Consider the following 57671-nt stretch of genomic DNA (forward strand, 5'->3'; position numbering starts at 1 on the left):
GCACAGCAATGTGTGTAGCTGACGAATACTAATCGGTCGAGGGCTTATCCTAAAACGCTTATACGGTCCATACAACCTGTAGGCAACAGCTAAAGCATTCATTCAAAACGTTCATATTCAGTTTTCAGCGTGTAAGCACTCATGCTTACTTGCAAAAACCTTAGCGCTATTTGCCGCAAGGTTTTTTTTGTGTTTTCAAACGGGCAAGCTTAATGATTTAGACACGGTTATTTTGTTCGCTTAGAAGCCGATTCAGCAGCCTTACCATGGCCGTTCTTCCATGACGAATCGCGTAGTCTAGAGCAGTAGCGCCGTTTCGGTCAGTCCGCTCAATATCCACTCCGCACTGGATGAGGATATAAACGATTCGCATGTTCTCGTGAAGCGCGGCGGCAATAAGCGGCGTTATTCCTATCTCGTTGGTGAAGTTGGCGTCAGCCCCCTGCAGCAATAACAGACGGACCTTGGAGTAGTCGTTTTGCAGAACGGCTGTGAACAATGCTTCGTCCACCGCAGTCTCCTGTTGTCCAATCCTTGCCTCGTCCGTCATTGGTTTCTGTTCCGATGTATCTCGCCTATGAGCTGATCGACTTGCCGACATAGTTCGACGATCTCGTTATCCTGCCAGAGCTCCTTGTTGGCCGATAGTGCAGTCAAGCGATGATGCAACTGCTCCAGCCGCTGTTCCAATGGTATTTCCATAAAGCCACCTCACCCACTTATTCGATCGAGTAACGCAATAGAATCATTTTAACGCAATGCAGGAAGCCGTGATAAATGCCATTAGTTCGATTTCTTTGCCTGTTTTTCGTCGGATAAAAGCGGTTTGTGAAACTAGGCCATTCGTTGCTACAATAGAGTTAGACCTATTTATCGGCGCGGGTGCGACGGAAGGAGCTTGTGATGATTGAGTTTGAAGCGGTCCTCGTAAGACCGGAGGGGATAGGGACTTGGACGTATGTTACGATTCCCTGCTCCATAGAACATTTGTACGGAACGAAGGCACAGGTTCGAGTGAAAGGAGCGATAAACGGCTTCCCCTACAGAGGGTCATTAATGCCTCATGGCAATGGTTCGCACTATATGGTCGTTAACAAATCGCTGCGTAATGAAGCGAAGGCCCAGGTGGGAGAGAGCGTTCATATGACAATGGAGCTAGATACAGCTCCGCGTGAAATAGAGCTTCCGGATGACTTGGCAGCAGGTCTGGAGCAAGACGAGCAAGCACGATCGGCATTCGATGCCCTTTCCTACTCGCATAAGAAAGAATACATAACGTGGATTGAAGAGGCCAAGAAAGCAGAAACGAGACAAAACCGCATCGTGAAGTCGATAGAGAAATTGCGCGCCGGCAAAAGGTTGAAATAACGGGGAGGCTTCACCATGACAAAAAGCGAGTTAGGGCTTTATTTAAGAAGCGTTAGTCTGCTTCGCGATCTTGTCCCTTCCTTCGACAAGTATCCGTTCAATCTTAACGCGATCCGAGAGTTGGATCGGCTCGACTTTCACCCGAAGGTAACTTATATCGTCGGCGAGAACGGGATGGGCAAGTCAACCTTAATGGAGGCGATCGCGATTGCGCTCGGATTCAATCCGGAGGGCGGAACGATCAACTTCTCGTTCTCCACAGAAGCGACGCATTCGGAGCTGCATGAGTATATGAGGCCGGTTAGAGGCGTTATGAGACCGAGAGACGGGTTTTTCTTCCGGGCGGAGAGCTACTACAATCTGGCGACGAATATAGACGAGATGGATCGTGAGCCCGGTTTTGGGGGGCGGATCATTGAGTCTTATGGGGGGAAATCGCTCCACCAGCAGTCCCATGGCGAGTCGTTCTTCGCAGCGTTCCTTCATCGTTTTGGCGGGAATGGCCTTTATATTATGGACGAGCCGGAGGCAGCGTTATCGCCTCTTCGGCAGATGGCCATGCTCTCGCGCATGCATGAGCTCGTCAAGCTGCGCTCCCAATTCATTATTGCGACCCATTCGCCGATTCTAATGGCCTATCCGGACTCCTATGTCTACAATCTAAGCCCGGAAGGAATTACGTTAACGACGATGGAGGAGACGGAGCACTACGTCATTATGAAGCAGTTTCTAAACAACAAAGAGAGGATGCTAAGAGAGTTGTTCGGAGAGGACGATTAACAGAATCTAAGCATCCTTAGAGGAGAGACATGAGATGGCAATGGAGATTGAACGTAAATTTTTGCTGCAAGAAACGGTCGAGAGGTTGGCTGAACAAGGAATCATTCACATCGTATCCGAGCAGCGAATCGAACAGACGTATTTAGCGCTAGATGTGGATCAGGAGCTGCGCGTGCGCAAGATTACGAATGTGGCGACGGGGGAGTTAACCTTCACGCATACGTTCAAGCAAGGGAACGGCCTAGCGCGCGAAGAAATCGAATATAGCATTAACGAGTCGATATACGAGCAGGTTGTTAATGCGTTCCAGGCTGTGCCGCTGACGAAAAACCGCGTTACCGCTGAGTGGAACGATACGGTAATAGAGATCGACATCTACGATCAGCTTAAGCTTACGGTACTCGAGATAGAGTTCGAGTCGGAGAGCGAAGCGCATGCCTTCGATGCCCCCGATTGGTTCGGCAAGGACATTAGCGATGAACGACAATACAGCAATAAGACGGTATGGCGGGAATTACAGAAGAAATAAAAGCATTCATGAGAAGGGGGATGATTATCTATGCTGCAATTGCTGCAAGCTATCCAAGCCTATCGCCAAGACGAGGCGGTCAGCCCGGCCCAACATCCTTGGCTTCATTATCTTGCATCTGCGGAAGAAAGAATCGTTAATGTGGAGCGCATACACTCGCTCAAGGAGCTTACGAACGCCAATCCGGTACTTGATTATGTGGAGAGAAGCTTGCGTATACTCGATTCTAAGGCACTCTCCTATTGGATGAAGGATGTGCTCGAGCAGGTGCTTGCGTGGTCGGAGACGGCCAAGGGCGGAACGATTAAGGACCGCATGCGCTGGCAGTCGGAAGGCGTTAATATTTTTGTCCATAATAGCGGGTCGGCTCAGCTGTACGAGCGTTCGCTGCATGGTGCGAGAGATAGTGGGCAGGCTATGATTATTAAACTGCTTATTGAAGCTCATGGGCTGATCGGGCAACAAATCCGCGGAGAAATTCCGCAGTCCGAAGGAGCTGCCTTGCTTGAGATCGTGGATAAGGGGCTGCTAACGGCAGCGGAATTGGAGCAGCTGCTGCTAAAGCTTAACCACTGCGTGATCGGGGCGGTAGCGCCCGAGCTATGGGAAGCGGTGAGCGTGGAAGTGGCTGAGCGCGTTCGCGAGCTGGTCATGGAACGTACGCCAAGGCGGGAGCAGATCGAAGATCGGCTTAGAAGAATGCGTACGGTTTCGATCCAGCGGGGCGAGACGTTCGATAACATCTATCATAAGCTCGATCAAAAATATGGAATACATGAGCTGCTGGAACCGCTAACCGAGAAGACGTTCTGGTATGCGGAGCCGGCGCTTCAAGACTTCTCGCTCGAGCACTTTGTTAAGACGATGGCAATCGTCGGCCGCTCTGAAGGTTTGGACGATGTGCGGCATATCAGCTTCGAGAGGCTGATGAACGCGATGTATTACGACTATCGCGGCGAAAAAAAAATAAATGTCTACAAGCAAAGAATTATCGAGAAGTATATGAACGAGCTCGACTGGAACATCATTCGAGAGGGCTTCGCGGTGCAGGGCAATCCTCATCTGAAGTATAAGCTAAGTCAGAAGGATGAGCTCCAGGATACGTTGTTTGTCGAATTCGAGTTTTCCGCGGCGGCGGAGAAGCTGATCGCCTTCTGCGTGGAGGCCGAGAAGTCGCCGATGTACGAGCGGGCTGTATTATTGCTGTACGATCTGTTCGAGCTGCGCAGGGACAAGTACGACCGTTTTCACAACGAAGAGGTTTACTTATCCGATATGAACCAGACCGCGGATTACAAAAAAATTATACTCGACTACGTCGTCGGCGAGCGCGTTATCGACATCGGCCCGGGCGGGGGCGTGCTGCTTGATCTGATCGAGGAGCGTCTGCCGGACAAGAAACCGATCGGTATCGATATTTCGACCAACGTCGTAGAGGCGCTGAATCGCAAGAAGCAGCTTGGCGGCCACCGTTGGGAAGTGCTACAGGGCGATGCGCTTAACTTGAAAGATTATGTAGAACCGGGCAGCATAAATACCGTTATTTTCTCATCGATCATTCATGAGCTATACTCCTACGTTCCTTATAACGGAAGCAAGTTCAATTACGACACGGTAGCCGCGGCGCTGCGCAGCGCGTACGATGTCCTCTCCGAAGGAGGACGTATTATTATCCGGGATGGCATTATGACCGATCCGCCTGAGCAGACGAGAATACTGCGTTTCCTGCAGTCCGATGCCATGCCGTGCTTGGAGCGTTACAGCAAGGACTTCGCCGGACGTAAAATCGTCTTCGAGCGACTCGGCGATAATGAGGTACGGATGCCGGTTAACGACGCTATGGAGTTTCTGTATACGTACACATGGGGTGAAGAGGCCTATGTGCATGAGGTACAGGAGCAATTCGGTTATTTCACGCCGAACGGCTATCATGATTTCATTCGGCTGACGCTAGGAAGCAGCGCCCGGATTATAACGAGCAGCCATTATTTGCAGGCGGGCTATACGGAAGCGTTAGCTGACAAGGTGCAGCTGTATGACGAAGACGGCGAGCGTGTACCTTTGCCCGATAGTACCTGTTTCATCGTCATCGAGAAATGCGAAGGCAAGGAGTAGACAAGCGCGATGAGAAAACTGGTGTTTTTTGTAGGCGGTGCGGGTGCGGGCAAGACGACGCTGGCGAAGGCGCTGGCGGCAAGGCGTGGAGCCGCGCTGTTCGATATGGATACGATGCTTCGTCCTGCTGCCGTTGCGCTTATGACGCAAGCGGGGCTAGACCCGAGCGACAGGGATTCGGCAGCGTACAAGTCGCTTTGCCGTGATCTCGGTTACCGTATAACGATGGATGCTGCGCTTGAGAATGTGACGATCGGAAACGATGCGCTCGTGATCGGACCTTTTACGAAGGAAACCGAAGACCCGCAATGGATTGAGACTGAGCTGGCGTCAATCGGGGCAACGCTGGAAGATGTGGAAGTATTGGTCTTGTTCGTTCAACTGAAGGACGATAGGCTGCATTATGAGCGAATTGCCAGCCGGGGCCTGGAGCTCGATCAGTACAAGCTCGGGCATTGGCATGAATTCAGCCAATCATCGCTCGTGCCTCGGAAGTTGAAATGGAACATACCGGCGGGATCCGTGCTTTACTTCGACAACTCGGGAGAGCTTGACGAGCAAACGATCGAGCGCCTTGAGCGATTCGTATATGGCGCACCGTAATCGCAAGCAAACAAGGATGACCCGGGAGGGTCATCCTTGTTTGCTTGCAGCGAGGAGACTGGCGTAAAGCTCACGCGTCTTGGCAGGGTCATTTTCGTTATAGACGATGTAGGTATAGGGCAGTTTGATCATGATGTAAGGCGGTTTGTTTTTGTAAATATAAAGCTTGGTCTTGCCGAGCGAATCAAGGGTGAAGCTGCCTCTAGCATAAGCGGCGGTTGCCATGCCGTTCGTGCGAAAACCCGAAGGAACGGTGTCCTTAAGCGTAATCTCCATCACATCATTTAACGGGAAATCGATATTGTAAGGCGAATAATCGATTGTAATGCGACCGCTATTCTCAATAGTTAGTACAGGCGCCATGTAGTCGGACTTAACGGCAAAAGCACCGAGAGGAATGATGATTACCAAAGAAACGAAGAACGTTCCGTACTGAATCCATTTGCCCGTCCGAGTTGCCATATTTATCGTAGTTCCGATACCGACTCTATTCGGTACCATTACCGATTGGTCGTTCGGATTATAATAGGTGGAGCCGTTGAGCCAATATTGATCGTCATCGGTAAGGACTGTTTGTCCATCCGTATGGGCAATATCATATGTAAGCATAGCGAGCTTGTTATGAACGAACAGAATACCAGCCAGCGGCACAAGGGAAACGAGCAAGATGCCGATGAGCCAAAATACAAAGGTCGACGAGCTGCCCCCGGATAAAATCAGGTAGCCAGTAATCGCGCAACCGCTCTCGAAGATCGCCATGGCCAGCCATAAAATAGACCAGTACCGTCTGCCGATCGTATTAATTGCATCGTTAACATCTTTGTTCTCGCTGTAGTATTTCGGCTTCATTCTCGTAAAGGCGGCCGAGAGAGCGAACAAGATGGACGTTATGCCAAGCGATGCTACACCTGTCATTCGCAGCAGCATGTCCGATTGTTGGAATGATAGGATGATGAGCGCTAACGCGACAGCCACAGGAACGGCGAACCAGCATGCGGATAAAATGGTCGCTTGTTGCAAGTCGTTTATTTTGCCGTCAATGCGAACGGTAAGCGGCTCGCCTATGAACCATTTCTTCTCTCTCTTCAGCATAGCGGCCCTATGATGGACGCGAATAAAGGGCAACCTCGATGTGTACAGAAAGACGGCTAGCCACATTATCGTATAAATAAGCGACAAGGAGAAGAAACTGGTTAGTCCGAACAATGGGATTACCGCCAGCAAGGAAATCGTAAAGTAGACGGTATACGACTGGTTGTACAATGTTTTCAAATCGAGCATTTGCTTGGCGTTCAGTGCTTCCGGCGGGAGCGCAATCCCGAATAAGATGCCGTCCTTTGGTTTGTTTTGGACAAAACAGATGAGGAGTACAATGATGTAAGTGATAAGGATTGGGATGAATAGTATGAATTTATCCAATTATGCAAGCCTCCCGGTTATTGTATCGATGAAAGTAGGTTTCAAGCAGCCGCAAGCTTTACTCCTATTATACGAACATTTATACTTCTAGGTGCAACGGTTTTCGTAAGAGATTAGAACAGTTTAATTAAAATGCAGCAAGGATGGGAATATACGATGGTTAAATTCGGAGTTATCGGAACGAACTGGATTACGGAGTCATTTATCGCTGCGGCGCGCGAGGTCTCGTCTTTCCAATTAACGGCTGTCTATTCGCGTACGGCGGAGCGTGCGGAGGAGTTCGCAGCCAAGCATCATATACCGAATACGTATACGGATATAGCTGCCATGGCGGCAAGCGGAGAGATTGATGCGGTCTACATTGCGAGCCCGAACTCTTATCACGCCCAGTATGCGATCGAGTGCATGAAGCATGGCATACACGTGTTGTGCGAGAAGCCGATCGCATCCAACGCGAAGGAGCTTGGCGCAATGATCGCTGCGGCGAAGGAGAACGGCGTTTTGCTGATGGAGGCGCTGAAGTCGACATTAATGCCGGGTACGGGGGCGATTCGGGAGCATTTGTCGAAGATCGGTACCGTGCGCCGTTTCTTTGCAAGCTATTGCCAGTACTCATCCAGATATGATGCCTATAAAGCGGGTACGGTGCTTAACGCGTTCAATCCGGCCTTCTCGAACGGCGCTTTGATGGATATCGGCATCTATTGCGTCTATCAAGCGGTGGCGTTGTTCGGCAAGCCCGATGAGGTGAAGGCGACAGGCGTCATGCTGGAATCAGGCGTTGATGGCGAAGGAAGCATATTGCTGAAATACCCGGACATGGATGCGGTCATTATGTATTCGAAAATAACGCAGTCCTCGCTCCCTTCCGAGATTCAGGGCGAGAGCGGCAGCATCGTCATCGATAAAATCAGCGAGCCGGAGAAAGTCGTCATCCAGTATCGCGACGGCAGAGAGGAAGACCTGTCGCAGCAGACCTCCGGCCATACGATGTATTACGAAGCGAAGGAATTTATCGAGCTGGTCGAGGCCGGCAAGACCGAATCGACCATTAATTCGCTTGCTACTTCGATGCTGTCCATGGAAGTGATGGACGAGGCGAGAAAGCAGCTGGGGCTTGTTTTCCCAGCGGATTCGAAGTCGTAAGAGCAAGGACTATTTGGATCGGTTAATTGCGATTGTTAATTTTCTGGAAATAAAAGTGTTGACAAAGCCGGATTGCGGCTTTATTATGATGAGAATCAAATGAAGGGAGGCCGACCACTATGTTGGGCTATAATCAACCTGTCGAATTACAACATCAGCTACAGCTTAATAGCTTGTCCATGTCGTCGGCCTCATCGGGGCCCTCGACTGTCTTCTAATACTCCGCGCTTGTTGAAATTCGTTGCGCAAAGTAGCAGGAGCATAGGCGTAATAAAGCCGTGGACGATGAGGATCGTCTGCGGCTTTTTTGCGTTCATTTCAGTCAAAGAGAGGGTTAGAGAAGTTATGAAAGAAATGTATTATCAGCAGGTAGGACTGCCATCGGGACAGGTGCATGTGTATGCCGGACCCGAATTGTTCTCCGCGCTCGATTACAAAGTGTTCGAAATGGCCAACAACAATTTGCAAATACCGAATTTAGTTTATATGAGCTATACACCGGATGTACACGTCGGAGTAGGAACGTGCATCGGTACGACAGCCGTATGGCAAGCCGAGAACGGATATGTATCGCCGTCTATTGTCGGCAGTGATATCGGCTGCGGCATGCGGGTACATCTAACGAATATGCACAAAGATGAGTTAAAGGATATTAAGCTCCGGCGCAAGCTGGTGAAGGCGATCGATAAATACTTGCCGGCAGAGGAGCATGCCAGGGGCCACTTCTCCGATATTCGGCTGGAGCATGTGCTGAAGAAGGGATTGCATGGATTGCCGAAGAAATATGTCCCTGATGCTTACACGCCGCGCAAAGCAAGCTCGCTCACCCATGTCGAGCGCAGCAAGTTCAGCTTCGACGAGGAAGCGTTGAACCGCTTCCCCGAGGTCGTGTGGCATCGCTCGCACCGCCAACTGGGAACGCTCGGCGGAGGCAATCATTTCGCGGAGATTCATACGATCGAGATTGCGGAGGAGAACCGGGATATCGCGCAGAGCTGGGGCATGTTCGACGGCCAAGTTGCCGTCATGATCCATTCCGGCTCGCGTGCTTGGGGAGGCTCGGTCAGCCAATATTGCAGCAATGACATTGCGAAGATGATGCGGGCCGAGGGCATTGGCACGGCCGATCCGAAGCTCGTATTCGCGCCGCTGTCGCACCCGCTTGGCGAGATGTATGTTAATTTGCTATATTCCTCGTTGAATTACGCCGTTGTTAACCGCCACCTCATTGCTTACGCAATCCGCGAGGCGGGCAAGGAAGTGTTCGGCTCGAAGTTCGAGATGAGCACGTTATATGATCTCATGCACAATTATGCATGGGAGGAGCAGCATGATGGCCGCGATTATTTCGTTCATCGCAAAGGAGCGACGAGGGCGCTGCCGGCAGGGCATCCGGATAATCCGCAGCCTTATGCGGCCACGGGGCATCCGGCGCTTATACCAGGCTCGATGGGAACATCCTCCTATATTATGGTTGGAAGTGCGGGCGGCAAAAACAACTACCATTCCATCTGCCACGGAGCGGGACGCATTCGGTCTCGCAGCGCAACGAAGCGGCTCATTACGGTAGACGAGTTCGCGTCCGCCATGCGCGTCGGCGAAGACGATGAGGTCGTCGTTAACCAGCGCTCGCTGGAATCGCTGATCGATGAATCCCCGCAAGCTTACAAGGACGTCGATCAAATTATTGAAAGCGTCGTCCGCGCGGGGCTTGCTAACGTAGTAGCGAAGTGCAAGCCCCTCGCAACGGTGAAGGGCGTATAGCAGATCAAGTTTTTATATATTCGTGAGAAGAGGAAGTGACCCTAATGACCGAAGTCCGTTATGAAATATTGCAGCAGTTAGGCGACATCGAGCGGGAGGAAAACGTTCGAATCTTATATGCTTGCGAATCGGGAAGCCGGGCTTGGGGCTTCCCTTCCAAAGACAGCGATTACGACGTGAGATTCATCTATGTACGGCCGGTCGAATGGTACCTGTCGATATTCAGCGGCAGAGACGTCATCGAGCGGCCGATCAGCGACATGCTCGACATTAACGGATGGGATTTGAAGAAGGCGTTGAATTTGTTCCGCAAGTCCAACCCGCCGCTGCTCGAGTGGCTGCAGTCGCCGATACCGTATTTTGAGAACCGTACGGTCGCGAGTCGGATTCGGGAGATCTCGCCGTTATCTTTTTCACCGAAATCATGTATGTTTCACTATCTGAATATGGCCAGAGGCAATTATCGCGAATATTTGCAGGGCGAGCAGGTTCGGATCAAAAAGTATTTCTATGTGCTAAGGCCGCTCTTAGCCTGCGAATGGATCGATACGAAAGGCACGATGCCGCCGATGGAATTCGAGCTGCTCGTGAAGACATATATGGCTAAGGGAAGCGAGCTGCGTGCTATCGTCGAGGAGTTGCTTGCACGCAAGAAAGCAGGAGACGAGCTCGATTACGAGCCGCAGTTGCAGGTCATTAACGCGTATATAGAGAGCAAGCTTGCTTACTTCGAGAGGGCTGCCGCTGCGCATAAAGCGCCGGAATCGCTGATTGAAGATAAGCTCGACGGTCTGTTCCGTCAGGTGTTGAAGGAAGTATGGGGCTAGTGCTAGCAATAGAGGATCGTACATAGGGGGCAATTAAGAGATGGCAATCGTACAACTGAGCTCGACGAATCCCGATCTGTCGTTCGTGATCAAGAAAAATCCGAATGCGGGCATGATGCTTCGGGCCGTTAGGAAAGGAATCGCATACGGCTGGTACAGCGAGCCGTCGTCGTTCCATATTTATTTCAAGGATGCCGACAATGAGGTATCGTACAAAAAACATGCGAAGGACGATTTCGAATACTTGAACGTGTCCCGCTATAATACGCCGTTGTTTCCGCTTGCGGCGATCAACGAGTTTTTCTCGGCGCCAATGAAGGCGCAGGAAGCGCGGGACGTGGAAGGCTGCGAGCATACGCTCCATATCAACATGATTCATATTCATTTGGTACGGTATATCGAGTTTTTCAATAAACATATGCAGGGGTTCACGTTCGAAATCGCGCATCTCGCGCATAAAAGCTATTCGCTCACGATTAGAACACAGAAAAGCTTGCATCAGCTCATGCATGTCGCAAGTGTGCTTTGCTTGTTTCTGGCGTTGTTCGGGGAGGAGTACCTCGATCTGTCGGATGACTTGCTCGTGAAGTACATGAAGAGCGTACAACTGATCGATGCGCCGTTCTACATTCGCAGCCTGTTCGCCCGCAACTTTCTGTCTACGAGAGATCGATTCAAGAAGTATAAGGCGGAACTGGAAAAGTCGGATCGTTATATGATTAGCTTCGAATTCGGCGGTACCGCGCAGCAAAGGCGCAGCTTCATCGGCGGCGTGCTGCCGTTCAATAAAGCGATCGTGGATGTCGGCTGCGGGGAAGGCTTCTATGCGATTCCGTTCGCGGCGAAGATCGAAGACAGCTATTACGCCATCGATATTAATGAGCCTTTGCTGGAGACTGTGCAGCGCAAGGCGCAGGCGAAGGAGCTCGACAATATCGTGACTCATGCCTCTATTGACCATTTTCTCGGTGAATACAATGGGGAGCGGGTCGATGTCGTCATGACCGAGGTGATCGAACATATGAGCGAGGCGGAAGCGGCCGCGCTTATTGTGCAAATATGCGGCAATGTGGACTTCGACCATTTTGTGCTGACAACGCCGAACGCCGATTTCAATATGTATTACGAGCTGGACGACTTCCGGCATGACGATCATAAATGGGAAATGGGACGTGCTTCGTTCGAAGTGTGGCTGCATGGCGTTATCGCACCGCTGGACGTAACCTGCGAGTTCGTTGCCATTGGCGACGGCGTGAATGGCGTAAGGACGACGCAGGGCGCGATTTTGAAGAAGAGGGGGGAGTAAGGACAAATGGAAATTCAAACGAAGGTTCATACGATTTTTATGCTGATCGGTTCGACGGAATGCGGCAAAACAACGTTCGCGAAAAATGTTCTTATTCCCCAGCTCGGCTTCGAGGATGCAGCGCGCGGCGTGAAGGCGAACGTACAGTATTTGTCCTCTGACGGCATTCGTCAGGAGCTGCTTGGCTATGAGTACGATAAGTACGATCAAATCATGCTTGAAGCGAGCGGGCAAGCGTTCAATATGCTCTACGAGCGGCTGCGCATGGTGACGTCTTTCCCGGTGAACGCGGAATTCGTTGTCGTCGACACGACCGGTTTGGCCGAGGACTTCAGGGAAAAGGTGCGCGATATCGCTCGTGCCAATCATTATAATCTTGAGGTCATCCTGTTCGACTACAAGAAGCGGGACGATTATTACGCTTCGGAGCGTTCGAAGAAGCTGATTACGGCCCATATTAATCGGCTGCGCAAGGACGTGCTCGGATCGCTCGCGAGGGAAAAGTACGGCAAGATTCATAAGGTCCGGGCCAAAAACTTCTGGTCTCCGCAGGACGGCACCGCAAATCCGGATTATAAGGTCGTGATCGCGGATATGGATGAATTTATTTCATGCTCATTGCCTCAAGACGGCAAATACATCGTCGTTGGGGATGTGCATGAATGCGTCGATGAGCTGAAGGCGCTGCTTGCGAGCTTCGGTTTCGTCCTGGATGGCAATACGCTCGCGCAGACGGACAAAACACGCCATACGAAAGTGCTGCTCGCAGGCGACTGGATTGATAAAGGCGGGCGAACAGTGGAGATTATCGAATTCCTTCACGACAATCAGGAGCACTTCCTGTTCGTGCTCGGCAACCACGAGAACTTCGTCAGCAAGTATTTGAAAGGCGAAATTAAGGGAGTGGAGCAGGACCTGCTGGATTCTTTCTTCGATTCGACCGTCACGCTCGCCAACGCTAAGTCGCTGCTGGACAAATTCGATCATTTGGTCTCGTTGTCGAAGCCGTTCTATCGCCTGATCGGCACGCGTACGCCATCGTTCTACGTGACGCATGCCCCTTGCGAGAACAAATATATCGGCAAGCTGGATACCGATTCGCAGCGCCATCAGCGCAACTTCCGCATCGATCGCGAAGCGCCGCTCGAAGAGCAGCTGCCCTTCTTGAAGCGCGAAGCGGTCAGCAACCACCCGTACCATCTGTTCGGACACATTGCGGCGCAGCAGTCGTTCCGTATCAAGAACAAGATTCATATCGATACGGGAGTTGTGCAAGGCAATGCGCTGACAGGGGTCATTGTGGCGCATAAGCCCTTTTTCAAGACGCAGAAGGCAACTTCTGCCGTATCGTCAGAACCGTTGCCGCTCTTGTTCAAGGAAGAGCGCAAAGTGTCGTTGCAGGAGCTGGGAGACGAGGATGCGCGGAGGCTGCAATATATATCGAACAATAGGATCAACTTCGTATCCGGCACGATGTCGCCTGCGGATAAGGATGAAGCTGCGGGAGAGCTGGAGTCGCTGGCTCGCGGACTGGATTATTTTGCGAGCCGGGGTATCCATAAGGTTGTACTGCAGCCGAAGTACATGGGATCAAGGTGCAATGTGTATTTGCACAAGGAGACGGAACAGTGCTTCGCGGTTAGCCGTAACGGTTATAAGATTAACGCGATCGAGCTGACACCGGTGTATGAATCGCTTCTGAGTAAGTTCGGACAATACATGGAGGCAAATGCGATCAAGCTGCTGTTGCTGGACGGCGAGCTGCTTCCTTGGCTGGCGCTTGGCGACGGGCTCGTTCAGAGGCAGTTCAAGCCGATTGGCAAGGCGCTGGAGACAGAGCTTGCTCATCTGGCTGGCAGCGGCTTCGAGGAGGCTATGAATAAAATGCTTGCTTCATATGAGGACAGCGGCTTCGAGAAGGATCAGCATCATCTGGCGAAGGGTGCACTTAGCGAGAAGTATGGGACGAACGTCTACCAGACTTATAAGCATGTTGCCGAGCTGAGAGGGAAGTACGTTCCTCTAGAAGAGCATATTAGCGCCTATGAAACGTACAAGAAGCAGCTTGAGCTGTATGCCGAAGCGGGCGAACTGACGTATAAGCCGTTCGCGCTGCTTAAGATCGTCTACGAGAACGGCGAGGAGTCGCTGCCGGATTGGCCAACTTCGGAAATGTACCGTTTTTTGTCGGACGATGAATTCGTACTGTTGGATTTGACAGAGGCAGACAGCTACGGGCGTGCAGAACGTTACTTCGCCAAGCTGACGGTGGGGCAGCATATGGAGGGCGTTGTCATTAAGCCGGAGGAGCGGGATGAGCGTTCGCTTCCATATATGAAGGTGCGAAACCCGGAGTATTTGTCGATCATTTACGGGTACGATTACCGTTTCCCACATAAGTACGGCAAGCTGCTGAAGCAGAAAAACATTCAGCTCAAGGCTCGAACGTCGCTGAACGAGCATCGCCTCGGAAATCGGATGCTAGCGATACCGTTCGCGGACATTAACGCTTCGAACGAGAGCTATAAGGCAGCGGCAGCGGAGCTGCTGTTCGAGACGGCCAAGGAGAAGGAAATCGATCCGCGGCTGTAAGTATTTTCATAATAGGGTGTTGTCCAAGGCGGTCCATAGACCGCTCGGACAACACCTTTTTTTATACGTTACCGCCGAACAGAAGGCTGTAAGAGGTCCGGTAGATGCGGAAGACATCGGGCGACTGCTATTAGGCAGTACCGATGTTTTTCTTCGCAATATTGGACCTGGCGGACTGCGCTTTATGGTCGGCGTGAAAATGTCCGTAAACGAGGATATCATTTTTGCATTTGATATTGTGATTTCAGGTCGTTCTTACAAGCTGTCCGGCGTAATCGCATGGTGCAAAGAGGCGGACTCCGGTATATATGAATATGGCCTTCAATTTCAATTGAATGAGAATGAACGAGCGGAGCTCCTGATCGCCTTAAATCAGCTTGCCATTGTACTGCAAGGCGATTATCCTTCTTCGATGCCGTTTTTCACAGGAGATCCGATGTCCTTTCTGAAAGAAACTAAAAAGATAATTCATCAAGTATGCAAAGCATTTTACGCCTCGGCTAGGCCGGGCGTAAGATGCTTTTTTTTCAAGTCGTTATTCGAAAGCCGCATCGGCCGTAAAAAATCGGGTAATAGTAGTTAGGAAGGAAAAGGAGGGATACAAGGTGAAGCTAACGCCGGAGCAACGGATACAGCTGCATGGCTTCAATAACTTGACGAAGTCGCTCAGCTTCAACATGTACGATATCTGCTATACGAGAACGAAAGAGGAGAGGGAGTCTTACATTGCCTATATCGACGAGCAGTACAACTCCGATCGCTTGACGAAAATATTGAATGCCGTGTCCGATATTATCGGAGCTCATATCCTGAATATCGCCAAGCAGGATTACGTGCCCCAGGGCGCAAGCGTAACGCTGCTCGTATCGGAAGGTCCAATCGTTGAAGTGCCGACGGAATCGTACGAAGAGTCCCCCGGGCCACTGCCGGCGTCTGTCGTCATGCAGATGGACAAAAGTCACATTACGGTTCATACCTATCCCGAATACCATCCGGACGAGGGGATCAGCACGTTCAGGGCTGACATCGACGTGTCGACCTGCGGCGAGATTTCGCCGCTTAAGGCGCTCAATTACTTGATCCATCAGTTCGATACCGACATCATGACGATCGATTACCGGGTACGCGGATTCACGAGGGACATTTACGGGGATAAGCTGTTTATCGATCATGACATCAATTCGATCCAGAACTACATTCCGAAAGAAGAAGCAGCATTGTATGACATGATCGACGTTAATATTTATCAGGAAAACGTATTTCATACGAAGTGCAAGTTGAAGCAGTTCGATCTGAACAACTATTTGTTCGGTTACACGAAGGACACGCTGACGCCACAGGAGCAAGAAGAGATTACGAGCCGGTTAAAATCCGAGATGGACGAAATCTTTTACGGCAAAAATATAAGGAGCTGATCAAAGATGACGAACGCATCGAACAATAAAAAGCCGGTGTTTCCGCCGCAAAACCAAAACCGCCAGCCGGGGATCGAATCGGAGATGAGTCCGCTGCCGATCTTCGAATGGGAAGGGTATAAAGCAGCAGGTAAGCTGAAGGGCAAGGTTGCGATCATCACGGGCGGTGACAGCGGAATAGGGCGCGCCGTCTCGGTCGCCTATGCCAAGGAGGGTGCGGATGTATGCATCGTGTACCTGGACGAGCATGACGACGCAAAAACGACAAAAGCGGCTATTGAGAAGGAAGGCGTGAAGTGCCTCCTGATCGCGGGCGATGTCGGAGACGAATCGTTCTGCAAGGATGTCGTCAAGCAGACGATCTCGGCTTACGGTAAGCTGGACATAGTCGTGAACAATGCGGCCGAGCAGCATGTAAGGAAGAAGCTCGAGGATATTACAGCGGAGCAGCTTCATGCGACGTTCCGTACGAACGTGTTCAGCATGTTCTACCTGACGATCGCGGCGATGCCGCATCTGAAAGCGCCGGCTTCGATCATCAATACGGCTTCGATCACGGCATACAAGGGCAATCCGACGCTGATCGATTACTCCTCGACCAAAGGCGCGATCGTGTCGTTCACCAGAGCGCTCGCCGCCAACCTTGCGGCCCAGGGCATCCGCGTCAACGGCGTTGCGCCCGGGCCGATCTGGACGCCGCTTATTCCGGCTTCGTTCGATGCGCAATCCGTATCCACGTTCGGTTCGGACACGCCGATGGGACGAGCGGGACAGCCTTACGAGCTGGCGGCAGCGTACGTCTATCTTGCAAGCGACGACTCGAGCTATATGACCGGGCAGATGCTGCATATCAACGGCGGGGAAATCGTTAACGGTTAAGTGAAAAATCCGTGGATATGTTTGGCGTTTCGAACGTAGCTACGGATTTTTTTCTATGATTGAGCAGCTTGTAAGTGCATATATGATCTTACAGGTGAAGAGTAACCCCTGATTTGAGTCTGTAAGAGCGCATATGAGCTTACAGAACTCGAAAGGAGTGACCATGGCTTACAGGAAGCCATGCTCCTTCGCGTAACTGCCCCAATGCGGGCGTCTGCCGTCGACGTCGACGATGCCGAATTCGTCGGACATCGTCCAGCTGGGGAACACGAGTCCGGTGCGGGACATGAGATCGGCGCTGGCAGCAAGCGCGGCGACGCCTCTTCCGATATAATACGGCGTCTCGGATTGCGAGAAGTGAACGACGTTAGGATCGTCGCTGTGGTTGACGGCATCCTGCCAGTTGGCCTCGGTTACTTTGAAATGCTCCAGCATTTCCTCCGAACGAAGGAAGCCGGGCGTAATCGCAATGGCAGCGACATTGTGCGGCTTAAGCTCCACAGCCATCGATTCTGCAAGATGAATCGGCGAGATTTTAGCCAAGCTGTAGAACAGATTGCCGCGGTAACGATAGTCGATGCCATCGGTCACCTCGATGATGAGTCCTTGACCGCGGGCAACCATAAGCGGCGCGCCGTAATAGCTCGTGATAAGATGGGCCTTCACAGCACGCTCCTGCATGAGCAAACCATTACTAAGCGATTGCTCCCAGAACGGCTTGCCCCACTCGCTCAGCTTCTCGCCGCCCCATATATTGTTGACGAGGATATCAAGTTGTCCTTCGCGTTCTTCCTTAATTCGCTCGAACAAGGCTTGCACGTCCGACGGGTCGGTATGATCGACGCGAACAGGAATGCCGATTCCGCCGCTAGCCGTTATGAGCTCGGCCGTCTCGTCGATCGTCTCCGATCTTCCGAGATCCGATGGGCTGCCCTTTATGCTTCTTCCCGTGCAGTAAACCGTCGCTCCCGCTGCTCCCAAGCCTACGGCAATGCCGCGCCCGGCGCCCCTTGTTGCTCCTGCCACGACGGCTACTTTTCCTTCCAATGGCTTCATTCGGATGCTCCTCTTTATTCATATTTGTCATACTGTTCTTGTAGTTTAGCAATTAATACATGACAACATACTGTCATATATCTTTTGCTATTCGGAAGTATCGCGTGAGCAAGCAATAGCCATTTCGTTATGGTATGATTGATGGATAAAATCCGAGGTCTCCCACCCGAGACGATTGTATAAAGGAGAGATGCCAGCGATGGAGAAAGCATTCGAACAGTACTTAGAAAAATATGCGCAATTGATCGTCAAAACAGGCGTGAACGTTCAGCAAGGACAAGAGGTGTTCATTACCGGCGCAGTCGAGCAAGCTTCTTTCGTTCGACTCGTAGCTGCCGCGGCTTACGATGCGGGAGCGGGGAACGTACACGTGGAGTGGATGGACGACGCTTTGTCGAGGCTTAAATACGAAAAGGCTGACGATAAAGTGTTTACGGAGTACCCGCAATGGGAGACGGATAAGCGCAACTCTTTCGTCGATCGCGGAGCGGTATTCATCTCCATCGTGTCCTCCAGCCCGGATTTGCTTAAAGGGATCGATTCCAAACGGATCGCGAACTTCCAGAAGGCCGCAGGTCAAGGCTTGCGTGAATTCCGGAGGGCTACGCAGGCTGACAAGGTTAGCTGGACGGTTGTCGCGGCAGCGGGCAAGGAATGGGCGGCAAAAGTGTTCCCGAATGCGAGCGAGCAGGAAGCTGTAGAGCTGCTGTGGAACGCCATATTCGATTCCGTACGGCTTCATGCGGAAGATCCGGTGCAGGCATGGGAAGATCATCACCGGACCTTATCGGCTAAGAGCGACAAGCTCAATGAATATCGCTTCCATAAGCTTCACTACACGGCGCCTGGCACCGATCTTACGATCGAACTGGCGGAGAAACATATTTGGGTCGCCGCAGGCAGCACGAATGAGCAAGGCGTGCCGTTCATGGCGAACATGCCTACCGAGGAAGTGTTCACCGTGCCGCTGAAGGAAGGCGTGAACGGCTACGTGTCCAGCACGAAACCGCTTAGCTACGGCGGGAACATTATCGACCGCTTTAAGGTGACTTTCGAGGACGGTCGAATCGTAGAAACGGAAGCGGAAGAAGGACATGAGTTTTTGCAAAAGCTAGTTGAAATCGACGAAGGCTCCCATTACTTGGGGGAAGTGGCGCTAGTGCCTCATCAGTCGCCGATCTCGCAATCGAACATTCTGTTCTACAACACGTTGTTTGACGAGAACGCATCGAATCACTTGGCCATCGGCAGCGGTTACGCCTTCAACATCGAAGGCGGCAAAACGATGTCGCCCGAACAATTGATTGCGAGCGGCGTGAACAGCAGCATTACGCATAACGACTTCATGATCGGCTCGGCCGAGATGGATATCGACGGGATCCAGAAGGACGGCACGGTCATCCCGATCTTCCGCAAAGGGAACTGGGCATTCTAAGCAGGGTTTCAGGATCAGACATGAAGAAGAGGCGCATTACGCAGGCATAGGCCTGTAGGCGTCTCTTTCTTTTTTTTTGCAAAATGACGGTTACGGAGAGGGGAATTGTGGAAGAACATACAAGAGTCACCCAAAATATCGTTGTCTATATGACAAATGTCATATAGACCTCTTGACGTTTATGACTACAGGACATGACGTTTCTTCTTTACAATGAATAGTGAAGATGCTGTACGGCTACAAATGCTTGATGTATCTTCCAAGCACTACTATTAAGGAGTGAGTTTGCATGACAGAGCAGAAACAAGCGAACTTAAAAAAAGAAGTCGCGCCATACGAAAAAACCGAATTGAAATCGAGCATTAGACAGCTCATTAACACGGTAATACCCTTATTGTTGCTTTGGTATGCCGCATACTATAGCTTATCCATCTCTTACCTTCTTACGCTTGCGATCGGGATCGTCGCTTCCGGCTTCGTCATTCGGACGTTTATTATTTTCCATGACTGCTGCCACCAGTCGTTCTTCAAGAGCCGCCGCGCCAACGATATTATCGGTACGATAACAGGCGTTTTAACGCTCGTTCCCTATCAGCAATGGAAAAACACGCACTCGATTCACCACGCGACGAGCAGCAATCTCGACAAACGCGGCGTCGGCGATTTGTGGATTCTGACCGTGGAAGAATACGCGGCAGCATCTAAGTGGCTGAAGCTGGCTTACCGCTTATACCGCCATCCGTTTGTGATGTTCGGACTAGGTCCAATCGCTGTATTTATGGTTCAATACCGCTTCAACCGCAAAGGCGCGAAACGCAAGGAACGTATGAATACGTACCTGACGAATGCGCTTATCGTGGGGCTGTACGCGCTGTTGTGCTGGGCAATCGGCTGGGAAGCTTTCTTGCTGGTACAAGGTCCGATCTTCTACCTATCCGGCGTACTCGGTATTTGGCTGTTCTATGTTCAGCATCAATTCGAGGATTCCTACTTCGAGCACAATGACGAATGGAGTTATGTAAAAGCAGCCGTAGACGGCAGCTCTTACTATAAACTTCCGAAGGTGCTGCAATGGATGACGGGCAACATTGGTTACCATCACGTCCACCATTTGAGCCCGAAAGTACCTAACTATTACTTGGAGGAAGCGCATAATTCGACGCCTCCCCTTCATAACGCAACGACGATAACGATTAAAGAAAGTCTGGAATCGTTGAAATTCCGTCTATGGGATGAAACGAACGGCAAGTTCGTCAGCTTCAGAGAGGTTAGAGGCCGCCTGAAACAGTCGGCAGCAGCCGGCAAAGCTGCCAAACGAAGCACGACAAGGCCTAGCCTGCAAGGCAAGTAATGGGTTGCCGAGACGCCGGTATATGCTACAATACAAGCATACAGACAACTCCGGCAAGGAAGCCTGCAACCGGGCTATAGGAGAATTCCGATGCAAAACTGGTACCAAATCTTCCATAAAAGCACAGGACTAAGCCCGTACGTCTGGGTCGTCCTGTGCATTCTTCCTTTTTACTTCATATTTCGATCTTCGACGACGTATGAGATCGTGTACGGGATTTTGATGATTGTCCTGTTCTTCGTTTGTTACGTGCTCTCTTTCGTATCGAAGGGGTGGAAGCTATATTTCTGGACGAGTATGCAGATCGTGATCTCGATCGCGATGACGCTGCTTTTCAGCTACGTGTATTTCTCGATTTTCCTGGCGTTATTCATCGGGAACGTGCAGAACCGAATCGGCTTCTTCACCTTGTATACCGTTCATTTGATTACGACGTTCATCACGATTAACTACGGTTTCGTCTCGTCGAATCCGCTGTTCGTATCGCAGTTTCCGTTTGTGTTGATTTGTTTGATCGTCGTTATATTGCTGCCTGTCAACACATACAATCGGGTTAAGCAAGGCCGATTGCAAGGACAATTGGAGGATGCCAACAAACGAATCTCGGATTTGATCACGATGCAGGAGCGTCAGCGGATTGCCCGCGACCTGCATGATACGCTCGGACAGAAGCTGTCGCTAATCGGACTTAAGAGCGACTTGGCAGGCAAGCTCATCACGAAAAATCCGGCCAAAGCGCAAGCCGAGATTAACGACGTGAGGCAGACGGCCCGCACGGCGCTTAAGGAAGTCCGGGAGCTTGTGACGCAGATGCGCGGGACGAGAGTCGAGGACGAAATGTTCCGCGTCATGCAAATTTTGAAGGCAGCGGAAATCGAGTTCCGCCTCGAAGGCGAAGTAAAGCTGAGCGATGCGTCGCTGCTTATCGAGAACGTGCTCAGCATGTGCTTGAAAGAAGCGGTTACGAATGTCGTTAAGCATAGCCGGGCGTCCGAATGTCTCGTCGCGATTGAGCCTAGGCGGGGAGAGCTTGTTATCCGCGTTCAAGACAACGGCGTTGGGATCGCGAATCCTGCTGGGGCCATGCGCGGCAACGGACTACAAGGCATGAAGGAGCGGTTGGAATTCGTTAACGGAAGCTTGGAGATTCAATCGGTCGATGGCGAAGTCGAGGGTGCGGGAACGACCTTGCTCATGAGAGTGCCTATTCCGATCATTCAGCCGGCAAAGGAGGCGGAAGCGTGATTACCATCGTTATTGCGGAGGATCAACGGATGCTGCTAGGTGCGCTTGCTTCGCTGCTTGATCTTGAAGACGATATGAAAGTCGTTGGAACGGCTGGCAACGGCGAGGAAGCGATAGCGCTCGTCCAGCGCCATAAGCCGGATATCTGCATTATGGATATCGAGATGCCGGTGAAGACCGGTCTGGAGGCTGCCGAAGAGCTGAAGGGCTCCGGCTGCAAAGTGATGATTCTTACGACGTTCGCGAGATCCGGCTACTTTGAGCGCGCGTTGAAAGCGGGCGTTAGCGCTTATATGCTCAAGGATAGCCCAAGCGAGGAGCTGGCCGGATCGATTCGCAGCGTTATGGCCGGCCGCCGAATCTATGCAACCGAGCTAGTAGACGAGGCATACGGCGGGCAAGACAATAACCCGCTCACCGAGCGCGAGAAGGAAGTGCTGGGGCTCGTCGCCGACGGCAAGAACACGAAGGAAATCGCCAGCGAGCTATTCATCACGACGGGAACGGTCCGCAACTATATTTCGGTCATTCTCGATAAGCTTGGCGTCAACAACCGGATCGAGGCGATTACCCGCTTCAAGGAGAAGGGCTGGTTCAAGTAAAAAGCAGGACAGGAGCGGAAGCTCAAGTCCTGCTTTTTTTTGCGTAGAGCGGAGAGTTTATGGCTCTGTATGAAAATAACAGGAGTTTCTCCCTCTATACGCAAACGCTATCGGCATTTGTAGAGATAAAAATAGCCCCTACACTTTAACGGCATTTCGCCGAACTAATTCGGGCTAACCAGCCGAAAGTGTACGTGTAACGGCATTTCATCAAACTAATTAAACCTTTTTCCCTCATAACGCCAAAACCGCTTCATTAGCGTCTTGAAATCGAACTAAATGAGGCAATCCCGCTATTACCCTGCAATTATTTTCCCAAAACGACACTATCGAGCAGGCCAGTGAATATCGAGCGTATCGGTGAATAGGCAGTGTCTGATTTGGAAAAAATAGCTTGACATTCACTTTGTATATGTCATAATGATATTATCAAAACGAAATTATCGAATTATTGTTATCAAATCGCCCTAAATCATTCAAAGCAGGTGAGTCCAGTGTCCGAGTATAACGAGAACGAAACGAGCTATTCATCCAGTCATTATCGTACGCCTGATGGCGCGCCTGCGGATATCGTTATATTCACCATTACGTCCACCGAGAGAAATATAGGCAAGAAGACGCTCCCGCTCAGAGAGCTGCAAGTGCTGCTGATCGAGAGGAAGCGGTGGCCGTTCGTTGGCCAGTGGGCGCTCCCGGGCGGCTTCGCCAAGGAGACGGAGACGATTCAAGCCTGCGCGGAGCGCGAGTTAGAAGAAGAGACTGGGGTATCGGGACTTCATATCGAGTACTTCAACGTATACAGCAAGCCGGGGCGCGACCCCAGGGGCTGGATTATCTCTCACGCGTTCTTCGCTCTCGTCCACGAATCGCTGCTTGCGGAGCGCCGGGCGGCGGACGATGCCGCCGACGTTAAGCTGTTCACGGCCCAAGAGGCGCTGGCGATGAATCTCGCCTTCGATCATAACGAGGTGCTGAGAGACGCGCTCGAGCGAATCCGTCATAGCATGCTGACGACGACGATCGCGAAGCAGTTTTTGCCGGAGGAATTCACGATCAGCGAGCTGTATCAAGTGATCCAGACGGTCGTGCCGGAATTCGAGGAGCAGAACTTCATTCGCAAAATAACGTCCACGCAAAGCCGTAAAGGGCTCATCGAGGAAGCGATAGATCAGACGGGCCAGCCAAAGATGTCCAACCGCTACTCCCAACGCGCCGCGCAGCTTTACCGATTTACCGATTATGTGCCTCAGTTGTCCATTTACAGCTAGGCCTTCTTTTTTAAAGACCCATATTGTCGTTTTGAAAATATTAATATAAGGATGGTGTCGATGATGAAAGCATTGATCGTAATCGATTACACGATTGATTTTGTCGTTGGAAAGCTGCCATGCGGCGAGCCGGGTATGGCGACCGAGGGGCGGATCGCCCAGTTGACGAAGCAATTTGCAGAGCAGGGTGATTTTGTCGTGATGGCGGTCGATCTTCACGAGGAGAACGACAGCTATCATCCGGAGCATAAGCTGTTCCCGCCTCATAATATTCGAGATACCGAGGGACGTCGCCTATACGGCAAGCTGGATGAAGTATATGAGCAGCATAAGGAAACGATCTATTGGATGGACAAAACGCGGTACAGCGCTTTTTGCGGGACGGATCTGGAGCTGAAGCTGCGGGAGAGAGGCATTACCGAGCTGCATCTGGTCGGCGTATGCACCGATATTTGCGTCCTGCATACGGCGGTCGATGCGTACAACAAGGGCTTCGAGATCCATGTGCATGAGGATGCGGTTGCGAGCTTCAATGAAGCGGGGCATGATTGGGCGCTGGGGCATTTCCGCCATACACTCGGCGCTGCAGTAGAGAAAGAAGGAGAGTGAGCCAACATGAACGGACCTAACTTAACGCTTCATACCGATAAATATCAAATCAATATGATGTACGCGCATTGGCTGCATGGCACGGCGAACGACAAGGCGGTATTCGAGGCTTATTTCCGCAAGCTGCCGTTCGGCAACGGCTTCGCGGTATTCGCCGGGCTGGAGCGCATCGTCCGCTATATCGAAGAGCTGCGCTTCGGCGATGAAGAGATCGATTACTTGCGTACGCAGGAGGAGAACTATCGGGAGGCATTCCTGGAGGAGCTGCGCACCTTTCGTTTCACCGGCAATCTGTACGCCGCTCCCGAAGGGACCCTCGTCTTCGCCGGCATGCCTCTCCTATGCGTAGAGGCGCGGATGTTCGAAGCCCAATTGATCGAGACGGCGATGCTTAACTTTTTGAACTATCAGACGCTCGTTGCGACGAAGGCGGCGCGAGTGAAGCAAGCGGCTCCGGATGATGGGCTGCTGGAGTTCGGCACGCGCAGAGCGCAGGAAGCGGACGCGGCGGTCTGGGGAGCGCGGGCGGCGTACATTGCCGGTTTCCATGCGACTTCGAATTTGCGCGCGGGCATGATGTTCGGCATTCCCGCCAAAGGAACGCATGCCCACGCATGGGTGCAAGGCCATGATACGGAGGAGGAGGCGTTCCGCAAATACGCGGAGGCGCTGCCCGATCAAGTGACGCTGCTCGTGGACACTTACAATACGCTGACGAGCGGCGTTCCGAACGCGATCAAAGTCGCGAAGCTTCTCGAGAGCAGGGGCAAACGGATGCAGGCGATCCGGCTCGACAGCGGCGACCTCGCCTACTTATCGCAGACCGCTCGCAAGATGCTCGACGAAGCGGGCTTGCCGTACGTGAAGATCGTCGCATCGAACGATCTTGACGAGAACATTATTTTCAACCTGAAGGCGCAAGGCGCGAAGATCGACACCTGGGGCGTTGGCACGAAGCTCATTACGGCAGCCGATCAGCCGGCTCTCGGCGGGGTCTATAAGTTGGTAGCCAGGGAGAAGGACGGCGGGTACGTTCCGGTTATTAAAATATCGGGCAACCCCGAGAAAGTAACGAATCCGGGTTACAAGGAAGTGTACCGTATCGTGGATACCCGGACGGGCAAGGCGGAGGCGGATTACGTAACACTCAAGGGAGAGAAGGGAGTCGTGGACGGGGAGCGGATTAAGCTGTTCGATCCGGTGCATCCGTACATGCACAAGTACGTCGACCACTATGAGGCGATTCCGCTCTTGCAGACGATTTTCGCGGATGGTGCGCTTGTTTACGAGCTTCCAAAGCTTGATCGCATACAGCAATATCATGCGGAGCAGCTTACGCTGTTCTGGCCGCAATACTTGCGCAAGCTTAACCCAGAGACTTACCGAATTAGCTTAAGCGAGGCGGCATACAAGCTGAAGATGGACTTGATCGAACAGCATCACGGGTAACAGCTTAGGAAACGGGGGAGAGGACGATGAATAAACCGTGGACGTTGGTTGCTGCACTGGTCATTATGCTTGGAATTGCTTATTTCACATCGACGACGACGCTTGAGATCGTCGCGACGACGACAGGGCTGCTAAGCGTGTGGTTAACCGCAAGAGAGAAGATATGGGCTTGGCCGATCGGCCTCGTTAACGTTGCATGTTTCTTCTACATGTTCTACGAGGTGAAGCTGTACGCCGATATGACGCTGCAGGTGTTCTTCTTCATCTTAAGCATATATGGCTGGGTCATTTGGCTGACGAAACGAAACGGGGCTGAGGTAAGGCCGACTCGGCGAATATCTCCTCGGTTAGCGGGTATATTGCTAGTCGCTTTGTTCGCAGGAACAGGAATATGGGGTTACGTGCTGGCGACTTATACGGATGCATCGATTCCTTATCCTGACGCTTTCATCGCGATGTTAAGCCTGATTGCCCAAATGCTGCTGTCGTACAAAATACTGGAGAACTGGTACTGCTGGATCGTCGTCGACGTACTGTCGGTAGGCATGTATTTATATAAAGACTTGAATATGCTCGCCTTCCTGTACGTTATTTTCTTATGCATCGCCATATCGGGACTCATTACTTGGAAAAAACAGCAGGAGGTGGCGACATGGGAGAGCGCCGGATTGGATTGACGCTCGGCAAGTACGCGCCGTTCCACCGGGGCCATCAATATGTCGTAGAAACGGCGCTGCGCGAGATGGATGACGTGATCGTCATCATCTATGATTGCCCCGAGACGATCGACATTCCGTTGCCAGTACGGGCTGGCTGGATAAGGAAGTTATATCCGAGGGCTCGCGTCATCGAGGCATGGGGCGGACCGAATGAGATGGGCTACACGCCGGAAATAAAACGGATGCATGAGTTATATGTGTTAGGGCTGCTGGACGGGCAACGGATTACGCATTTCTATTCGAGCGAGCCTTATGGGGAGCATATGAGCGAGGCGCTTGGGGCTGCCGATCGGCGGGTCGATATGGAGAGGACGACGTATAAGGTATCGGGAACGGCGGTGCGCGAGTCGCCGTATGAGAAGCGAGCCTTCCTGGATCCTATCGTCTACCGCGATATGATTACGAAGGTCGTGCTATTGGGAGCCCCTTCGACGGGGAAGACGACGCTCGCCGCATCGCTGGCCGAGCGATATGATACCGTATGGATGCCCGAATACGGGCGGGAATATTGGGAGCGGCATCACGTCGACCGGCGCTTATCGAAGGAGCAGCTCGTCGAGATCGCCGAAGGGCATATAGAGCGGGAGGAAGGGATGTTCGGCGAAGCGCGGCGTTATGCCTTCGTCGATACGAATGCAATCACGACGTACATGTTTAGCCTCTATTATCATGGGGAAGCGCATCCAAGATTGGCCGAACTGGCTGAACTGGCAGCAACGCGATATGATCTCGTATTCGTGTGCGACACGGACGTTCCGTACGACGATACGTGGGATCGCTCGGGGGATGTGCAGCGCATGGAATTTCAAGCCGCTATAATAGCGGATTCGGAGCAGCGGGGCATCCCGTATACGTTGCTTAGCGGAACGGTAGAGCAGCGCGTGCGGAAGGTTGCCGAGGTGCTTGAAGGTGCTTGAAGGTGCTTGAAGGTGCTGACGCATAAACGATTAGAAGCGGAGACTAGCTAAGGAAAAGGCAGCTAGTCTCTTTGTTTTGCTGCATAAGGTATCCGTGGCATCCCTCACTGTTTTTCTCTGACAGCTGGTTGCAGTATGTGCAATAGACTGGGCTTTAAAAGCTGCGCATGACTGTTCTCGTTTCATTAAAAACAACGGATGGAGTCGCCTGCCGGCATTTTTGCGCTTATCAGCTTCGCTAACAAATCTGAGATTGGATTGATGATTGTTAGTTGATTATGCTAACATAATGTAAGGTCGTTGGGTGAAGAGGCAAGTACGAACTGACGTTGCATTCGAAATAAAGGGAAAGCGGGCTGTAGCGATTATGGAACAAAGGAAAGAGCCTTACATAAATGAGGAAGAGGCTGCAGCAACAGGCTTCGATATGAAAGCGCATGCACGATATACGGGCAGATTGGATTGGAGCGACTCTGCCGGACCGTTGCTCGCTTGGGCGGGAAGTTCGATAACGGTACGTTTCCAAGGGAGTTCCGCTAACATGCGATTAGCGGCTGTGGAACGGAACGATACATGGGTTGACGTAACGGTCGACGGAGGAGAACCGCGCAAATATTATATCGATGAATCGGGTCATGCGCTGAACATCGCGACGGGGCTCGGGGATGGCTCCCATACGCTCGTCATCCGCAAGCGTACGGAGGCCATGTTCGGAACCGTGCGCTTCCTCGGCATAGAGCTGCCGGAGGGCGGTCTGTTTCTTAAGCCGCCGCCGCGTAAGGCGCGGAGGATCGAGTTGATCGGCGATTCGATCAGCGCGGGCTCGGGCAACGAGGGCAAGGACGGCGATCCGAATATCGCCGAGCATGAGAATAACGGCAAAGCGTACGGTACGCTTGCAGCGGAAGCGTTAGACGCAGAGATGCATACGACAGCCGTCTCCGGCATCGGGTTGATCGTGAACTACGGTGACGAACGCGTGAATACGATGACCGCGCAATACGAGCGATTGAATGCGCTGCATGCCGAACCTAAGTGGGATTTCGCGGAGTGGACGGCGGATGTCGTCGTCATTAATTTGGGGACGAACGACAGTAAATACGAGCTGGACCGCGCTCAGTTCGTGAGCGCTTACGAAGCATTCGTCGCGCGTATACGGAGCTATTATCCGGAAGCGCATATCTTTATGACGTTAGGGCCTTTTCGATCGTCGCCTGTCAAGGAATATATAAGCGAAGCCTATGATCGCATACATGCGGCTGGAGACGCCAAAGTGCATCATTTCTTGTTCGACGAGGCGAACAGGGAACGGGACGGCATGGGCGAGACCGGCCATCCGACCGTCATCACGCATGCTTTGATGGCCGGGCAATTGACGCAGCAAATCAAGCACAAGCTCGGTTGGTAACGACTGCTCGACTATCGTCGATTCGGGTTGGGCGGTTGGTACGGATTGAAAAAAGGTTTTCGCGGCCGGTTCGGCATGTACGTCCCTCCGTTATTGGAGCATCTCGGCTTAGCGGAAGTCGAGCACAACGCAAGGAATAATCGGATGAGGGCAATATAGCGGCAAAAAAGAGAGGAAAGCCTTAGCGGTGCGTCGTGCACCGGTCTAGGCTTTCCTCTCTTCGTATATAAGGCAGTCAATAGCGGCTGCGCGCAAGCTTCCGTTTTGCAAGAGCGACGAACGGCTCCGCCTTATGCGGAGCTGATCGAAGCGCGCGTGTACGCTTAGAATAGCAGCCATCGGGCAGAGCCCCTGTTGAATCCGTAGCGGATTATCGCGATCGGAGCGACAGGGGCTCTGCTTGCTTCGGTTTTTCACGAAATTCGCTTCTTAATTCACCATTTTCCACTTCCGACCCGCTTTCCGAAAATCGTGAAGTTGTCGTCTCCTCCCGTATTACCCCGCTACAAGTCACCGCGTAACGGAAAATCGATAACAACTTGAATATTTCCCGTTGAGCGGATTCTGAAAACCGATTAAGGTCAGAGCAGTCAGCGAATTTGTTTACAAGGAGGCTGCCAATGACCGCAATTAACGGAACAAAAAGTTATGTGTTCGAAGGAGACGTCCCATTCGGGAGCTGCCATGCTTCAACGGTTACGAGACTGTCGGGCGGAGATATAGCAGCCGCTTGGTTCGGCGGTACATGCGAGGGCGATCCCGATGTCGATATATGGATGTCGCTCCGGCACGGCGATCAATGGTCGCCGCCGGTGAAAGCAGCCCAAGAGGAAGGAATGCCGCATTGGAATCCGGTATTATTCGAGGATGACGACCAGCTCTACTTGTTCTACAAAGTCGGGCATACGTTCTCGGACTGGTATACCCGGTTCATCGTATCCGGCGACGGAGGGTTGACCTGGTCACCGCCAGCCGAGCTCGTGCCGGGCGACCGCGGGGGGCGAGGCCCCGTTCGCAACAAGCCGATCAAGCTTCGAAGCGGGCTTTGGCTGGCACCGGCTTCGCTGGAGCAGGAGGCTTGGGAGGCGTTCGTGGACCGCTCCGCGGATCGTGGACGGACGTGGAAGCGAAGCGCGATGATCGCGACGGACATTCCGCGCGAGCCGGGCAGGGGTGTCATCCAACCGGCGCTTTGGGAATCCGCGCCGGATCAAGTCCATATGCTGCTCCGCAGCACGGAGGGCCGCATCTACCGCAGCGATTCAAGCGACGGCGGCGCAACCTGGAGCGCCGCCTATGCGACTTCGCTGCCCAACAATAACAGCGGCATCGACATCGCGCGGTTGCCTGACGGCCAGCTTGCGCTGGCGTACAACCCGGTCGGCAGCAATTGGGGGCCGAGAACGCCGCTCGTTATCGGCTTGTCCGGCGACAACGGGGAGACGTGGGAGCAGGCGCTCGCGCTCGAGGAGGACGAGGGCGAATATTCGTACCCGTCCGTTGCAGAAGCGGGAGGCAAGCTGCACGTCACCTATACGTGGAACAGACAAAAAGTAGCTTTCTGGGAGCTGACGATGTAATGGGTATATTCGAGGCAAGAGGAGATCAATTCATATACGATCATGAGCCGATCCAGCTCATATCGGGCGCCGTTCATTATTTCCGGATCGTACCCGAATATTGGCGGGACCGCCTGTTGAAGCTGAAGGCTTGCGGCTTCAATACGGTGGAAACCTATGTGCCGTGGAACTTTCACGAGCCGAAGCCCGGGAAGTTCCGATTTGGCGGCATGGCCGACATCGAGCGCTTCCTGCGCATCGCGGCGGAGCTTGGCCTGCATGTCATCGTTCGCCCTAGCCCTTACATATGCGCGGAATGGGAGTTCGGCGGCTTGCCAGCCTGGCTGCTTGCGGACTCGGATATGCAGCTTCGCTGCCATCATAAGCCGTTTCTGGACAGAGTCGATGCCTATTACGATGAATTGCTGCCAAGGCTCGCGCCGTTTCAATGCACGAAAGGCGGACCGATCATCGCGATGCAGATCGAGAACGAATACGGAAGCTACGGCAACGACGGCCGTTATTTGCGCTATTTGAAGGACGCGATGATCCGCAGGGGGGTCGAGGTGCTGTTGTTCACGTCGGATGGCCCGACGGATGCGCTTCTGCAGGGGGGATCCGTTCCGGGCGTGCTGGCGACCGCCAATTTCGGCTCCAGCCCAGCCTCCTCCTTCGCTAAGCTGCGCGAATACGAGGCGGAAGGGCCGCTGATGTGCATGGAATATTGGAACGGCTGGTTCGACCATTGGGGCAAGCCGCACCATACGAGGGATGCGGAGGACGTAGCCGCCGTATTCGGGGAGATGCTTGCAGCCGGAGCGTCGGTCAACTTCTACATGTTCCATGGCGGCACGAACTTCGGCTTCTGCAGCGGAGCGAATGCCCAGCTGCACGACCATTACGAGCCGACGGCAACGAGCTACGATTACGACGCTCCGCTCGACGAGACTGGACAGCCGACGGCAAAGTACGGCGCTGTTCGCGAGGCGATTGCCCGGCATGCGGGAGTGTCGTTCACGCCCGCCGTGAATGAGGGACTGATGCCTGCCCCGGCAGAGCGAATCGCATACGGCGTTCTTGAGATGCAGGAACAGGGAAATCTGTTCGGGCAGTTGGATGCCCTATCGGAGGCGGTGCGCTCAACGGTGCCGCTCCCGATGGAGAAGGTCGGGCAAAGCTGCGGTTTTATCGTCTATACGACACGCATCTCCGGTCCAAGGCCGATGGAACAGCTGCATGTGCAGGAGGTGAGGGACCGTGCGCTTGTGTTCGTCAACGAGGCGTTCGTCGGCGTCATCGAGCGGGCGGAGAAGGAGCAGACCGTTTCCTTCGAAGTACCGGCCGGCGGGGCGGAGCTGCGGATCGTGGTCGAGAATATGGGCAGGATCAACTACGGCCCGTACTTAAAGGACCGCAAAGGCATTACGGAGGGCGTTCGGCTCGGCTTCCAGTTTTTATTCGATTGGAGCATTCATCCGCTTCCGCTTGAGGACGTGTCGGCGATCGCCTATGGCGGGGCGGCGGCGAAGGAGCAGAAGCAGCCGTTCTTTTGCCGGGCGCATCTGGATGTGGAACGGCCTGCGGATACGTTCATCGACATGAGCGGCTGGACGAAAGGCGTCGTCTTCGTCAACGGCTTCAACCTGGGTCGCTATTGGAACAGGGGTCCGCAAAAAACGTTGTACGTGCCGGCCCCGCTGCTGCGCGAGGGAGCCAATGAAATCATCGTCTTCGAGCTGCACGGGTCGACGGAACGGGTTATTCGTTTTACGGATTCGCCTATGTTGGACGGAGACGTTAAGAGCCAATGAAAATTTTAGATAAGGGATAACCGGGAGGGAATGCGAATGAAACATACCGTTCTATTTTACGATGCGTCGTTCCCTTATGAAGGCGTCAGGCCAAACGGGCAGCAATTGTCGGCCTTGGCCGGAATTGGCGAGGTAGCGGACGCGGAACAGCTTGCTTCGGCGCTTGCGAAGGCTGACTGCCTGGTCTATCTGCATGGCAAATACGTGCCGAAGAAGGCTTGGCCCGCCTTGCTGGCCTTCTTGAAGCGCGGGGGCGGTCTCGTTCATATCGGCGGAGAGCCGCTGCGCGTTCCCGTCTATCTCGACAACGGACGGTGGCGGACGGAGCCGGTGCAGACGGCCTATCACCAAGCGCTGAACATTCATGAGATGCTCGCGGTCGACGCTGCCAGGATCGTGTTATACGAAGCAAATGCCGATATTCCTCTATTTGCGGGCAAGGAGCGCCTCTTCGAGGTGCAACCGACGGTCGGTTTCGTGCTCCATGCGACGAAAGCGGATGATCTGCCCGGCCAGGGAGGCACGAGCGGCCCGATGGACGTTCATATTCATCCGCTGCTTAAGGGAGTAACAGCCGACGGGCGGGAGATGTCGGCTCCGGTCGTGCTGATGGAAAACACGAAAGGCGACTTCGCGGGGGGACGGTGGATGTTCGTCAACCAGACGATGGAAGCCGGCTTCTGGTCGCAGGGCGGCGCGGCTTCCATACGGGAATGGAGAGATTATTGCGCCAGAGGCGTCACAGAAATTTGGTTTATGCCGAATTATGCCTGTTATGAGCCGGGCGAGCGGCCGGTGTTCAAGCTGCAGCTGCAGGACCTCGGGAGAAGGGCCGACTGTCAGCCGCGGCCATCAGTCGTGTGGCAGTTCAGCATCAGCATCGCCAAAGTAGTCGGCACGAAGAGGAGTCAGCTGTGGATCGGAAAAGCCGCGCTGCAAGCAACTGGCAGGCTGTCGACGGTCCGGCTTCCGATTCCGGTAACGGTAGCGCCCGGCTATTACGTTGCGGAATGCGCCGCCTTATCGAGCGAAGGGGAGCGGCGAATCTACCGTCAAGGCTTCTGGGGCTGGGACGCCGCGCTTCTCGGGGAAGGAGAGCCGCTTGCCTGCGACCGCGATTATTTCCGCAAAGACGGCAAGCCGTTTCCGATTATCGGAATGACGTATATGGCCTCGGACGTTGCGCGAAAGTTTTTGTTCCTGCCGAACGCGGCGGTCTGGGACAAAGACATGGCCCAGATGAAGAAGGCAGGCATCAACTACATCAGGACGGGCATCTGGACGGCGTGGCGGCATGTCATGTTCGTGGACGGACATCCGTCCGAGGAGGCGATGCGGGCAATCGACGCCTTTATGCTGACCGCCAAAAAACACGGTCTCGAGCTGACTTTTACGTTTTTTGCTTTTACGCCGGAATCATGGGAGGGGGTCAATCCGTATCTTGATCCGAGAAGCGTCGAGGCGCAGAAGAGATTCGTCGCGGCGATTGCAGAGCGTCATGCAGGGTCCATGCACGTTCATTGGGATCTCATCAACGAGCCCTCGATGTTCCGGCCGGACAGAACGTTCAGCGGTCCGCAAACGAGCGGCGACGTCTTCGAGAGGGAGCTGTTCGCCCGCTGGCTGGAAGAGCGCCATGACGGCGATATAAGGCTGCTGCAGGAGCGGTGGAACATGACGCCGCTGGAACTGCCATCCTTCAGTGCTGCTGCTCCGCCGAGCAAGGAAGAGATCAACTTCTATCCGACGGCGATCGTTCCGAGCAGGAACAATCCGTGGCTCGATTACTGCCTGTTCACGATGGAGATGCATAACCGGTGGGCCCGCGAGCTTGGCGGCGTCATCAGGGCCATTGCGCCGCTGCAGCTCGTTACGGCAGGCCAGGACGAGGCGCTGGCCGGACAACGCCCCTCCCCTTTCTTCTACGAAAGCGTCGTCGATTATACGAATGTTCACTCCTGGTGGCAAATGGACGATCTGATCTGGGACGGCGTGTTCGCCAAAAGCCCGGGCAAGCCGTGCCTCGTGCAGGAGACCGGCATGATGTACGTCGAAACGGCGGACGGGAAGGCGAAACGCAGCGAGACGGAGCTGAGGAACATGCTGGAGCGCAAATACGCTTATGCGTTTGCGACCGGCTCGGCAGGGGCCGTGCAATGGGTGTGGAATATCAATGTCTATATGAACAACGTGAACGAGTCGAATATCGGTGCGGTCAGGGCCGACGGGACGGAGAAGCCCGAAGCCGACATCTCCTATGAGTTTGGCAGATTCATGGGCGAGATCGGTTGCTTATTCGAAGGCCGCCGCTTGGAGGATATCGTCGTGGTGTATCCGTATTCCAACGACTTCTCCGCTCGCAGCCTCGCGCTTGCTGCAACGACGAAGCTGACCCGGACGATGGCTTACGAGCTGAAGCAGCCGTTCCGGGCGATGGGCGAATATCAGCTGGAATCGCTCTCCGATCAGCCGCCGAAGCTGATTATCGTGCCGAGCCCGCATAATTTCAGCGGCGATGCGCTGAGCCGGATCCTGAAGCATGTAAAGGAGCAAGGCGGAACGCTGCTGTTCACGGGGCCAATGAGTCTCGACGAATACTGGCGGCAGAGTGACAGGATGATCGGGCTGCTTGGCGCAACGAAGCTCGGCAATGTACTGCGCGAGGAAGCGCTCGAGCTGGAAGGAAGGCTTATACCCGTATCGTTCGGAGGCAATCGGCTAGCGGAGGCGTTCAAGGAAACCGGTACGATGGACGAGGGAGCGTCAGGCTCAATGTCTCTGACGACGCGAAAAATAGGCAAAGGCACGCTGCTCTGGTGCCCGCTGCCGATCGAGCTGAACGAACGTACCGGTTCGCTTGCGCAGGTGTACGATTACGCGATTGGCCATGCCGGCGTGGAGGCCGAGCTGCTCTGGCTGAAGGGCGGCGAGCTGCCCGGCCTATACGGGCGCAAGCTGGCATTCCGGGACGGAGCGCTGTATATCTTCGTCTCGGAGTATGCGGCAGAAGCGGAAGTGGAGATTACCGACCCGGAAACATGCCGTTCGTATTCCTTCCTCATGGAAGCGGAACGTACGGTCATGTTCGCCGCGGACGCAAGCGGCGAACTGCTGGCCGTATACCGGCCGGAGGAAGTCGAAATTACGGTTAGCGGTTAAATGGATGGCTTCTGGCCGCATAACAGACAAGGAAAGAAGGGGAAGAGATGGCTGAGATGGAGCTTGCGAAGCCTTCGCGGCAGCAAGCCGCGTGGCAAGACCTTGAGCTGGGCCTGTTTTGCCACTTTGGGCTTAATACGTTTTGCAACCGCGAATGGGGGGCCGGGGACGACTCCCCCGCCGCCTTCAACCCCTCGGCGCTGGATGCTGCCCAGTGGGTGCGGGCGGCCAAGGATGCGGGCTTCCGGTATTTCATGCTGACCGCGAAGCATCATGACGGCTTCTGCCTATGGCCGACGAAGACAACCGATTATTCGGTCAAGTCCAGCCCATGGATGAGCGGAGAAGGCGATGTCGTACGGGAATGCGCCGACGCCTGCCGGGAGGCGGGCATGCCTTTCGGCATTTATATATCGCCTTGGGACCGGCATGACCCAAGGTATCCGGACGTAGCGGCCTATGACGACGTTTATTGCGAGCAATTGACGGAGCTGTTGACCGGCTACGGCCCGCTCGTCGAAATGTGGTTCGACGGCGCGGGCTCGGAGGGCAGAACCTATGATTGGCCTCGGATTATGAACCTTGTTAGGCGGTACCAGCCCGATGCCATGGTATTCAATATGGGGGCGCCGACGGTACGCTGGGTAGGCAACGAAGACGGCTTCGCGCCATACCCGTGCTGGAATGCGGCGGAAGCGGCGCGGGTCAGCATGTTCACGAGCGACATGACGGCTTGGCTGCCGGATACGCCGGCATGGGTGCCGGCGGAATGCCCGGTGCCGATCCGGGGACATCACTGGTTCTGGCATCCGAACGACGAGACGCCGCTTCGGAGCCTCGATGAGCTGATCGATCTGTACGAGCGATCCGTCGGGCATGGCGCGACTCTGCTTCTGAACGTTGCGCCCGATGATAGAGGGTTATTCGTAGAGGAGGAAGTAAGCCGATTGGCCGAATTCGGCACCGAGCTGAAGCGCAGGTACGGCCATTCGCTTGGGCAAGCGGAGGGCGGCCGCACGACGGTCGTCGAGCTTCCCACACCCTCGCCGGTTAAGCGTCTCGTCCTCATGGAAGACATAAAGCACGGCGAGCGCGTCCGTTCTTATGTCGCGGAAGCATGGATCGATGGACAATGGATCGCGATCTCGGGCGGCAGCGCCATCGGGCACAAAAAAATCGATACGCTCGCCGTGCCGGTCCAATCGGCGCGCTATCGGCTTACCGTCCTGGAAAGCGAAGGCGAGCCCTTCATCAGATCGTTTGCCGTCTACGGCGAATGAAAGGAGTTATTCACATGTTGGAAGTTATAGCGGAAACCGTTGGAGATGCGATCGCCGCCGAAGCAGGCGGCGCCGACCGGATCGAGCTTGTCGCGGCTTTGTCGGAAGGCGGGTTGACGCCAAGCATCGGCATGGCGGCAAGCGTAATCGAGGCCGTTGGCATACCGGTGCATGTCATGATCAGGCCGCATAGCCGCTCGTTCCATTATGGGCGCGAGGATTTGGCGGCGATGCGCGGCGATATCGAGGCGCTTCGCCGCGTCGGCGCGCACGGCCTAGTCCTCGGCGCGCTGGACGGCAGCAAAGCAATCGATAAGGACGCCGTGCAGCGCCTGCTGGAGGTATCCGGCGGCCTGCCGGTCACGTTCCATCGGGCGATCGACGAGAGTCCCGATCTGGGAGCGTCCCTCGCGGAACTGGCTGCTTTCCCATCCATTAGCCGCGTGTTATCCTCCGCCGGGAAGGCGGATGTCCGGACGGCGCTGAAGGAGGTCAAGCAGCTGCAGGCCGAGGCGAAACGGCTCGGAATCGTGTTCATGGCAGGCAGCGGTCTCACGGTCGAGTCGATCATTCCGTTCGTGCAGGCGACGGGCGTCGCCGAAATCCATATGGGAACCGGCGTGAGGGGAAAGGACGGCCAGGGAAGAAGCGCCGTTTCCGCCGACAAAGTGGCCGCCGCGAAAGCAAGCCTGAACGCTATCAAATCGATTGGCAATCCATAAAGTAAAGCACGCATCACGTCCATTCATCCCTAAGACATGCGAATAAGAGACAACGACAGAGAGGTGGCGAGCAAGATGAATTTACCGCAATCCGTCAGGCGATGCCTAGAGCAGGCCGAGAGCGAGCTCAAGCATCATCCGCAGCTGCTGAAGCTGTTCAAGCAATGCTTTCCTAATACGCTGGAGACGACGACCCGATTACTGGACGACGGCACGACGTTCGTCTTTACCGGCGACATTCCGGCGATGTGGCTTCGCGATTCCAGCGCGCAAGTGAGGCAGTATTTGCCGCTGGCCGCAGAGGATCGGGAGCTGCAGCGAATCATTGAAGGCTTGGTTCGGCGGCAGATCCGCTATATCGGCATCGATCCGTACGCGAACGCATTCAACGAAGAAGACAACGACAACCGTTACGAGGACGATCTGACCGAGCGTAATCCTTGGGTATGGGAGCGGAAATACGAAATCGATTCGTTATGTTACCCGATCCAGCTCAGCTACTTGTATTGGAAGGAGACCGGCATAGACGTCCTGTTCGATGAGGCTTACCGGGAAACGATGATGGCGATTATCAAGCTGTGGCGCACGGAGCAGCGGCATTTCGAACAGTCGCCGTACCGCTTCGCGCGTACGAGCGGCCCGAAGAGCGATACGCTTCGCAACGGCCGGCTGGGCATGCCCGTCAATTATACCGGCATGACGTGGTCGGGCTTCAGGCCGAGCGACGATGCCTGCACATTCGGTTATTTAATTCCCGCCAATATGTTCGCAAGCGTCATTCTCGGTTATATGGAGGAAATCGCGGAGAATGTCTATGGCGATGAGGAACTCCGCAATGAAGCATCGACGCTCAAGGAGGAGATCGATTACGGCATCCAGACCTACGGCATCTATCGCCATCCGGTCTACGGCGATATCTACGCGTACGAAACCGACGGCTTCGGCAACTACAACCTGATGGACGACGCAAACGTGCCGAGTTTGCTTGCTATGCCTTATCTTGGCTATACGAGCGTTGACGACCCGATTTATTTGAACACGAGAGCTTTCATTCTGAGCAGGCATAATCGCTATTACTATGAAGGAGCGCGCGGAAAGGGAATCGGCAGTCCGCATACGCCGCCCGGCTACATTTGGCACATCGGCTTGTCCATGCAGGCGCTTACTTCAAGTGACGACGGGGAGATCGCGGAGCTGCTGCGCATGATCATGGATACGGACGCTGGCACGGGATTTATGCACGAGGGCTTTCATGTCGACGATCCGCAGCAGTATACGAGGCCTTGGTTCGCATGGGCCAACAGCCTATTCGCCGAGCTGGTCCACAAGCTGATGAACGAGAACAAGCTGGAGCAGCTTCAGCTTCCGAAAGTCACCTAGGAAACGAGGAGGTACGCGATGGAAACCGCAGTCAGACTAGCCGAGCAATATCGCGGCGGCAAGCTGGAAAATATTCACTTCGGGCATGTATGCGGGGTTGATGAGCACGGCCAAGTCGTCTATCGGGCAGGCGATCCGGAATGGACGGCCTATATGCGCTCGGCGGCCAAGCCGTTTCAAGCGATTCCCGCATTCGTGCATGGGGCGCCCGAAGCGTTCGGTTTGACCGGGAAAGAGAAGACGCTCATGACGGCTTCCCATCGCGCGGAGCCGTATCAGGTCGAGGCGCTGGAAGCGATGATGGCTAAGATCGGACTTGGCGAGGAGCAGCTGATCTGCTCCCGATCCCATCCGCTTAGCCCCTCCGCGAGGGATGAAATGCTGCTCGCGCATAAGCCGAAGAGGCGTCTCTACCATAACTGCTCGGGCAAGCATATGGGTATTCTAGCGTACAGCAAGCTTCGCGGGTATCCTCTCGAGAGCTACGGGGAACCGCATCATCCGGCACAGGCCGAGGTGCTCGATACGATTGCCTACATGGCCGATTATCCGAAGGAGCACATTCACGTCGGCATCGACGGCTGCGGCTTTCCCGTCCATGCGCTGCCGATCAAGCATATTGCCCGCATGTTTCTGAAGCTGGCATGTCCCGATCTGATCGCCGACGAGGCCGCAAGCCGGGCGGCAGGAGACATCGGCCGCCTTATGAACGAGCATGCCGAGATGGTGTCGGCGCCATGGTTCATCTGCTCGATTCTGCTGAAGGATCCCAATATCGTTGCCAAGGGAGGGGCGAAGGGCGTCTACGGGTTCGCCTTGCGGAAGGAACGAATCGGATTCGCCCTCAAGGTGCTTGACGGCTCGGAGGACGCTTGGCCTACCGTCATCGCCTCGATCCTGGAGCAGATCGGCTACAGCAATCCGGATACGATCGAGCGTCTATATGCGCTCGCGCCGAAGGAGATCCGCAACGATGGCGGTGCCGTGGTCGGCGAGAATCAAGCGGTGTTCAGGCTGACCCCAAACCAATAAAGATGCCTTCACCGCCCGGGCGTTACACTCGGCACCGTGTTGGGCGCAGCGCTATAGCGGCATTTCGGGAAACTAATATCCGGTTTAAACGTAAACCGCCTCATTTCGTTCGATTTAGGGACGCTAATGAGGCGGTTTTGGCTTTCCGGTCATTTAGAGGCCGGATCGTTGTTCCAGCGTACCCCCCAAGCCCAGAAAAGCGGCCGCTTTCCGAAAAAATCAAGCTTGTGGAAAATCGGTAACTTTCCCTAATCGGCCATTCTTTACAAACCGTTAACGAAAAAGGGGAATTGCAGCGAAACATGGCAATTGCGTGCGGCAACGTTGATGTATTATATCTGAAAACAGAAGGCGGCGGCATGCAGCCGCGAGTCGGACATAATAACGATCAATGAGGAGGAACGGCGGAATGAGCAATGAGGAAACGATAGCGGCAGAACAACGAGGACAGCCGGATGAAGCGCCGGACGAGGTCCATAACGGCGTGCATAACTACAGCAGCGAGGAGGAATGGGTGAAGCCGACCGATCCGCTTATTCTGGATAGGCTGGAATGGTTCAAGGATCAGAAGCTTGGCATCATGATGCATTGGGGGCCTTATTCGCAGCTCGGCGTCGTCGAATCTTGGGCGCTTAGCGACGAAGACGGCGACTGGTCGAGGGACGGCATCGACTGGGGCGTCGACAGCGAAGAGCTGAAGCGCCAATATTTTGATCTCAACAAGACGTTTAATCCGGTTAGGCTGCAGCCGGAGCTATGGGCGGACATCGCCGCCGAGGGCGGCTTCAAATACTTCATCTTCACGACGAAGCACCACGACGGCTTCTGCATGTGGGATACGCAAACGACCGATTACCGGATCACGGGACCGGATACGCCATTCCGTACGCATAAATACGCCGATATTTGCAAAAACTTGTTCGACGCGTTCCGCGACAAGGGACTGGCTATCGCGGCTTATTTCTCCAAGGCCGACTGGCATACGCCAACCTATTGGGCGCCCGGGATGGAACGGGGAAACGATACGTGGCGGGGACCGTCATACGATCCGAAGCAGCATCCGGAGCTATGGGAGCGATTCGTTCAATTCACGCATGAGCAAATGATGGAACTGCTGACAAAGTACGGACGCATCGACGTGCTTTGGTTGGACGCAGGCTGGGTGCGTGACGGCGGCAGAGTTCCGCAGGACATTCGTCTCGGCGAGCTTGTCGATCGCGCGCGTCTGACGCAGCCTTGGCTGCTGTCGGCGGACCGAACGGTGGGGGGGCCTTACGAAAACTATGTTACGCCCGAGCAATCGATACCGCATAAGCCGCTCAGCGTCCCATGGGAGAGCTGTATTACGCTCGGCACCTCGTTCTCTTTCCGCTACGAGGACAAGTACAAAACATTAAGACAGGTCGTGCGCATCTTAATGGAGGTCGTGTCCAAGGGCGGCAATCTGGCGCTCAATGTCGGACCGCAGCCCGACGGCCGGCTTCCGGAAGGAGCGATCGCCGCGATTAAAGAGCTTGGCGCATGGATGAACGTATACGGCGAGGCGGTATACGGGACGAGAATATGCGCGCCATACTTCACGGGCGATTACGCCTTTACCTGCAAGGAAGACACGGTGTACGCTTTCCGTCTGTACGAGAGTGACGATCAGCCTGTTCCGAGCGAGATTACGATACCTTATTCCGAAGAGGTTGCGGGCATCGAGCTTGTTCATACGGGAGAAAAGGCGAGCTTCGAACGGACGGAGGAAGGCCTTCGCGTGACGATGCCGTTATCCGAGCTATCGGAGCAGGTGCCTGCCGCGCACGTCTTCCGGTTGCTTACGCTCTCATAATGACAACGACAATAAACTGACGTCGCTCTACCAGGCGTCAGTTTTTTTTGAAATACATAGAAGGTTCTTTGTTCACTCTTAACGCTTGGATATCATAACCATCAATCCGAATGCTTGTTCATCCCGCGCGGGATGGGTTATAACAGAAAGAGAAGCAGAAGGGGAAGGGGATACAGCATTGAACAATATGTGGTTTCGCCGTTTGTTGTTATCGTATCTGCCGGTCTTTTTTATCGTTACGATGATCTTATTCGTCGTCTTCTTCCAAACGCTGAACGAACAAAATCGCAGGGAAGCGATCAAAGCGAACGAGTTTCTGGCGGAGCAAGTCATTCACTTTACGGATAAGTCTCTTAAAGACATCGATTATCGCGTTGTCCGGGAAATTCTGAGCAACAGTAACGTCAATCGCTATTTCACCAGCGCCAGCACCGATGTGTTCGCGAATATGCAGGCGCTCAAGGTCATGGACGATTTGAAATTCAACTATCCGATCATCGACTCGGTGTATTTCATCCGCTTCAGCGACGGCGCCTTGCTCGGCGATGCGCCGCGTTCCGTAGGGGACTTCCGGGACGCGGACTTCATTATGAACTATCAGAAAAGCGATGCCGCGGTCAAATGGACGGGGAAGCGGCAATTCCGCGCGTTCGATACGCCCGAATACGAGAATGTGATCACGTTGGTGAAGGAAGCGCCGTATATCAGCAACGAGAAAAAAGGGTATTTCGTCGTAAACGTCAGCTTGCCGAAGCTGCAGGAGCTGGTCGGCCGGATGTACAACTCGGATATCAGCTTCGTCAGCATGATCGATAGCGCGGGCAACGATATATTGGCCGCAAAGCCGGCGGCACAGGTTGTCGTGGATGCGGAGACTGAGGATACGATGACGAACGGCGGCTCGCAGGCGATTCTATCCACCTTCACCTCGCCCTATACGGGGTGGCAAATCAATAGCGGCATCATGGATACGAAGGGACTGAAGTTCGCGCTCACCTTTTATAACGTCTGGTTCGTGCTGGCGATCGCGGTTGTCGCTTTCGGAATCCTATGGGTGATCTATGTAACGAAACGGAATTACAAGCCGATTCAGCAGCTCGTTACGTTGATTCAGACCTACTCGCTCAAGCCGCCAGGAACGCATAAGGAAAAGGACGGGGAGTTCGGCTTCATCCAAACGACGCTCGAGAGCCTCGTCAGCGAGACCAAGCACTTCCAGGAGCAATACAGGGAAAAGCTGATCATGCAAAAAAAGTATCATTTCCGCCAGGTGCTTGAGGGAAACGTCAAAATCAGCGACAAAGACTGGGCTGCCGAGCTTCGCAGCTACGACCTTGATATACAGGACAAAATCGCGTTCGTTCATGTGATGGAAATCGACTCTTATCAAACCTTTACCGAAACCTATAACGAACGCGACCAATCGCTGCTTAAATTCACGTTATACAGCGCCATTCAAGAAACGGCCAAAAACAATAAGGCGGCCGTTTGGACGGAATGGACGATCGACAATCGCATATCGCTCATCTTATGGCTGCCGCCGGAGCCCGACCCGGTCGCCATGAGCAAGGAGATTGTCGATGCTTGCCGCCAGTGGATCGAAGAGAACGTAAGCTTCAACATTACGATCGGGCTGGGCGAGCGGGCAACGACGATCGAGCAAATCCACCTTTCTTACGAAATGGCCAACTATTGCCTGCAGTTCAAGGCGGTGCTAGGCGCCAACCGCTTCATTTCGGCGGAAGATACCGTTAGGCCTCAACAGGAGATTCAGGAATATTTCAAGACGATCTATCTGCTCTCCCAGGCGCTGCGTCTTGCCGAATCCGATTGGAAGAAGCACCTGGACGTATTTTACGCCCAAATCAGGGAATCGCTGCTGCCGCGCAAAGAGATCGAAAGCTTGATTCAGTTCTGCCTGCACCATTTGGAGGGAGAATTGATGGAGCTGTCCAAGGATTACCGAACCATCTGGCGCAATATTCAAAACGAGCTGCAGCGGCTGGTCAAACGGTGGGATACGCTGGATGAGCTGCAGGAGGAAAGCGGGCGCATATTCGAGACCTTGATCGAAAAAATCAATTCGCAGCGCGATTCGCACAGCAACAAAGGGCTTATTATCGAAATTCGTTCCTTCATCGAGCAAAACTACGCCAATTCCGAGCTGTCTCTCGATTACTTGAGCGGCAAGTTCCATTTGAACGCCAAATATTTGAGCAAAATGTTCAAGGAGGAGTTCGGAGAAAACTTCGTCGATTACCTGATCGGCTTGCGGATCGATTACGCGAAGAAGATGCTGCTGGAAACGCAGAAGTCGATGCAATCGATCAGCAGCGAGGTCGGCTATTACAACTACAATTCGTTCAACAGAGCGTTCAAGAACGTCGTCGGCCTTTCGCCGCGAGACTTCCGCAAGCAGCTGGGGGAAGCGAATTAAGCGAAAAATGCATAATCGGACAAGAAGCCTTAAGCCTGCGGGATGCCGCGCGCCCAAGGCTTTTTTGTTATGCGGAAACGGCGCCGCTGGAGATCGATATGGAAGTCGGCGAATTATTAAGGTTGCGTGAAAAATGCATCATAGAGGGCTGTTTCGCTAAAAAATTGTCATCTTCCGCCCGCTTTCGAAAATGGGGAGATGCGAGAATCTTACGAATTGATGGTTTTTTTGTAAAGGGGATAAAATCGGAGTGTGAACCAGGACACAAGCAAACCGCTAACCAAGCTATCGCAAAATCGCTGCAAAGGAGAATGCCAAGTGGATCATGCACAGGCGAACGCGTTCAATCAAACAACCATCCGGAAAAGCAAAGAGCCCGGCAATAAACAAACGGTACGTCAGAAGATCATGAGACATTGGGAGCTTTACTTCATGGTTCTCCTGCCTGTCGCTTACCTGATTATTTTCAAATACGTCCCGATGTTCGGCGTACAGATCGCCTTTAAGGATTTCAACGTCGTGCAAGGCATCTGGGGCAGCGAATGGGTTGGCATGAAGCATTTCACGGCTTTCTTCGAATCCCCGAACTTCTGGCTCGTTATCAAAAATACGCTCGGCGTCAGCTTCTACTCGCTGATTGCGGGCTTCCCGATTCCGATTCTGCTGGCGCTGGCGCTTAACGAGATCAGGACCGGCGTATTCAAGAAAACGGTGCAAATGGTTACCTATGCGCCGCACTTCATCTCGACGGTCGTAATGGTATCGATCGTCATGCTGATGCTGACGCCGCATGTCGGCGTCGTGGACCGGGTGTTCACGATGCTCGGCAAGGAAATGACGAACTTCATGGGCATTCCGGAATATTTCAAGTCGATTTACGTATGGTCGGGCGTCTGGCAGGAAATGGGGTACGCTTCGATTATTTATATCGCGGCGCTGGCAAGCGTCGATCCTTCTCTGTACGAAGCGGCCAGAATGGACGGCGCCTCCAGATGGAAAAAGATTATCCATATCGATCTCCCGTCGCTCATCCCGATTACGGTTATTATGCTGATCCTAAGTCTCGGCAACGTGATGGGGGTCGGCTTCGAGAAAATATATTTGATGCAAAATCCTCTTAACTTAAGTTCTTCCGAGGTGATTTCAACCTACGTGTACAAAGTCGGTCTCGTCGGCGCGAACTTCAGCTTCTCGTCCGCCGTCGGCTTGTTCAATTCCGTTATCAACCTGATCTTGTTAATTTCCGTGAACTTCGTTGCCAAACGAATTTCCGAGACGAGCCTATGGTAAGGGGAGGAGAGTATAGGGTGCAAACAATGAAAATCAAAGAGCCGTTCGGCGATCGCCTGTTCCTGCTTGCCATTTACATCTTCTTGGCTCTGCTGACGCTTGCGGTGCTATACCCGATGCTTTATATCGTAAGCTCTTCGTTCAGCTCGCCGCGAGCCGTCGTCTCCGGCCAAGTATGGTTGTACCCCGTGGAGTTCAGCCTGCGGGCGTACAAATCGATTTTCAACAGCACGCAGTTGATGGTCGGCTACTACAACACGATTATCTATACGGTGTTCGGCACGATGATCAACCTTCTGTTCACGGTGCTGCTCGCCTATCCGCTATCGATCAAAAAGTTTTACGGCCGCAATGCCATTATGATATTGCTCATGATCACGATGTTTTTCAACGGCGGTCTCATTCCGACCTATCTGCTCGTCAAGGATCTCGATATGCTCGACACGAGGTGGGCGATGTGGCTGCCCGGCGCCTTGTCGGTGTTCCAGGTTATCGTCGCCAGAACGTTTTTTCAATCGTCGATTCCCGGGGAACTGTCCGAGGCCGCACAGATCGACGGCTGCCGCGACACGAGATTTCTGCTCAGCATCGTCCTGCCGTTATCCAAGCCGATACTCGCCGTATTGACGCTGATGTACGCCGTCGGACATTGGAACGCCTACTTCGATGCCCTGATCTATTTAAGATCGGAGAAGCTGTTCCCGCTGCAGTACGTGCTGCGCAACCTGCTGATTCTGAATGCCGCCGATCCGGAGATGCTTGCCGGCACGGCAGGCAAAATCCGCGAGCAGGGCTTCGAGCAGGCGCTCAAATACGCGCTCATCGTCGTCGCTTCCGTTCCGGTGCTCATTATGTATCCGTTCGTGCAGAAGCATTTCGTCAAAGGCGTCATGATCGGTTCTTTGAAGGGCTGATCCATTAAGCGCAAGGCATGTTTGACGTCTTGATTAGGTCTGTACCGCAACGGAAATGATTTGAGAGGGGGGATGCCGTTACACGCGGGCTTGTTGTTTGGTGACGGGAAGGTCATTATTAAATTCTAACGAACCATTATTCGGGAGGGGTAACATTGAAAAAAACGGTATTTTCCATGCTTGCGCTCGTATTAAGCATTACATTGATTTTGTCGGCTTGCGGAAAAGGCAACGAAGAAAATAATCCGAACAACGCCGGAACAACAAACACAGAATCGGGTCCGGTCCAAATGACGTTTTTTGCTCCTCAGGGCAAAGCGGCTTGGGAAGATAACAGCTATACGAAGCATGTCGAGGAAAAATTCAATGTGAAGATCAAGTGGGATCTGGCGCCTGCAGACGCGCTTACCGACCGGCGCCAGCTGCTGCTCGCGAGCGGCGATTATCCGGAAGTGTTCCTGGAAGGCAAATTCACGCATACCGACTTGCTTACTTACGGCAAGCAAGGCGTATTCCTTCCATTGAACGATCTGATCGAGAAGCACGCGCCGAACATTAAGGCGATGATGGAGAAGAAGCCGTACTTCAAGGAAGCGATCACGGCAACCGACGGCAACATTTATGCGCTGCCGCGCCTCAACGAATGTTACCACTGCACGTTCTCGCAGAAATTCTGGATGAACAAGGAATGGCTCGACAAGGTCGGATTGCCTGTTCCGAAGACGACCGATGAGCTGTACACCGTCTTGAAGGCCTTCAAGGAGCAGGACCCGAACGGCAACGGCAAAGCCGACGAAATTCCGCTGACGGGCGCACCGAACAAGAACGTATGGAACGGCAACATCGACGCTTACTTAATGAACTCCTTTATTTATAACGACAACAGCAAGTATTTGATTCTGAAGGATGGGAAAGTGGAGTTTGCCGCTAACCAGGAAGCTTGGAAGCAAGGACTTGTCTACATGAACAAGCTGTACAAGGAAGGCTTGATCGATCCGGCTTCGTTCACGCAGAACGATCAAGCGGTCGGACAGCTCGGCAACCGCGAGGGAGACGAGATCGTCGGTTCCATTACGACGGCGCTCGTCAGCTATTTGGTTAATCCGTACGACGGGAAGGAAACGAGACATAAGCACTGGGTCATCGTACCTCCGCTCAAAGGACCGGACGGCGTGCAGCTGGCGGGCGCTTCGCAGGGCATCGGCGATTTCCAGTTCGCCTTGACGAACAAAGCGTCCGAAGCGCAGCAGATCGCGGCGATCAAAATCATGGACTATGCCTTCGGCGAAGAAGGCGCATTGATGAGCGAATACGGCACGGTCGAAGGCTTTGGCTGGAAGAAAGCCGAAGACGGCGAGAAAAACATTGACGGCAAAGCGGCAAAATACAGCTTCTTCGGCATTCCGGAAGCCGATCCGGATCTGATCCGCAACGACAGCTGGTCGCTGATGGGACCGAAGGATTTGTCCAAGGAATTCCGCGATCTGTTCGCGGTAGGGCAAGACCCGCTCGCCGCGGACGGCTACGAGACGCGTCTTGCGCAAGCGACTAACGCTTATGCGCCTTACTCGCCGGCAGAAATATATCCTTCGGGCGTATTCATTCTCCCGGACGACATGGATGCGGCATCGCAATTGACGACTTCGATTCAAGATTACGTAACGTCCAACATGGCGCAATTCATTATCGGCAGCAAAAACATCGAGAAGGACTGGGACGCGTACGTGAAAGGTTTCGACGGCTTGAATTTGGCTAAATATCTGGAGATTTACGGCAATGCGATCAAGAAAGAGTAGCGGTAAAGACAGCCGAGCAATCGTATATTACCTGTAAAGCCATAAGAGCGGTAAGACCATGCAATAGCTGTACCTACGGCAGGAAGTACAACCCCCCCGGGTTTGCTTCCTGCTTCTATCTACGGACACCAGAGAGGAGAATCGTCGATGAGCTATAAGGATTCATCGCTGCCGGTCCCGGAACGCGCGGAGCTGCTGCTCGCGGAAATGACCTTGGACGAGAAAATAGGCCAGCTGCTTCAACCGTTCGGCTGGAAAACATATATAAAGAAGGATGGAAAGGCGGAGCTCACAGAGTCGTTTCGCAGCCAAGTCAGAAACGGCGGTGTAGGTTCTTTGTACGGCGTGCTTCGCGCCGACCCCTGGACCGAGGTAACGCTAGAGAACGGATTGTCGCCGGAGGAGGGAGCAAGAGCCGTCAACGACATTCAGCGATACGTCATCGAGAACTCCAGACTTGGCATTCCGATCTTGTTCGGCGAGGAATGCTCGCATGGTCATATGGCGATCGGAGCGACCGTCTTTCCGGTGCCCCTGAACGTGGGCAGCACCTGGAACGTCGATCTCTACCGCGATATGTGCAAGGCTATCGCGCTGGAGACGCGAAGCCAGGGAGGGGCGGCGACGTATTCCCCCGTTCTTGATGTTGTTCGCGATCCGCGCTGGGGGCGGACGGAGGAATGTTTCGCCGAGGACCCGTATTTGATCGGCGAGCTGGCCGTCGCAGCTGTAGAAGGGCTGCAGGGCGACCGGCTGGACGGGAAAGACAGCGTCATTGCGACGCTCAAGCATTTCGTCGCATACGGCAGCTCGGAGGGCGGCCGCAATGCGGGGCCGGTGCATATGGGACTGCGCGAGCTGCACGAGTCGGATTTGGTGCCGTTCCGCAAAGCGATCGAAGCAGGCGCTTTGTCGGTCATGACCGCGTACAATGAAATCGACGGCGTGCCTTGCACTTCGAATTCGTATTTGCTCCGAGAGCTGCTGCGCGGGCAATGGGGCTTCGACGGCTTCGTCATTACGGACTGCGGGGCCATTAACATGCTCGCTTGGGGCCATGACGTTGCCGAGGATGGGGAGGCGGCCGCGGTGCTTGCGCTGAAGGCAGGCGTCGATATGGAAATGTCGGGAGAAATGTTCGGCAAGCACTTGCGGTCGGCGATCGACAAGGGGGCGCTGGAAACGTCCGTATTGGACGAGGCGGTCAAGCGCGTATTGGAAATGAAGTTCAAGCTTGGCTTGTTCGAAAATCCTTATGTCGATCCGGCCCTCGCGGCATCAGTCATCGGCTGCGAGGCGCATGTGCGGCTGGCGAGGCAGGTCGCGGAAGAAAGCATCGTCCTCTTGAAGAACGAGGCGCGGACGCTGCCGCTCAGCAAGGAGACACGGAAGATCGCCGTCATCGGACCCAACGCGAACCAGATGTACAATCAGTTGGGCGATTACACGTCGCCTCAGCAGCGGGGGCAGGTCGTCACGCTGCTTGACGGCATTCGTGCCAAGCTCGGAGAGGGCGCGGACGACCAATTGCTGTACGCGCTCGGCTGCCGGATCAAGGGCGACTCGCGCGAAGGTTTCGAGCAGGCGCTCGCTTGCGCCGAGCAGGCCGATGTCGTCATTATGGCGGTCGGTGGTTCCAGCGCGAGAGACTTCGGAGAAGGGACGATCGATTTGCGCACGGGAGCGTCCGTCGTGACGGAGCATGCCTGGAGCGATATGGAATGCGGCGAAGGCATCGACCGTGCCGGCTTGTCGCTCATGGGCGTGCAGCTTGAGCTTATTCAGGAGGTCCATAAGCTGGGCAAGCCGGTCGTCGTTGTTTATATGAACGGACGGCCGATCGCCGAGCCATGGATCGACGAGCATATTCATGCGATCGTCGAGGCTTGGTATCCTGGACAAGAGGGCGGCCATGCGCTTGCCGACATATTGTTCGGGGACGCCAATCCGTCGGGCCGTCTGACGGTATCGGTACCGAAGGACGTCGGCCAGCTTCCCGTTTACTACAATGCAAAACGAAGCCGAGGGAAAAGGTATTTGGAGATGGACAATAAGCCGCAATACCCGTTCGGCTATGGGCTTAGCTATACGGATTTCCGTTATGACGGGTTGCGCTTGTCGGAGTCTACGATCAGGCCGGACGGCGAGACGGTCGTCACGCTTGAAGTGACCAATATTGGGCCTATGGCGGGTGTCGAGGTCGTGCAGCTGTACGTGGCGGATAAAGTGAGCTCCGTGACGCGGCCGGTCAAGGAGCTGAAAGGCTTCCGTAAAGTGCGGCTGCAGCCGGGAGAGACACGGACGGTGAGCTTCACGCTGACGAGCGAGCACTTGCAGCTTATCGGCGCAGACTTCGGGCCGGTTGTCGAAGACGGCGAATTCATCATCATGGTTGGGAAAAACGCCGAGGATTATATCAGCACTCATCTATTTGTACGAAGCGAGGTTGCGGCATGCATCGAATAAACCGTTTTTTGAAGAAGCTAGGCAGTCTGCAGTGGCGGGAGATCGTTGAGCTCCCCGTGTGGGAACTGCGCAAGGCGCGTTACGTATTGCCCGGCGTGTACGAGTACGAGACGGAGAATTATGTTCTCCAGCCGCTGGAGCCGTTGAACAGCAAGCATGGCATTACGTACTTCCTGCGGAAGCAGCTCGACATTCCTGCCGATTGGCAATCGACAGGCTCTCCGTACGGCCTGATCGTGGACGGAGGAGGCGGGGGCGAAGGCATGTTAAGGCTGAACGGTATGCCTTACCATGGTCTCGATCGCAACCATACGTTCGTTCCGCTCCATCTGGACGGTGCCGGGGGATCTCCGCTCGTTGAGATTGAGCTTTACGATCCGATTCCGGAGCCCGCGGATCCGCTTAATGCACAGTCGACGATTCACCCGCCAATGCCGTATCTGCGCCTGAAGCTGGCGCTTGTCGATAAGCCGATTCAAAGCTTGTTATACAGCGCGCAGGCGCTGTTCGAATCAATTCTGCTGCTTCCCGAGCACGATATGAAGCGGATGAAGCTGAGGGATACGCTGCATGAGACGATGGACGAGGCAGAGCGGCAATGGGACGCAGGGCAGCCGGGAGAAGAGTGGGCGCCCGCTCTCGAGCTGAAACTGGTCGAAGCGGCCCGCGTATATGCGGCATTACCCGAGGCGAACGGGACGATGCACATGGTCGGGCAATCCCACATCGATATCGCCTGGCTCTGGCCCGTCAGGGAAACGGTACGCAAAGTAAGCCGCACGTTCTCTACGATGAATACGCTGATGAAGGAATACCCGGATTTCGTTTATACCCAAAGCCAGCCGCTGCTGTATGCCTTCGCGAAGGAACATTATCCGGAGCTATACGAGCAGGTGAAGCAGCGGGTAGCGGAAGGACGCTGGGAACTCGTCGGCGGAATGTGGGTAGAGCCGGATCTCAACATTCCGAGCGGCGAGTCGCTCGTGCGCCAGATTCTTCACGGCCAGCTCTTCTATAAGGAGGAGTTCGGTCGAACGTCGAATATCGAATGGCTGCCCGATACGTTCGGTTACTGCGCGTCGTTGCCGCAGCTTCTCAAGCTGGCGGGCGTCGATTACTTCATGACGACGAAACTGAACTGGAACGATACGAACGTATTCCCTTACGATCTGTTCCATTGGGTAGGCATCGACGGCACGTCCGTCGTCTCCTACTTGAACCATGGGTTGAACGAGCATACAAAGCCGAAGGACATACACGAGCATTGGCAGTCGTACCGCCATAAGGACAAGCTGGACGAACTTATGCTGCTGTACGGGCATGGCGACGGCGGAGGCGGCGTAACGCGCGAGATGGTAGAGCTTGTCGAGCGCTCATCCATGATGGTCGATCTGCCGATCAGCAGATTTAGCACGGCGGCCGAATTTTTCCGAAGGGTAGGCGAGCGTAAGCAATCGCTGCCGAAGTGGCACGGCGATCTCTACTTGGAGCTGCATCGCGGGACGTATACGACGCATGCGCGCAATAAGCGGAACAATCGCAAAGCCGAGGTGCTGTACCGGGATGCGGAAATATGGAGCCAGTTAGCGGGACATGCGCTGGGAACCAGCGAACGAGACGCCAGTATCGCAGCGGAGAAGCTGGAGGAAGGCTGGAAGCTGATCCTGCTGAATCAATTCCATGATATTATTCCCGGCACGGCGATACCGGAGACGTATGAGACATCGGCATCCGAATATGCGGATGTATTCCGGCTTGGCGAAGACGGTTTAGCCGCCTCGCTTCGCTCGCTTGCCTCGGCGGTCGCGGCGGAAGGCGAGGGACTGCCTTATGTCGTCTTTAACAGTCTAGGTTGGGTGCGCGACGAGATCGTATCGATCGCAGTCGATGAGAGGTATCGCAGCTTTGCGGCATTCGATCCGAACGGAGAACAGCTTCCATTCGACGTCATGGATGACAGTGAATTGCCCGGCAAAGTGAATTTCACCATCCTAGCGAAGCGTATTCCGGCCTTTGGTTATACGACCATATGGCTGCGCGAGGAGGAGCCGGCGCTGGGTGCGGTCTTGCAAGGACCCCCTTCCGGAACGGTATTCGAGGATATCTGGGAAACCGAATTTTACCTCATCCAATTCAATGAAGCCGGCGAGATTATACGCTGGTTCGACAAGCTGGCGAGACGCGAGCTGATCGCGGCGGGAGAGAAGGGCAACGAGCTCCAATTGTTCTTCGATAAGCCGCTTTCGTGGGACGCGTGGGACATCGATCCGCGGTTTGATTCGCAGCGCGCATCCTCTGCCCGCTTGATTTCCAAGGAAGTTGCGCTGCAAGGAAGGACGCATGATGCGCTGCGCTTTAAGTGGCAGCTCGGGCGATCGACGGTGGAGCAGGATATCGTTTTGTACCACGAACAGAAGAGAGTCGACTTTCATACAAAAGTGGATTGGAAGGAGGAGCATAGGCTGCTGAAGGTCGCTTTTCCGGTCGACATCGTCGCCAGCAAGGCTACCTACGAAATTCCGTTCGGGGCGCTGGAGCGGCCGACGCATACGAACACGAGCTGGGAGCAAGCGCAATACGAGGTATGCGGCCACCGCTGGGCGGATTTGTCCGAGGGCGGTTACGGCATCAGCCTGCTGAACGATTGCAAGTACGGTTACGACATCAAAGGAACGACGATGCGGTTGTCGCTGCTGCGTTCGCCGAGATGGCCCGACGTTACCGCCGACCAAGGAGAGCATGCGTTTACGTACTCGCTGCTTCCGCATGAAGCCGATTGGCGCAGCGCCCAGGTCGTCCGCCGGGCAGCCGAGCTTAACCATCCGGTACGCACCATGGAGGCAACAGTTGGCGAAGCAGGACGCATCAAAGCCGGAGTTACCATCGGGGTATTGCCTCCGAAACTTGCAATGGCGGAATTCGAGAGCGAACATGTACTGCTGGATACGATCAAGAAAGCGGAGCGGGCGGAAGGAACGGTGTACCGCATGTATGAATCGGCGGGCGGTCGCGAGCGCGTAACCGTGGGATTGCCTCAAGGGGTAAAGGAAGCGTTCATCGTCAATCTGCTCGAAGAGAAGCTGCATAAGCTGGACATTCAAGATGGCGCCGTGCGGTTGGACTTCAAGCCGTTCGAGATTATCAGCCTGTACATGGAATAAACAGACAAAGGGGTGCCCCGATCGTGATCGTAATGGATCGTCAGGGCATCCCTTTCCTGTTCAGTATGGCTCTATTCATTAGTTGAATTTCTAGCGGCAATGGGCGCTAACGACACGAAGCTACATTTCGGTTGGTTCGCCGCTAGCGTTTCTTGAACGACCAACCAAACAGCTTCACGTGTACAAGCAGCTTCGTCGACCAATGAATCAAAATATAGAGGACGAGAAATACGATGACGAGCGGGCGGAACAACAGCCACGCAACCATCCACGTCACTAGAATTTGCCAGGGCTTCATTCGCTTGAGCAGCTTGAACGGCGCAAGCAGGATGCGATATAGTCGATAGCTCTTCTGCAGTCCCGCGATATATTCTTCGCGGATTTGCTTATCGTCCGGATCGAGATGGATCGCATGCTTCAGCATTTGAAGATGGTCTTCGTGGTCGCCGCGCCTGTCGGCCGCCCATGCCAACATCAAATAGTTCATTTGCGATTCGACCTCGAGCCGCAGCGAAGACCTGGCCAGCGCTCTCGACGTTTCGTTCCGGCCGAGCAGCGCCTCGACGTAGCTGAGCATCGCGATATAGAGCGGATTTTCCGGAGATAGCTCCAAAGCGCCCTCGACATGCTCCTTCGCTTCGGGAAAGTTGCCTTTCTTTAAGCTTAGGTTGGCAGCTATGAAATAATAGTGAGGCTGATAGGGATCGATCCGCTGGGCCTCCTGCAGCGCCTCGGCGGTCAGCTTGTAGTTGCTCGAATCGTAGTAGGCGTTCACGCGTACGAACCAGGCGAGCTCGTTCTCGGGTTCGCGCTTCAGCGCCTCGGCAGACCAATGAAGCGCCTGCGGATAATCCTCGGCATGCGTATGAATAAGTCCGAGCAGCGCGAATGCCTGCGCGTCCTCCGGCTCCTCGCGAATCAGCTCATGTGCCTCGCTAATAGCTTCCTTGTACCGTTTCCACTCCAGAAGCTGCTGTACTTTCCTGTATCGCAGCTCGATTGCTTCCTTGTATATCATAGCCGCAGTCCCTCACTGAATAGATATAATGGATTATTTCAAGCCCGTCGCCTTCATATAGTCGAGCACGTTCTGATAGTCTCCGTTCACGTCGCTGAAGGTCGCATAGTTTTTCGCCGTGGCGAACCAATCGAGCGTCGTTGCTTTGCGCCCCTTCGCGGACTTCTTCATATCGTCCTGCGTGATCGGCTCCAGCTCGCCGGATTGCAGCATGCGCTCCATAGCGGCTTCGACGGCATCCTTGACGATCTGCTCCAGATCGGCCCCGGAGAAATGCTTCGTCTCCCGTGCGATCTTGGATAATTCAAGGGAGGAGAGCGGCTTGCCTGCCAGCTTGAGCTTCAAGATAGCTTCCCGCTCCGCTTCCTCCGGCGGCGGCACGAAGATGAGATGATTGAACCTGCCAGGCCTGCGCAGCGCCGAATCGAGGTACCACGGCGTATTCGTCGCGCCGATCACGAATACTTGATCGTTGAACGTGCGCAGCCCGTCGAGCTCGAGCAGCAGCTGGTTGACGAGCATCCGGTCATGGTGCTGCCGCATCTGATTGCGGCTGCCGCCAAGCGCATCGAGCTCGTCGATGAAGATGACGCAAGGCTTGCTCTCTCTTGCTTTTTCGAATAGGTCATGCAAATTGTTCTCGCTTTGTCCGACGTACATTCCTAATATGGCTTGCAGCTCAATGTGGAGAAAATTCGCTTCGATCTCGCCGGCAACCGCTCTTGCCAGAAACGTCTTGCCGCAGCCCGGAGGACCGTACAATAACAGACTTCCGCCCGCTTCGCGGCCGTATGCGGCGAACAGCTCCGGCTGCTTAAGCGGCAGGATGAAGTTCATCCGAATCTTCTTCTTCACCTCTTCGAGCCCGGCTACGTCCTCGAACGATTCATGCGGTTTCTCGGATTCTATCAAGTCTTTGCCGTTCTTATCGAAATGAATGACTTTCAGCTTATTGCGCCTGCGTCCCGCAAGCTCATCGCGGTCATCTTGATCTGACATAAGGGATTCCTCCTTAACGGTTCTGATGCGTTGCTTCTATCATACCAAAAAAAAGCTAGAAAAAGGATGGTATCGGACCTTATTAGGAGACGACGAGCAACATTTTCCCCTTCAACCGTTATCTGTTAAAATAAGGATGTTGGCGGATTTGTATTCAGCTGAGGGGGCGGGAACGGTGAAATTTAATAGAAAAAGAGCGTTTCTATTGGTGATTATTGCCTGTGCGTGCATGCTGCTGCTGTATGGACTCACTTATTTGCCTCGCAAGATGATGGATGCCAATCCGCAAGAGGTGTCCCAAATAACGATATTTGACGGCGGATCGGGTTATGAACTGGACATTACGGATCCGGCAACGATCGAGCATATCGTATCGGACATCGGCGGGGTAACTTTTACAAAAAATAAATTCGCGCTCGGCTACATGGGATACAGCTACAGGCTCACGGCTTACAACCATAAAGGGAAAGTGATAAACCGGTTTATTATTAATTCCGAAGATACGGTAAGGTACAAAGGTTTTTTCTATAAGGCACAAGGCGAGACGGTAGATTACGAGTATTTACGGCAATTGGCAAGCGCCAATACGAGCCGGTAGTCGATGCAATAGAAGGAGAGACGGTCGGTGAAGCTTATTATGAAAATCGCGATATTTGCGGTTGCGGGTTATCTCGTGGTTCTTCTTGCTTATCAGGTTGTAATCCGCATCGAAGTGTTTAAGGCGGAAAGGTCGGCGGGGCGATTCTTTGACCGGCTAGCGGCAGGCCGGCTTGATGAGGCTGCCAAACAGCTTTCCATGACAGCTGGTTCGGACGGGAAGGCCGAGACGGCGCAGGAAGGCTGGCGAAGCCATATACAGGCTTTAAAGGATAAAGGTTTCTACGCGGTCTCCTACCGTGGATTAGAGGTTGATTATGATGACGGATGCGTATGCAGCGGGAGGGCCGACGTTTCGTTTATGGCTGACGGTCGGAAACGGACGCACAGAGTGATATTTACCCTGGGAGATCAAGATCGGGTCAGAGAGACGTGTTTGTTTCTAAGCGACAGCGAGTGGGGCGAGGCTTGGGATAAGGCAAGCTGTCATTACAGCTATTAATTGATGCTTCAGGCATCAGTTAGAGTTATGTTGGATCTGAGCAGTAACTTTCTGTATTTGAACTCGTTTCTATACGCTACGATGGATATTTGCAGTAACTTTTCCACTGATCGCTATAAAACGAAAATCGGCATACGAAGTTAGTGCAGAAATCCAACATAGCTGATATATAGGTGCACCATAGTGAAGGCCGGAATCGCGAGTGGTGCGTTTCCGGCCTTCTTTGTCATTCAACAACTATTGGCATCGGCAATACTTCCGGACCGCCCGGGTATGCTGGATACTGTTGCGAAGTATGCGGATAAGTTAAGCTTCCGCGCTCCTTCAAGCTATCGAGGTTATTGGCTTTCACCATACTGTCCGATAAGGTGTAAAGCGTATCGCCCGCGTAAAGGATGCGTTTAACCGCTTTGCGGTAATCGAAGCCGTATTGCCCGCTCTTAAGCAGATCCTCCTCGGTCAGATGGGTGATCGTTCCGCGCAGGGTGAAGCCTTGCTTCAAATCCACCTTATATACGTAGGCGCCTTGGTAGGTGAACTCGCCGTATGCGGGGAATTCGCCGGGTTTGAGATTTTCCTTGTTTTTGATCTCGTGAAGCTGCACCGGGAACGCCATAAGCCCCTTGTCCTTGGAGAACAGCAGCGCCTTATGGTCCCTTAACAGCTCGGAGTCCGTGCCGCGATCCCCGATGATTTCCTTGAACTGTTCGATAGGCTTATTGACGTTGGTGACGTCGAACATGGCAATCTTCATCCCTTGATAGAAGGCGGTCGCGGAATCCGGGTCGGTGCCGTCGCCTGACGATACGATTACCGTTTCCTTGCCGAAGCCGATCAGATGATTCTCGTCATACGGGTGCAGATAATCGCTGTAGCCCGGTATTTTCAACTGGCCGAGCACGGTAGGCTTGA

47 protein-coding genes (1 of these 47 running past the window's edge) are annotated in these 57671 nt (G+C 53.9%); 40 read left to right on the forward strand and 7 right to left on the reverse strand.

Annotated elements, in window-relative coordinates:
• Window positions 1-217: 217 nt before the first annotated feature.
• Entirely contained in the window at window positions 218-550 is a 333-nt protein-coding gene (locus tag J2T14_RS27330) for an ankyrin repeat domain-containing protein (RefSeq protein WP_307476076.1), read from the reverse strand.
• Entirely contained in the window at window positions 547-702 is a 156-nt protein-coding gene (locus tag J2T14_RS27335; RefSeq protein WP_307476078.1) for a hypothetical protein, read from the reverse strand. The genes J2T14_RS27330 and J2T14_RS27335 overlap by 4 nt, the downstream gene beginning before the upstream one ends.
• Window positions 703-903: 201 nt before the next feature.
• Here J2T14_RS27335 and J2T14_RS27340 point away from each other — a divergent pair, with 201 nt between their 5' ends.
• Genes J2T14_RS27340 through J2T14_RS27360 form a run of 5 tightly spaced genes read left to right on the forward strand, consistent with a single transcriptional unit; the run spans window position 904 to window position 5395 of the window.
• Entirely contained in the window at window positions 904-1368 is a 465-nt protein-coding gene (locus tag J2T14_RS27340; protein WP_307476081.1) for a YdeI/OmpD-associated family protein, read from the forward strand.
• Between the two features lie 15 nt (window positions 1369-1383).
• Window positions 1384-2148 carry an AAA family ATPase gene (locus tag J2T14_RS27345; RefSeq protein WP_307476083.1) on the forward strand — a complete coding sequence of 255 codons (765 nt, stop codon included), beginning with the start codon at window positions 1384-1386 and terminating at the stop codon, window positions 2146-2148.
• A gap of 34 nt (window positions 2149-2182) precedes the next feature.
• Entirely contained in the window at window positions 2183-2677 is a 495-nt protein-coding gene (locus tag J2T14_RS27350; protein ID WP_307476085.1) for a CYTH domain-containing protein, read from the forward strand.
• A gap of 30 nt (window positions 2678-2707) precedes the next feature.
• A complete protein-coding gene (locus tag J2T14_RS27355) occupies window positions 2708-4792 on the forward strand; it encodes a class I SAM-dependent methyltransferase (RefSeq protein WP_307476088.1) in 2085 nt (694 codons plus the stop codon).
• Between the two features lie 9 nt (window positions 4793-4801).
• Window positions 4802-5395: an AAA family ATPase gene (locus tag J2T14_RS27360; protein ID WP_307476089.1), complete on the forward strand. Its 594-nt coding sequence runs from the start codon at window positions 4802-4804 to the stop codon at window positions 5393-5395.
• Window positions 5396-5425: 30 nt separating this feature from the next.
• On the opposite strand, the gene J2T14_RS27365 is transcribed toward J2T14_RS27360, so the two are convergent.
• The gene (locus J2T14_RS27365) at window positions 5426-6814 is read right to left on the reverse strand and encodes a DUF5808 domain-containing protein (RefSeq protein ID WP_307476091.1); all 1389 of its coding nucleotides are present in this window, start codon (window positions 6812-6814) and stop codon (window positions 5426-5428) included.
• 156 nt (window positions 6815-6970) lie between these two features.
• Here J2T14_RS27365 and J2T14_RS27370 point away from each other — a divergent pair, with 156 nt between their 5' ends.
• From J2T14_RS27370 to J2T14_RS27405, 8 genes are all read left to right on the forward strand, one after another.
• The gene (locus J2T14_RS27370) at window positions 6971-7960 is read left to right on the forward strand and encodes a Gfo/Idh/MocA family protein (RefSeq protein WP_307476093.1); all 990 of its coding nucleotides are present in this window, start codon (window positions 6971-6973) and stop codon (window positions 7958-7960) included.
• A gap of 345 nt (window positions 7961-8305) precedes the next feature.
• Window positions 8306-9724 (forward strand): RtcB family protein, encoded by a 1419-nt coding sequence (locus J2T14_RS27375; protein ID WP_307476095.1) that lies wholly within the window; start codon window positions 8306-8308, stop codon window positions 9722-9724.
• A 44-nt stretch (window positions 9725-9768) separates the two neighbouring features.
• Window positions 9769-10551, forward strand: a complete 783-nt coding sequence (locus J2T14_RS27380) for a nucleotidyltransferase domain-containing protein (protein WP_307476097.1) — start codon at window positions 9769-9771, stop codon at window positions 10549-10551.
• A 40-nt stretch (window positions 10552-10591) separates the two neighbouring features.
• Window positions 10592-11857, forward strand: coding sequence for a class I SAM-dependent methyltransferase (locus J2T14_RS27385; RefSeq protein ID WP_307476100.1), 1266 nt, complete (start codon window positions 10592-10594; stop codon window positions 11855-11857).
• A gap of 6 nt (window positions 11858-11863) precedes the next feature.
• Window positions 11864-14449, forward strand: coding sequence for a metallophosphoesterase (locus J2T14_RS27390; protein ID WP_307476102.1), 2586 nt, complete (start codon window positions 11864-11866; stop codon window positions 14447-14449).
• Window positions 14450-14468: 19 nt separating this feature from the next.
• A complete protein-coding gene (locus J2T14_RS27395) occupies window positions 14469-15032 on the forward strand; it encodes a PilZ domain-containing protein (protein ID WP_307476105.1) in 564 nt (187 codons plus the stop codon).
• A 22-nt stretch (window positions 15033-15054) separates the two neighbouring features.
• Window positions 15055-15864, forward strand: coding sequence for an adenosylmethionine decarboxylase (speD, locus tag J2T14_RS27400; RefSeq protein ID WP_307207777.1), 810 nt, complete (start codon window positions 15055-15057; stop codon window positions 15862-15864).
• 6 nt (window positions 15865-15870) lie between these two features.
• Entirely contained in the window at window positions 15871-16743 is an 873-nt protein-coding gene (locus J2T14_RS27405; RefSeq protein ID WP_307476107.1) for an SDR family oxidoreductase, read from the forward strand.
• Between the two features lie 168 nt (window positions 16744-16911).
• Here the strand turns inward: J2T14_RS27405 and J2T14_RS27410 are convergent, their stop codons facing one another.
• Window positions 16912-17799: an SDR family oxidoreductase gene (locus J2T14_RS27410; RefSeq protein ID WP_307476108.1), complete on the reverse strand. Its 888-nt coding sequence runs from the start codon at window positions 17797-17799 to the stop codon at window positions 16912-16914.
• A gap of 199 nt (window positions 17800-17998) precedes the next feature.
• On the opposite strand from J2T14_RS27410, the gene J2T14_RS27415 reads away from it, so the two are divergent.
• The 25 genes from J2T14_RS27415 (at window position 17999) to J2T14_RS27530 (ending at window position 53643) form a co-directional block, all read left to right on the forward strand.
• Window positions 17999-19234 (forward strand): aminopeptidase, encoded by a 1236-nt coding sequence (locus J2T14_RS27415; RefSeq protein ID WP_307207772.1) that lies wholly within the window; start codon window positions 17999-18001, stop codon window positions 19232-19234.
• Window positions 19235-19523: 289 nt separating this feature from the next.
• Complete coding sequence (locus tag J2T14_RS27420) at window positions 19524-20585, forward strand: fatty acid desaturase (protein WP_307476110.1); 1062 nt, start codon at window positions 19524-19526, stop codon at window positions 20583-20585.
• A gap of 90 nt (window positions 20586-20675) precedes the next feature.
• Window positions 20676-21830: a sensor histidine kinase gene (locus J2T14_RS27425; RefSeq protein WP_307207767.1), complete on the forward strand. Its 1155-nt coding sequence runs from the start codon at window positions 20676-20678 to the stop codon at window positions 21828-21830.
• On the forward strand, window positions 21827-22432 hold the full coding sequence (locus tag J2T14_RS27430; protein ID WP_307476112.1) for a response regulator transcription factor: 606 nt from the start codon (window positions 21827-21829) through the stop codon (window positions 22430-22432). The genes J2T14_RS27425 and J2T14_RS27430 overlap by 4 nt, the downstream gene beginning before the upstream one ends.
• A gap of 494 nt (window positions 22433-22926) precedes the next feature.
• Window positions 22927-23700, forward strand: coding sequence for an NUDIX hydrolase (locus J2T14_RS27435; protein ID WP_307476114.1), 774 nt, complete (start codon window positions 22927-22929; stop codon window positions 23698-23700).
• 63 nt (window positions 23701-23763) lie between these two features.
• A complete protein-coding gene (locus J2T14_RS27440) occupies window positions 23764-24309 on the forward strand; it encodes a cysteine hydrolase family protein (RefSeq protein WP_307476419.1) in 546 nt (181 codons plus the stop codon).
• A 6-nt stretch (window positions 24310-24315) separates the two neighbouring features.
• Window positions 24316-25758, forward strand: coding sequence for a nicotinate phosphoribosyltransferase (locus J2T14_RS27445; RefSeq protein WP_307476116.1), 1443 nt, complete (start codon window positions 24316-24318; stop codon window positions 25756-25758).
• Window positions 25759-25784: 26 nt separating this feature from the next.
• The gene (gene pnuC / locus J2T14_RS27450; protein ID WP_307476118.1) at window positions 25785-26435 is read left to right on the forward strand and encodes a nicotinamide riboside transporter PnuC; all 651 of its coding nucleotides are present in this window, start codon (window positions 25785-25787) and stop codon (window positions 26433-26435) included.
• On the forward strand, window positions 26411-27394 hold the full coding sequence (locus J2T14_RS27455; protein WP_307476120.1) for an AAA family ATPase: 984 nt from the start codon (window positions 26411-26413) through the stop codon (window positions 27392-27394). The genes pnuC and J2T14_RS27455 overlap by 25 nt, the downstream gene beginning before the upstream one ends.
• Before the next feature lie 367 nt (window positions 27395-27761).
• The gene (locus tag J2T14_RS27460) at window positions 27762-28802 is read left to right on the forward strand and encodes an SGNH/GDSL hydrolase family protein (protein ID WP_307476123.1); all 1041 of its coding nucleotides are present in this window, start codon (window positions 27762-27764) and stop codon (window positions 28800-28802) included.
• Between the two features lie 27 nt (window positions 28803-28829).
• On the forward strand, window positions 28830-28961 hold the full coding sequence (locus tag J2T14_RS31025) for a DUF6855 family protein (protein ID WP_373458218.1): 132 nt from the start codon (window positions 28830-28832) through the stop codon (window positions 28959-28961).
• 461 nt (window positions 28962-29422) lie between these two features.
• Window positions 29423-30382 (forward strand): sialidase family protein, encoded by a 960-nt coding sequence (locus tag J2T14_RS27465; RefSeq protein WP_307476125.1) that lies wholly within the window; start codon window positions 29423-29425, stop codon window positions 30380-30382.
• The gene (locus J2T14_RS27470; RefSeq protein ID WP_307476128.1) at window positions 30382-32172 is read left to right on the forward strand and encodes a glycoside hydrolase family 35 protein; all 1791 of its coding nucleotides are present in this window, start codon (window positions 30382-30384) and stop codon (window positions 32170-32172) included. Before J2T14_RS27465 ends, J2T14_RS27470 begins: the two co-directional genes overlap by 1 nt.
• A 36-nt stretch (window positions 32173-32208) precedes the next feature.
• Complete coding sequence (locus tag J2T14_RS27475) at window positions 32209-35331, forward strand: alpha-amylase family protein (protein ID WP_307476130.1); 3123 nt, start codon at window positions 32209-32211, stop codon at window positions 35329-35331.
• 47 nt (window positions 35332-35378) lie between these two features.
• Window positions 35379-36611, forward strand: coding sequence for an alpha-L-fucosidase (locus J2T14_RS27480; protein WP_307476133.1), 1233 nt, complete (start codon window positions 35379-35381; stop codon window positions 36609-36611).
• A 14-nt stretch (window positions 36612-36625) separates the two neighbouring features.
• Window positions 36626-37333: a copper homeostasis protein CutC gene (locus J2T14_RS27485; protein ID WP_307476134.1), complete on the forward strand. Its 708-nt coding sequence runs from the start codon at window positions 36626-36628 to the stop codon at window positions 37331-37333.
• Window positions 37334-37408: 75 nt separating this feature from the next.
• A complete protein-coding gene (locus J2T14_RS27490) occupies window positions 37409-38713 on the forward strand; it encodes a glycoside hydrolase family 125 protein (RefSeq protein WP_307476135.1) in 1305 nt (434 codons plus the stop codon).
• 18 nt (window positions 38714-38731) lie between these two features.
• Window positions 38732-39745, forward strand: a complete 1014-nt coding sequence (locus J2T14_RS27495) for an asparaginase (RefSeq protein ID WP_307476136.1) — start codon at window positions 38732-38734, stop codon at window positions 39743-39745.
• 409 nt (window positions 39746-40154) lie between these two features.
• Window positions 40155-41579 carry an alpha-L-fucosidase gene (locus tag J2T14_RS27500; RefSeq protein WP_307476138.1) on the forward strand — a complete coding sequence of 475 codons (1425 nt, stop codon included), beginning with the start codon at window positions 40155-40157 and terminating at the stop codon, window positions 41577-41579.
• Window positions 41580-41766: 187 nt separating this feature from the next.
• Window positions 41767-44016 carry a helix-turn-helix domain-containing protein gene (locus J2T14_RS27505; protein ID WP_307476421.1) on the forward strand — a complete coding sequence of 750 codons (2250 nt, stop codon included), beginning with the start codon at window positions 41767-41769 and terminating at the stop codon, window positions 44014-44016.
• Window positions 44017-44424: 408 nt separating this feature from the next.
• Window positions 44425-45306: an ABC transporter permease gene (locus tag J2T14_RS27510; RefSeq protein ID WP_307207807.1), complete on the forward strand. Its 882-nt coding sequence runs from the start codon at window positions 44425-44427 to the stop codon at window positions 45304-45306.
• A gap of 17 nt (window positions 45307-45323) precedes the next feature.
• A complete protein-coding gene (locus tag J2T14_RS27515) occupies window positions 45324-46220 on the forward strand; it encodes a carbohydrate ABC transporter permease (RefSeq protein ID WP_373458219.1) in 897 nt (298 codons plus the stop codon).
• 155 nt (window positions 46221-46375) lie between these two features.
• Window positions 46376-48016 (forward strand): extracellular solute-binding protein, encoded by a 1641-nt coding sequence (locus J2T14_RS27520; protein ID WP_307207731.1) that lies wholly within the window; start codon window positions 46376-46378, stop codon window positions 48014-48016.
• Between the two features lie 147 nt (window positions 48017-48163).
• Entirely contained in the window at window positions 48164-50482 is a 2319-nt protein-coding gene (locus J2T14_RS27525) for a glycoside hydrolase family 3 N-terminal domain-containing protein (protein WP_307476141.1), read from the forward strand.
• Window positions 50470-53643, forward strand: a complete 3174-nt coding sequence (locus J2T14_RS27530; protein ID WP_307476144.1) for an alpha-mannosidase — start codon at window positions 50470-50472, stop codon at window positions 53641-53643. The genes J2T14_RS27525 and J2T14_RS27530 overlap by 13 nt, the downstream gene beginning before the upstream one ends.
• 142 nt (window positions 53644-53785) lie before the next feature.
• Here the strand turns inward: J2T14_RS27530 and J2T14_RS27535 are convergent, their stop codons facing one another.
• Both J2T14_RS27535 and J2T14_RS27540 read right to left on the reverse strand, forming a co-directional pair.
• Window positions 53786-54661, reverse strand: coding sequence for a tetratricopeptide repeat protein (locus J2T14_RS27535; protein ID WP_307207725.1), 876 nt, complete (start codon window positions 54659-54661; stop codon window positions 53786-53788).
• A 33-nt stretch (window positions 54662-54694) separates the two neighbouring features.
• The gene (locus J2T14_RS27540; RefSeq protein ID WP_307207723.1) at window positions 54695-55660 is read right to left on the reverse strand and encodes an ATP-binding protein; all 966 of its coding nucleotides are present in this window, start codon (window positions 55658-55660) and stop codon (window positions 54695-54697) included.
• A gap of 175 nt (window positions 55661-55835) precedes the next feature.
• Between J2T14_RS27540 and J2T14_RS27545 the strand changes: the two genes are divergently transcribed.
• Together J2T14_RS27545 and J2T14_RS27550 are read left to right on the forward strand one after the other, a co-directional pair.
• Window positions 55836-56258 carry a hypothetical protein gene (locus J2T14_RS27545; protein ID WP_307207721.1) on the forward strand — a complete coding sequence of 141 codons (423 nt, stop codon included), beginning with the start codon at window positions 55836-55838 and terminating at the stop codon, window positions 56256-56258.
• Window positions 56259-56285: 27 nt separating this feature from the next.
• Window positions 56286-56759: a hypothetical protein gene (locus tag J2T14_RS27550; RefSeq protein ID WP_307207719.1), complete on the forward strand. Its 474-nt coding sequence runs from the start codon at window positions 56286-56288 to the stop codon at window positions 56757-56759.
• Between the two features lie 226 nt (window positions 56760-56985).
• Here J2T14_RS27550 and J2T14_RS27555 read toward each other — a convergent pair whose 3' ends face one another.
• Window positions 56986-57671, reverse strand: partial view of a beta-propeller domain-containing protein gene (locus J2T14_RS27555; protein WP_307476146.1) — the end only. It continues 1795 nt past the right edge of the window; 686 of the gene's 2481 nt are visible here — the last part of the coding sequence; its start codon lies beyond the right edge, outside the window — the gene reads right to left on this strand; it ends in the stop codon at window positions 56986-56988.

Origin of the sequence: Paenibacillus harenae (assembly GCF_030812415.1) — a bacterium.
Lineage (GTDB): Bacteria > Bacillota > Bacilli > Paenibacillales > Paenibacillaceae > Pristimantibacillus > Pristimantibacillus harenae_A.

Excerpts from the sequence above, each read along its gene's own strand:
- J2T14_RS27330 (WP_307476076.1), bottom strand. The coding sequence starts at position 550 with ATGACGGACGAGGCAAGGATTGGACAACAGGAGACTGCGGTGGACGAA.
- J2T14_RS27335 (WP_307476078.1), bottom strand. The coding sequence starts at position 702 with ATGGAAATACCATTGGAACAGCGGCTGGAGCAGTTGCATCATCGCTTG.
- J2T14_RS27340 (WP_307476081.1), top strand. The coding sequence starts at position 904 with ATGATTGAGTTTGAAGCGGTCCTCGTAAGACCGGAGGGGATAGGGACT.
- J2T14_RS27345 (WP_307476083.1), top strand. The coding sequence starts at position 1,384 with ATGACAAAAAGCGAGTTAGGGCTTTATTTAAGAAGCGTTAGTCTGCTT.
- J2T14_RS27350 (WP_307476085.1), top strand. The coding sequence starts at position 2,183 with ATGGCAATGGAGATTGAACGTAAATTTTTGCTGCAAGAAACGGTCGAG.
- J2T14_RS27355 (WP_307476088.1), top strand. The coding sequence starts at position 2,708 with ATGCTGCAATTGCTGCAAGCTATCCAAGCCTATCGCCAAGACGAGGCG.
- J2T14_RS27360 (WP_307476089.1), top strand. The coding sequence starts at position 4,802 with ATGAGAAAACTGGTGTTTTTTGTAGGCGGTGCGGGTGCGGGCAAGACG.
- J2T14_RS27370 (WP_307476093.1), top strand. The coding sequence starts at position 6,971 with ATGGTTAAATTCGGAGTTATCGGAACGAACTGGATTACGGAGTCATTT.
- J2T14_RS27375 (WP_307476095.1), top strand. The coding sequence starts at position 8,306 with ATGAAAGAAATGTATTATCAGCAGGTAGGACTGCCATCGGGACAGGTG.
- J2T14_RS27380 (WP_307476097.1), top strand. The coding sequence starts at position 9,769 with ATGACCGAAGTCCGTTATGAAATATTGCAGCAGTTAGGCGACATCGAG.
- J2T14_RS27385 (WP_307476100.1), top strand. The coding sequence starts at position 10,592 with ATGGCAATCGTACAACTGAGCTCGACGAATCCCGATCTGTCGTTCGTG.
- J2T14_RS27390 (WP_307476102.1), top strand. The coding sequence starts at position 11,864 with ATGGAAATTCAAACGAAGGTTCATACGATTTTTATGCTGATCGGTTCG.
- J2T14_RS27405 (WP_307476107.1), top strand. The coding sequence starts at position 15,871 with ATGACGAACGCATCGAACAATAAAAAGCCGGTGTTTCCGCCGCAAAAC.
- J2T14_RS27410 (WP_307476108.1), bottom strand. The coding sequence starts at position 17,799 with ATGAAGCCATTGGAAGGAAAAGTAGCCGTCGTGGCAGGAGCAACAAGG.
- J2T14_RS27415 (WP_307207772.1), top strand. The coding sequence starts at position 17,999 with ATGGAGAAAGCATTCGAACAGTACTTAGAAAAATATGCGCAATTGATC.
- J2T14_RS27420 (WP_307476110.1), top strand. The coding sequence starts at position 19,524 with ATGACAGAGCAGAAACAAGCGAACTTAAAAAAAGAAGTCGCGCCATAC.
- J2T14_RS27425 (WP_307207767.1), top strand. The coding sequence starts at position 20,676 with ATGCAAAACTGGTACCAAATCTTCCATAAAAGCACAGGACTAAGCCCG.
- J2T14_RS27440 (WP_307476419.1), top strand. The coding sequence starts at position 23,764 with ATGAAAGCATTGATCGTAATCGATTACACGATTGATTTTGTCGTTGGA.
- J2T14_RS27445 (WP_307476116.1), top strand. The coding sequence starts at position 24,316 with ATGAACGGACCTAACTTAACGCTTCATACCGATAAATATCAAATCAAT.
- pnuC (WP_307476118.1), top strand. The coding sequence starts at position 25,785 with ATGAATAAACCGTGGACGTTGGTTGCTGCACTGGTCATTATGCTTGGA.
- J2T14_RS27455 (WP_307476120.1), top strand. The coding sequence starts at position 26,411 with ATGGGAGAGCGCCGGATTGGATTGACGCTCGGCAAGTACGCGCCGTTC.
- J2T14_RS27460 (WP_307476123.1), top strand. The coding sequence starts at position 27,762 with ATGGAACAAAGGAAAGAGCCTTACATAAATGAGGAAGAGGCTGCAGCA.
- J2T14_RS27465 (WP_307476125.1), top strand. The coding sequence starts at position 29,423 with ATGACCGCAATTAACGGAACAAAAAGTTATGTGTTCGAAGGAGACGTC.
- J2T14_RS27470 (WP_307476128.1), top strand. The coding sequence starts at position 30,382 with ATGGGTATATTCGAGGCAAGAGGAGATCAATTCATATACGATCATGAG.
- J2T14_RS27475 (WP_307476130.1), top strand. The coding sequence starts at position 32,209 with ATGAAACATACCGTTCTATTTTACGATGCGTCGTTCCCTTATGAAGGC.
- J2T14_RS27480 (WP_307476133.1), top strand. The coding sequence starts at position 35,379 with ATGGCTGAGATGGAGCTTGCGAAGCCTTCGCGGCAGCAAGCCGCGTGG.
- J2T14_RS27485 (WP_307476134.1), top strand. The coding sequence starts at position 36,626 with ATGTTGGAAGTTATAGCGGAAACCGTTGGAGATGCGATCGCCGCCGAA.
- J2T14_RS27490 (WP_307476135.1), top strand. The coding sequence starts at position 37,409 with ATGAATTTACCGCAATCCGTCAGGCGATGCCTAGAGCAGGCCGAGAGC.
- J2T14_RS27495 (WP_307476136.1), top strand. The coding sequence starts at position 38,732 with ATGGAAACCGCAGTCAGACTAGCCGAGCAATATCGCGGCGGCAAGCTG.
- J2T14_RS27500 (WP_307476138.1), top strand. The coding sequence starts at position 40,155 with ATGAGCAATGAGGAAACGATAGCGGCAGAACAACGAGGACAGCCGGAT.
- J2T14_RS27505 (WP_307476421.1), top strand. The coding sequence starts at position 41,767 with ATGTGGTTTCGCCGTTTGTTGTTATCGTATCTGCCGGTCTTTTTTATC.
- J2T14_RS27510 (WP_307207807.1), top strand. The coding sequence starts at position 44,425 with ATGAGACATTGGGAGCTTTACTTCATGGTTCTCCTGCCTGTCGCTTAC.
- J2T14_RS27525 (WP_307476141.1), top strand. The coding sequence starts at position 48,164 with ATGAGCTATAAGGATTCATCGCTGCCGGTCCCGGAACGCGCGGAGCTG.
- J2T14_RS27530 (WP_307476144.1), top strand. The coding sequence starts at position 50,470 with ATGCATCGAATAAACCGTTTTTTGAAGAAGCTAGGCAGTCTGCAGTGG.
- J2T14_RS27535 (WP_307207725.1), bottom strand. The coding sequence starts at position 54,661 with ATGATATACAAGGAAGCAATCGAGCTGCGATACAGGAAAGTACAGCAG.
- J2T14_RS27540 (WP_307207723.1), bottom strand. The coding sequence starts at position 55,660 with ATGTCAGATCAAGATGACCGCGATGAGCTTGCGGGACGCAGGCGCAAT.